Source organism: Allorhodopirellula solitaria (assembly GCF_007859855.1).
In the GTDB taxonomy this organism is placed as follows: Bacteria; Planctomycetota; Planctomycetia; order Pirellulales; family Pirellulaceae; genus Rhodopirellula; species Rhodopirellula solitaria.
Map to the genome: position 1 here is coordinate 1 of NZ_SJPK01000017.1, position 57,671 is coordinate 57,671.

39 protein-coding genes and 2 pseudogenes (1 of these 41 running past the window's edge) are annotated in these 57,671 nt (G+C 57.8%); 24 read left to right on the forward strand and 17 right to left on the reverse strand.

From position 1 onward, the window contains the following. Positions 1–224: 224 nt before the first annotated feature. Positions 225–569 carry a BON domain-containing protein gene (locus CA85_RS21195; protein ID WP_146393368.1) on the forward strand — a complete coding sequence of 115 codons (345 nt, stop codon included), beginning with the start codon at positions 225–227 and terminating at the stop codon, positions 567–569. A gap of 224 nt (positions 570–793) precedes the next feature. Here CA85_RS21195 and CA85_RS21200 read toward each other — a convergent pair whose 3' ends face one another. Continuing rightward, entirely contained in the window at positions 794–2,446 is a 1,653-nt protein-coding gene (locus CA85_RS21200) for a hybrid sensor histidine kinase/response regulator (RefSeq protein ID WP_186775108.1), read from the reverse strand. Positions 2,447–3,110: 664 nt separating this feature from the next. On the opposite strand from CA85_RS21200, the gene CA85_RS21205 reads away from it, so the two are divergent. From CA85_RS21205 to CA85_RS21240, 8 genes are all read left to right on the forward strand, one after another. Then, on the forward strand, positions 3,111–7,037 hold the full coding sequence (locus CA85_RS21205; protein ID WP_186775109.1) for a CheR family methyltransferase: 3,927 nt from the start codon (positions 3,111–3,113) through the stop codon (positions 7,035–7,037). Then, the gene (locus CA85_RS21210; protein ID WP_146393371.1) at positions 7,034–7,702 is read left to right on the forward strand and encodes a response regulator transcription factor; all 669 of its coding nucleotides are present in this window, start codon (positions 7,034–7,036) and stop codon (positions 7,700–7,702) included. Before CA85_RS21205 ends, CA85_RS21210 begins: the two co-directional genes overlap by 4 nt. Before the next feature lie 187 nt (positions 7,703–7,889). Next, a complete protein-coding gene (locus tag CA85_RS21215) occupies positions 7,890–8,105 on the forward strand; it encodes a hypothetical protein (protein WP_146393372.1) in 216 nt (71 codons plus the stop codon). Between the two features lie 391 nt (positions 8,106–8,496). Next, complete coding sequence (locus tag CA85_RS21220) at positions 8,497–10,014, forward strand: sulfatase (protein WP_146393373.1); 1,518 nt, start codon at positions 8,497–8,499, stop codon at positions 10,012–10,014. A gap of 99 nt (positions 10,015–10,113) precedes the next feature. Further along, positions 10,114–10,440, forward strand: a complete 327-nt coding sequence (locus CA85_RS21225; RefSeq protein ID WP_146393374.1) for an ArsR/SmtB family transcription factor — start codon at positions 10,114–10,116, stop codon at positions 10,438–10,440. A 96-nt stretch (positions 10,441–10,536) separates the two neighbouring features. Continuing rightward, complete coding sequence (gene arsD, locus CA85_RS21230; protein ID WP_146393375.1) at positions 10,537–10,911, forward strand: arsenite efflux transporter metallochaperone ArsD; 375 nt, start codon at positions 10,537–10,539, stop codon at positions 10,909–10,911. 583 nt (positions 10,912–11,494) lie between these two features. Continuing rightward, complete coding sequence (arsA, locus tag CA85_RS21235; protein ID WP_146393376.1) at positions 11,495–13,285, forward strand: arsenical pump-driving ATPase; 1,791 nt, start codon at positions 11,495–11,497, stop codon at positions 13,283–13,285. 47 nt (positions 13,286–13,332) lie between these two features. After that, positions 13,333–13,770 (forward strand): arsenate reductase ArsC, encoded by a 438-nt coding sequence (locus CA85_RS21240; RefSeq protein WP_146393377.1) that lies wholly within the window; start codon positions 13,333–13,335, stop codon positions 13,768–13,770. Positions 13,771–14,145: 375 nt separating this feature from the next. Here CA85_RS21240 and CA85_RS21245 read toward each other — a convergent pair whose 3' ends face one another. The 3 genes and pseudogenes from CA85_RS21245 to nrdR all read right to left on the reverse strand — a co-directional run. Further along, positions 14,146–20,034, reverse strand: coding sequence for a DUF11 domain-containing protein (locus CA85_RS21245; protein WP_246113045.1), 5,889 nt, complete (start codon positions 20,032–20,034; stop codon positions 14,146–14,148). Positions 20,035–20,582: 548 nt separating this feature from the next. Next, on the reverse strand, positions 20,583–21,749 hold the full coding sequence (locus tag CA85_RS21250) for an FtsX-like permease family protein (protein ID WP_146393378.1): 1,167 nt from the start codon (positions 21,747–21,749) through the stop codon (positions 20,583–20,585). Between the two features lie 104 nt (positions 21,750–21,853). Beyond that, positions 21,854–22,306: pseudogene (gene nrdR, locus CA85_RS21255) on the reverse strand (transcriptional regulator NrdR); the annotation flags it as partial. A gap of 47 nt (positions 22,307–22,353) precedes the next feature. Here nrdR and CA85_RS21260 point away from each other — a divergent pair. The 5 genes from CA85_RS21260 (at position 22,354) to CA85_RS21280 (ending at position 26,975) form a co-directional block, all read left to right on the forward strand. Continuing rightward, complete coding sequence (locus tag CA85_RS21260) at positions 22,354–23,190, forward strand: PH domain-containing protein (protein ID WP_246113046.1); 837 nt, start codon at positions 22,354–22,356, stop codon at positions 23,188–23,190. A gap of 40 nt (positions 23,191–23,230) precedes the next feature. Next, on the forward strand, positions 23,231–23,632 hold the full coding sequence (locus tag CA85_RS21265) for a DUF4339 domain-containing protein (protein WP_146393380.1): 402 nt from the start codon (positions 23,231–23,233) through the stop codon (positions 23,630–23,632). A 603-nt stretch (positions 23,633–24,235) separates the two neighbouring features. Further along, entirely contained in the window at positions 24,236–25,381 is a 1,146-nt protein-coding gene (locus tag CA85_RS21270) for a DUF1573 domain-containing protein (protein WP_186775110.1), read from the forward strand. Beyond that, a complete protein-coding gene (locus CA85_RS21275; protein ID WP_146393382.1) occupies positions 25,378–26,373 on the forward strand; it encodes a hypothetical protein in 996 nt (331 codons plus the stop codon). Before CA85_RS21270 ends, CA85_RS21275 begins: the two co-directional genes overlap by 4 nt. Positions 26,374–26,711: 338 nt before the next feature. Next, positions 26,712–26,975, forward strand: coding sequence for a hypothetical protein (locus CA85_RS21280; RefSeq protein ID WP_146393383.1), 264 nt, complete (start codon positions 26,712–26,714; stop codon positions 26,973–26,975). On the opposite strand, the gene CA85_RS21285 is transcribed toward CA85_RS21280, so the two are convergent. The 5 genes from CA85_RS21285 to CA85_RS21305 form a co-directional block, all read right to left on the reverse strand. Continuing rightward, complete coding sequence (locus CA85_RS21285) at positions 26,931–27,335, reverse strand: hypothetical protein (protein WP_146393384.1); 405 nt, start codon at positions 27,333–27,335, stop codon at positions 26,931–26,933. The genes CA85_RS21280 and CA85_RS21285 overlap by 45 nt on opposite strands. A 106-nt stretch (positions 27,336–27,441) precedes the next feature. Next, positions 27,442–28,074: an SMI1/KNR4 family protein gene (locus tag CA85_RS26205; protein ID WP_391564926.1), complete on the reverse strand. Its 633-nt coding sequence runs from the start codon at positions 28,072–28,074 to the stop codon at positions 27,442–27,444. A 733-nt stretch (positions 28,075–28,807) separates the two neighbouring features. Beyond that, positions 28,808–29,332: a hypothetical protein gene (locus tag CA85_RS21295; protein ID WP_146393386.1), complete on the reverse strand. Its 525-nt coding sequence runs from the start codon at positions 29,330–29,332 to the stop codon at positions 28,808–28,810. Positions 29,333–29,944: 612 nt separating this feature from the next. Next, positions 29,945–30,430: a hypothetical protein gene (locus CA85_RS21300; protein WP_146393387.1), complete on the reverse strand. Its 486-nt coding sequence runs from the start codon at positions 30,428–30,430 to the stop codon at positions 29,945–29,947. A 100-nt stretch (positions 30,431–30,530) separates the two neighbouring features. Further along, the gene (locus CA85_RS21305) at positions 30,531–30,827 is read right to left on the reverse strand and encodes a hypothetical protein (RefSeq protein WP_146393009.1); all 297 of its coding nucleotides are present in this window, start codon (positions 30,825–30,827) and stop codon (positions 30,531–30,533) included. Positions 30,828–31,306: 479 nt separating this feature from the next. Here CA85_RS21305 and CA85_RS21310 point away from each other — a divergent pair, with 479 nt between their 5' ends. The 7 genes and pseudogenes from CA85_RS21310 to CA85_RS25860 form a co-directional block, all read left to right on the forward strand. After that, entirely contained in the window at positions 31,307–31,609 is a 303-nt protein-coding gene (locus CA85_RS21310) for a hypothetical protein (RefSeq protein ID WP_222435497.1), read from the forward strand. 770 nt (positions 31,610–32,379) lie between these two features. Then, on the forward strand, positions 32,380–34,185 hold the full coding sequence (locus tag CA85_RS21315; RefSeq protein ID WP_186775112.1) for an AMP-binding protein: 1,806 nt from the start codon (positions 32,380–32,382) through the stop codon (positions 34,183–34,185). Then, entirely contained in the window at positions 34,182–35,486 is a 1,305-nt protein-coding gene (locus CA85_RS21320) for a thiolase family protein (protein ID WP_146393390.1), read from the forward strand. Before CA85_RS21315 ends, CA85_RS21320 begins: the two co-directional genes overlap by 4 nt. A 22-nt stretch (positions 35,487–35,508) precedes the next feature. Next, complete coding sequence (locus CA85_RS21325; protein WP_146393391.1) at positions 35,509–37,749, forward strand: 3-hydroxyacyl-CoA dehydrogenase NAD-binding domain-containing protein; 2,241 nt, start codon at positions 35,509–35,511, stop codon at positions 37,747–37,749. After that, the gene (locus tag CA85_RS21330) at positions 37,746–39,776 is read left to right on the forward strand and encodes an acyl-CoA dehydrogenase family protein (RefSeq protein ID WP_146393392.1); all 2,031 of its coding nucleotides are present in this window, start codon (positions 37,746–37,748) and stop codon (positions 39,774–39,776) included. The genes CA85_RS21325 and CA85_RS21330 overlap by 4 nt, the downstream gene beginning before the upstream one ends. After that, positions 39,773–40,750 carry a patatin-like phospholipase family protein gene (locus tag CA85_RS21335; RefSeq protein ID WP_146393393.1) on the forward strand — a complete coding sequence of 326 codons (978 nt, stop codon included), beginning with the start codon at positions 39,773–39,775 and terminating at the stop codon, positions 40,748–40,750. The genes CA85_RS21330 and CA85_RS21335 overlap by 4 nt, the downstream gene beginning before the upstream one ends. 669 nt (positions 40,751–41,419) lie before the next feature. Beyond that, positions 41,420–42,418, forward strand: a pseudogene (locus CA85_RS25860) (sulfatase-like hydrolase/transferase); the annotation flags it as partial. Between the two features lie 308 nt (positions 42,419–42,726). Here CA85_RS25860 and CA85_RS21345 read toward each other — a convergent pair. Further along, positions 42,727–43,500, reverse strand: coding sequence for a hypothetical protein (locus tag CA85_RS21345; protein WP_246113047.1), 774 nt, complete (start codon positions 43,498–43,500; stop codon positions 42,727–42,729). Positions 43,501–43,866: 366 nt separating this feature from the next. On the opposite strand from CA85_RS21345, the gene CA85_RS21350 reads away from it, so the two are divergent. From CA85_RS21350 to CA85_RS21360, 3 genes are all read left to right on the forward strand, one after another. Continuing rightward, a complete protein-coding gene (locus CA85_RS21350; RefSeq protein WP_146393395.1) occupies positions 43,867–44,745 on the forward strand; it encodes a hypothetical protein in 879 nt (292 codons plus the stop codon). Positions 44,746–44,893: 148 nt separating this feature from the next. Further along, positions 44,894–45,988, forward strand: coding sequence for a putative zinc-binding metallopeptidase (locus tag CA85_RS21355; RefSeq protein ID WP_146393396.1), 1,095 nt, complete (start codon positions 44,894–44,896; stop codon positions 45,986–45,988). A 24-nt stretch (positions 45,989–46,012) separates the two neighbouring features. Next, positions 46,013–47,038, forward strand: a complete 1,026-nt coding sequence (locus tag CA85_RS21360) for a D-alanine--D-alanine ligase family protein (RefSeq protein ID WP_146393397.1) — start codon at positions 46,013–46,015, stop codon at positions 47,036–47,038. Between the two features lie 43 nt (positions 47,039–47,081). Here CA85_RS21360 and CA85_RS21365 read toward each other — a convergent pair whose 3' ends face one another. The 7 genes from CA85_RS21365 to CA85_RS21395 all read right to left on the reverse strand — a co-directional run. After that, positions 47,082–48,389 carry an ABC transporter permease gene (locus CA85_RS21365; protein ID WP_246113048.1) on the reverse strand — a complete coding sequence of 436 codons (1,308 nt, stop codon included), beginning with the start codon at positions 48,387–48,389 and terminating at the stop codon, positions 47,082–47,084. 40 nt (positions 48,390–48,429) lie between these two features. Then, on the reverse strand, positions 48,430–49,296 hold the full coding sequence (locus CA85_RS21370; RefSeq protein ID WP_246113049.1) for an ABC transporter ATP-binding protein: 867 nt from the start codon (positions 49,294–49,296) through the stop codon (positions 48,430–48,432). After that, positions 49,293–50,909 (reverse strand): efflux RND transporter periplasmic adaptor subunit, encoded by a 1,617-nt coding sequence (locus CA85_RS21375; protein WP_186775115.1) that lies wholly within the window; start codon positions 50,907–50,909, stop codon positions 49,293–49,295. Before CA85_RS21375 ends, CA85_RS21370 begins: the two co-directional genes overlap by 4 nt. Before the next feature lie 331 nt (positions 50,910–51,240). After that, on the reverse strand, positions 51,241–52,644 hold the full coding sequence (locus tag CA85_RS21380) for a UTP--glucose-1-phosphate uridylyltransferase (RefSeq protein WP_146393400.1): 1,404 nt from the start codon (positions 52,642–52,644) through the stop codon (positions 51,241–51,243). An 82-nt stretch (positions 52,645–52,726) separates the two neighbouring features. Beyond that, entirely contained in the window at positions 52,727–54,034 is a 1,308-nt protein-coding gene (purD, locus tag CA85_RS21385; RefSeq protein WP_146393401.1) for a phosphoribosylamine--glycine ligase, read from the reverse strand. Between the two features lie 403 nt (positions 54,035–54,437). Continuing rightward, positions 54,438–56,975, reverse strand: a complete 2,538-nt coding sequence (locus CA85_RS21390) for a PAS domain-containing protein (protein ID WP_146393402.1) — start codon at positions 56,973–56,975, stop codon at positions 54,438–54,440. Between the two features lie 25 nt (positions 56,976–57,000). Next, on the reverse strand, positions 57,001–57,671 hold the 3' portion of the coding sequence (locus tag CA85_RS21395) for an ATP-binding response regulator (protein WP_146393403.1). Its footprint extends 247 nt past the window's final position; the window shows 671 of its 918 coding nt (coding positions 248–918); the start codon falls outside the window, past its right edge; it ends in the stop codon at positions 57,001–57,003.

Below are 57,671 nucleotides of genomic sequence, written 5' to 3' on the forward strand. Positions count from 1 at the left end.
GCAAAGTGACTGACAATGAGATGCAAAGCATACGCCTAAAACGTAACAGCTTTCACGGTGACTGGAACTATGAGATTCAACCACACAAGAACAGGTCAAACGGGTAAGTTATTTCCGAACGACGCCTAAGTCGATAGCACGGCGCCAAACTCGTCAGGTTTCTCGCCCGGATTCATGCCGATCTCCATAAATCGGTTTCAACTCACCTTAACCACGAGAGATTCATGCTTGGTACCATTTTAGCGGAGCCACACGCGAAACAGCACCGCTCGCCCACTCAGCCTCAAGCGGATCGGCGTGCGGGCAGCTATCTTGCCAAGATTGAGCAAGCGGTGATCCACCGGCTCTGGCACAGCGGACGCTCAACACTCCACGCCGTCAAATGTAGTTGCTCGCGAACGGAAGGTGGTCGCACCTTGGCGACCTTAACGGGGCAGTTGCCCTCGTTCTATTTGAAGCAAGTTGCGCAAGAAATTGTCCGTTACGTTGACGGAGTCGAGCGAATCGACAACAAGATTGAAGTGATCGATGCAAACCAAGTAGAATCAACCGGTCTTCGATCGCGGTGAATTCCAACCATCAATCCAACAGACCAGGGCATCCTCCGCTTCTTCCAATGGATCGGTCGCGTTGGCCTGCTAAAACTGATCGAAATATCTATCCTGCTTCCGACTTCGGCGTCCTGCTCAAGTTCGGGTTCTCCTGGCTCGTTGACGGCTGCGACTCACGCCAATCGCTCTGAAGTACATAGTGAAGGGAATGAATCAGTGTTCGCCCCTTCTCGATGGCGCATTCATTGGCTGTGCAATGAGCCATCATTCATTTCCTGTGTTCGGCAGCTTGCCTTTTCGCTGGCCCGTCGAAACACATCTTCAAGCATCTCCATGGAGGCTGGTTTGAGTCGATACAGATCGATGCCAGCCGACGTCGCTTGCTGCCGCAAGTCAGCATCATCGTACCCCGTCACGGCGACGAGGAACGTTTTTCGGCAGTGCTGTAGCTTGCGTATTTCTCGTGCCAGATCCAGTCCCGACATATCCTGCAGGCCGATGTCCAGCAGGATGAGGTCCGGCTGAAAGTCCTTCAACGCAGTCAGCGCCGAGACTCCGTCGGTGGCGGAGCGGGTCTCTTTGGCCCCCAGCTTTGTCACCAGCGCCTTGAGAACGTACTCGTTATCGCGGCGGTCATCGACGATCAACACACGCTCGCACTTCGATACCGCCGGTGGCGTCTGCGCCGAATCGTCGGGCTCGGGTGCTGCACATGTTGGCAAGCGCACGACGAATGTTGCCCCTTGTTCCTTTCCGTCGCTATGAGCGGTGACACTGCCATCATGCATATCGATCAAGCTCTTGACCAAGCCCAATCCGATGCCAAGTCCGCCGCAGGAGTGATCGAGCGAAGCCGACGATTGAGATTGGGAGAAGAACTCAAATAGCCTGTGCATATCGTCGGGATCGATACCAATGCCCTGGTCGATTATGTGAAACTCAGCACATTCGTTATCCGCGCTGACGTTCAATCGGATCGAAGCTCCGTCTTCGCTGAACTTCGATGCGTTGGAAATCAGATTGATCAGCACTTGAGTAAGTCGAAAACGATCACCGTCAATCCACGTCGATTCCGACGGAAGATTAGTCACAACACGCTGTCGTTTATCGCTGAGAGTGGACTGCATACTCTGCAGCGCCGCCTCGACGATCGATGGTATTTGCGTCGGCTCTTTCTTAAGTCGTGTTTTTCCGTTGAGGCAGCGTGACATATCCAGTAGGTCGTCGACCAGATGTGTCATCCGCTCAGTTTGCAGCTTCAGCATTCCATGCAGCGGTTCGCTGGACGATCCGTCGTTCTCCATCAGGTCGACGGCGGTGCGGAAAACGCTCAGCGGGTTACGAAGTTCATGTGCGAGAACGCCGCAGAGGTGGTGTAAGCGAGCTTCGGTTGGTTGAGCATCCGGTACGGATTGCTGCGGATGCGGTTGGAGGTCGGCCGCCGGCCCAGCGGCCATGCTCGCGGCGATCCGGCTCGCGACCATTCGAGACAGTCGTTGTGCTCTCGCCCGTTCGCCCTCAGAAAACGGTTTCGATGCCGGTAAACGCGCGAGCGATATCGCCCCGACGAAGCCTCCGGCATAGGTCAGAGGCAGCTTCGTAAAACGCTCGCGATCGCGAACGCCTCTCAATTTTTCATTGTCAGCGACAAACACCAACTCGTCACTGGCAAACTTCGCATACCGTTGCGTCAATCCACTGGGCTGGAAACAATCGACACAGACCTCGTCGGCGAACTCTGGAACCAGCAACGCGACCACCGTGCTCAGCTCTTGTTGCAAGCGCGTAGTCGACGCCGGCTGTGTACTCTGCGTTTGTAAATATCGCCATGCCGCGGCTTGCTCTTGTTCGGGTAGTCCGGGTACTTCTGATTCAGTCTCGCGTTTTTGCGTCATGGAGCATCCTCTCGTCGCAGGTCGATACATCTGTTGGCGGAGCATCATTGGGTTCCCACTGAAACGGGTTCTTAAGACGTCATTCCAAATCCAGTTCCATACGGTCCATCGCGCCTCATCAGCAGTGCATCTCTGCGGTGATCGCCATCGCCTTCACGTTGGCTGCAAAGCTTTCCATCGGTGCCTCGCATTTTCGACACGAGAGAATTCCGCGAGCCAGGACGGGAGATTATCTTCGTGGTGCCCGTAACCCCAGCAAAGCGTAGAAATACCATATTGCTGGTGGGAGAATCCCCCATCTCAGGCTAGCCCTTGCCTCTCTCGACATTCGCGGTGGTGTTCACGATGCCCCAACCCACCACTATTTTCTGAAACGCATGCCGGGTCAGAAAACTTGCCGCTGATCCACAGCGTTAAACGGCACACTATGTGCTCCGCCCCGTCCCGTGTACAAACACTCCGTTTCAAAAAGCGTGAGCTCGTAGGACCCCTCGCTCTCGTATCGGACCCTGCCGGGCAGTCCAGGGCATCGCGCCAGCCAGATGTTCAAAGTGACATCGTTTCATGGGCGGGGCTTCGAATTGGGAAACGACCAAATGACTGTTCGAAGCACATCCGTCTCCCGTATCATGAACATTCATTCAGATCCCGCATCGGAGGCACCGTGTCGAAGCCAGCGCAGCCTGACGTTCCAATCGCTTCCCCATCCGCACCGGACCGGTTTCCGATCGTGGGAGTGGGTGCGTCGGCGGGCGGCCTGCAGGCGCTCCGGCGGTTGCTGGAGGCGGTACCCGAGGCCCCGCGTTTTGCCCTCGTCATCGTCCATCACTTAGCTCGAGATCGACCGAGCCTGGCACCTGAGTTGTTGGCAAAGTACACGCGGATGCCGGTCAACCAGGTCGACGACGGGCCACTAGTGAAACCGGGGCATGTCTATGTGATCCCACCGGGCCAATTCTTGAGCATTGACGACGGGAGGCTGAGCTTGACTCGAATGGAGGGTCCGCGCCGCACTCCCGTCGCGATCGACTTCTTTTTTCGAGCGCTTGCGAAAGATCAGCAACAGTGTGCCGTCGGCATCATCCTGTCCGGTACCGGCAGCGATGGAACGCTCGGGGTCAAGGCGATTAAGGAGGCGGGCGGCCTGGTGTTGGCGCAAGAATTGAACTCGACCGAGTTTAGTGGGATGCCCGACAGTGCCATCAATACCGGCATCGTCGATCAAGTGTTAACGCCCGAAGCGATGCCGGAAATCTTGGCTCGGTTCGCCAGTCACGATTACATCTGCGGCGAAGAGGCAACGCAAGCCGCCGGCCCGAAGACATCCGAGGTCAAGAATTTTCGCCACGAAGGATCCGCTCCCGCCCCACGGGCTGGCACCGCCGAGCCAGCGGCGGAAACGCCGGATTCAAATGAGGCTGGACTCGGCGAAATCATCAAACTCTTGGCGAAGCAGGCCAAGCGGGATTTCCAAAACTACAAACTGGCGACCTTGTCGCGTCGCACGCGGCGGCGGATGTGTTTGCATCACATCGATCGGTACGAGGACTACCTCGAGTTCTTGGGCGAGCATCCGGACGAAATTCAAGCCCTCGCGAAGGATTTGCTGATCAGTGTTACCGATTTTTTTCGCGACCCGCGAGTTTGGGAGAAACTGGCGGCCCACGCGATTCCCGAAATCGTCGCGTCGAAATCGCATGATGATGTGGTGCGAGTTTGGAGTGCGGGTTGCGCAACGGGTGAGGAAGCCTATTCCATTGCGATGCTGTGTTTGGAGGAAATCGGGAGGCAGCGAAAATCTTGTCGTTTGCAGGTCTTTGCCTCCGACATCGATGTCGATGCCCTCGATCGAGCCCGGTCGGGAAATTATCCCACAAGTATCGAGGCGGACGTGTCCCGGGAACGCCTAAAGCGTTTCTTTACGCTGCGGGATGGAGACGTCCATTACCAGGTCAACAAATCGCTACGTGAGACAGTTGTGTTCGCCGATCAAAACGTGATTGCGGATCCACCCTTCTCCCAGCTCGACATGGTCTGCTGCCGCAACCTGCTAATCTACCTGAAGCCCGACCTGCAGCAGAAAATCATCTCTCTCTTCCATTTTGCCCTTCGTCAGCAAGGTTACCTCTTGCTGGGTACGGCCGAGACGGTTGGCCGGCATGAAGACCTGTTCAAGACGATCGACAAGAGCAGCCGAATTTTCCAGAGCAGGGGGCGAACGGCGCAGGACAAGTTCAGCTTGCCGGCGAATCGCATCGGGCCGCGCCGCGAATATGAACTGCCGACCCGACCGGCACTGCCCAAACGTCCGGCTCAGCTCGCCCAGCAGAAACTGCTGGCGATGATGTCGGCCCGGGCAGTGTTGATCAACCGCCAGTGGCAAATTCTCTACATCTGCGGCGACGTGAACCCTTACCTGACGCACCAGGAGGGTGTTCCCAACGACAATCTACTCCGCAAGATTGTGCCCATCCTACGGAGCCAACTCCGCGCTGCGGTGCAGCGTGCCTACCACGAGGATACCGACGTGAGCGTCGTGTGTCGCGGTGAACTCATTTCCAGTGCCTCTTCGATTCGGCTCGACGTGCGACTGATTTCCGGCGAAGACCAGCAGGATGATTTTGCCCTGATCGTTTTCGAAGACGTCACTGATAACGGCGACCGTCCTAACACGCGACCTGCACAACCACCAAGTAAGGCTGGCGGGACCGCACCGACGTCCGAGGCGACGTTGTCCTCGATCGATGAGAACACCCAACTCCATCAATTAGAGAAAGAACTGGCCGCGACCCAAGATGACCTGCAATCCACGGTGGAACAGTTCGAGGCGGCCAGCGAAGAGCACAAGGCCAGCAACGAAGAGGTGATGAGCATCAATGAGGAATTGCAGAGCACCAACGAAGAACTTGAGACGGGAAAGGAGGAGCTGCAATCGCTCAATGAGGAGCTCTCTACCGTCAACCAACAACTCGCCAGCAAAGTGGGAGAGCTGGAGGTCAAGCACGCGGACCTCGAAAACCTCATCTCCGCCACCGAGGTGCCCACCGCGTGCCTCGGCAGAGAGCTGACGATTCGTTGGTTCACCCCCGCGATGCGGGAATTGATTCGCATCAAGCCAGCTGACATCGGCCGCCCTTTGGGGGACTTGCACAATGATTTCCTGAACGATCATTTGGTCGATGAGTGTGAACAGGTACTGCAGCGATTGACACCTGTTGAAAAGGAAGTGGATTGCTCCGGCGATCGAACCTTCATACGGCGAATTGTGCCCTACCGAACCGACGACCATCGAATCGGCGGCGTTGTGATCACACTGATGGATATCACCTCCCGGCGAAAACGCGAAGTCGAACTGGAAGAGAGTGAGGAAAAACTTCGCGACGCGAACCGAACGCTGGAACGACGAGTGGCTCGGCGAACCGAACTGCTAACCATCCTGCAACATGTCACTCGAATCGCGAACGAAGCCCAGTCGGTCGAGTCGGCAATGCGTCTCGCAATGGCCGGGCTGGCCGACTTCAATGGTTGGCGGATCGGTCATCTGTGGCGATTGAGCACGCAACATGACAGCGAGATGCCCCGACTGACCAGTACCAAGATCTGGCATGTCAGCGACCAGATCGACCAGCAGAAGGCCGAGCTGACCGAGTTTCAGCGCCGGATTGAGCAGACAACGATTGACACGCCGGGAACCCTCGCTGGCATCGTCGCAGAAACGGGACAACCGCAGCAGGTCCGTGACATCTCGGAGGTACCCGATGCATTGCAAAGACAAGCCGCAGCGGCGGGGCTGCGTGGAGCGATCGCCTTCCCCATCATGATCCGCGAAGAGACCGTCGCGGTCATCGAGTTTTTCTCCGAGGAGCCAACCTCGCCCGAACCGGAATTTTTAGAGATCATGCCCGAGGTAGGCATCCAGCTAGGGCACGTGGTCCAGAGAAAACGACTCGAACGAGTAGTCGCAGATATCGCCAACGAAGAGGAGCGGCGAATCGGCCGCGAACTGCATGACGGAATCGCTCAGCAGTTGACCGGCGGTGCCTTGATCGCCGAATCAATTCGCGCTCGTATGCCGCCGGAACTATCGCCCCAAATCACTAATCTCGATCATCTCATCGAGATTTTGCAGGAAGCCCACGAAGACGTCAGCCGACTCTCGCGTGGATTGATGCCCGACACGGTCGCGGCCGCAGATCTAATGCCCTCGCTCAACCGCCTTGCCGCTGAACTCGAACGGCGGTTTCGGATCGACATCACTCTGCATTGCGAAGAATTCGATGACTCATTCGTACGTATCGATGCAGCTGCAGCAACGATCTACCAAATCGCACGCGAATCGCTTCATAACGCAATCAAGCACTCAGGCAGCGGTCGCATAGACGTTGAACTTTCCACGAGCGACTTCTTTCGGATGGTCGTTGTGGATCGAGGAGATGGATTTGATACCCGCCAAATCAAACCCAAGAGCAATGGCCTGCGAATCATGCGTTATCGAGCCGAGATGATCGGCGGCGAATTGACCGTCGAGACCGCCGACGGCGACGGAACCCGCATCATTCTCACCATCCCACTGAAAAGGTGCCAATCATGAGCGAGACGTTGCGGAAAGTTGCGAGAATCGTTGTCGTCGACGATCATGGAATTGTGCGATTTGGTTACGCTCAACTGATCAATCAGGAACCGGCGATGGACGTCGTCGGGATGGCCGAAGGGGAAAGGGAGGGCCTGGAACTGATCAAGCGTGAACACCCGGACCTGGCCATCGTCGACCTGTCACTCGACGAGGGCGACGGGATCAGCTTGATCCGGTCGATCGACTCACGCAAAGACGGCACCAAAGTGCTTGTGATATCTGCCCACGACGAGGTACTGTTCGCCCATCGCGTCCTAGCCGCTGGGGGGGCGGGCTATATCAACAAAAGAGAAGCCCCTCAAAAGCTGATCCAAGGAATCGAGACGATCTTGCACGGTGGGTTGTACTTTAGCAATGCGTTGACCGATGGGCTGCTGCGCGGACGCATGGGCTCGCCAGGGACCAAGTCGGTCGAAGGCATCGACTCGCTATCGAACCGTGAACTGCAAGTGTTCGAGCAAATTGGCAATGGCCGCAGTACTCGCCAGATCGCTGACGCGATGTATTTGAGCGTCAAAACGATCGAACGACACAAAGAGAACATCAAGCAAAAACTTGGCATCGAGCACGCCGCCCAACTCGCCCAACACGCGACGAGCTGGGTACTCGGTGGCGATTTATGAACACCGCCTGAGCTCATCACGACAGGGTTGCTTCATTGATCTTTGAGGGACTCCACCGCCGTCCTGACATTCCCTCACAGTGACCCTTGATGGACTGGAACAATTGGCACGAAACTCGCTTAACTACCCAGCAGTACTCAGTTCTATCCCGATAGTGCGACAGGCACTTCTTCTAGCGAGGCTTAACATGAAAACGACATTCTTCTTGACACTGGTATCGGCAGCCCTACTCACGTTCGCTGGATGCGGCGACGCAGACGAGGCTCCGCCGAACGCGACGACGCCATCGTCAAATCCACCGACCACCTTGAGCGATACCACGGCCATTGATAGCCCCGAATTCAATCTGGCTGGGCGAGACGGGATGGCGGAGAATGCATTCTACAGCGAAGACGCCTGCTAGTGTCTCGAGCACGGAACTGGCGGCCCGATGGCTCTTTCCGACGCAGCCGAAGCTGCCACAGCCCTGGGGACGCACCGCACCGTTGTTGGCTCTGCCTGCTGGCATGATCAGGAGGCAGGGCCTCTACGGCAGATTGTTTCCAGGCAGCGTCTGAAAGCAAGCATTCCCGTACTTCACGGGAGAAAAAGGCTTCGCATTGTTGCCTGCCGGGGTCAAGAGGTGGGACGTCCCCCGCTCGCGAGGTTTGCGTCGTGGACAAATGGCTTTCGCGATTTTATCGCTGGGAGGGAACAGCACGAGGTTCCCCGAGAGTGTCTATGCTAAGGTTTGAGGTTTGACGGTCTTCGGGAGATCATCCTAGCTCTGAGTGAGCTCAACAGATGGAGCGTTCATGATCTCGTTTTCAGAGTTCGTGTTTTCAGCTACGAGCCTCACCTACATTTTTTTCGGAGTGAAATGGATGCTCAGTTTCCGTTGGTTTGCTTTTGTATTCTTAGCGGTAGCGCCGATTGGCTTGGTTTCTGCCGAACCGAACCGGCCGAACGTCCTGTTTCTAATCGCTGACGACTTGAACACGGCGTTGAGTGGTTTTGGACACCCGCAGTGCCAGACACCGAACCTCGACCGCTTGGCAGCACGCGGCGTTCAATTTGAGAACATGCACTGCCAGTATCCCGTGTGCGGTTCGTCGCGGGCATCGATCATGTCAGGTTTGTATCCGTATTCCAACTTGACACTCGGCAACGCGGGCACGCTGCGTGGTAGCCTGCCCGAGGTCGTGACGCTGTCGCAAGCGTTCCGCAATCGCGGCTACTACGCAGCCCGGGTGAGCAAGATCTATCACATGGGGATCCCATCAGAGATTATCGCGGGAACGGCGGATAGCGATGATCCGCTGTCGTGGGACGAGGCGATCAATGTTCGAGCTCCCGAGCATCACACGCCGGGCGAGTTGACCAACTGGTCACCGAAGGACAAAGGCTCACAGAGTTTTACGGCCGTCATCACCTCGGCCACAGACAGCGATCACGCCGATGCATTGGCGGCCGATCGTGCCGTCGAGGTATTGGAAAGAGTCAAGGACAGACCGTTTTTTCTTGCCGTGGGTTTCGTCCGACCTCACGTGCCGTTGGTCGCACCCAAAGAGTTCTTTGACCGCTACCAACGAGACGCGATGCAAGCACCGCTCGTCCCCGAGGATGATCTCGACGATGTGCCAAAGGTGATTCGCAACTACAAGAGAAACAAGTCGAGATATGGGGTCACGCCTGAACTCCACAAGGGTTTGCTGCAGGCCTACTACGCCAGCGTTTCGTATATGGACGCTCAGGTCGGGCGCGTGCTCGATGCACTGCAAGAAAAAGGTTTGGCCGACAACACGATCGTCGTCTTCAGCAGCGATCACGGATACCTGCTGGGTCATCACCACAAGTTTCAGAAACAGCACCTCTTCGAGGAAGCGACGCGAGTGCCGTTCATCGTCAGTGTCCCGTGGCTCACCGAAATGCATGGCCACGGCACCAGTGAGATCACGGAACTGATTGACCTGTATCCCACCCTCACCGACTTAGCTGGCGTTGACGCGCCGGAAGTCCTCCAGGGAGAGAGTCTCCGGCCGCTGCTGACCGATACCGATTCACCGGAGTGGAAGAAGCAACAGGCATTCACGATCAGCCGTAGCGGCGGTGAGTCCCTGCGGACAGACCGTTGGCGATTCACCCAGTGGGGCTGGGGCGAGAAGGGAATGGAACTCTACGACCTGAAGAATGATCCCGGCGAGTTCACCAACCAAGCGAGCAACCCCGAGTACGTGTCCGTCGTGGAGGAGATGCGGGCGAAGCTGATTGCAAAACGACGAGAGGCCGGCTTCGACACCAATCGCGAGGCGATGTTTGGTAAACGGCGATAGGCTGGCAGACGTCGCGCCGTCGAATTTGGAATTTTGACTGATTTCCCCTCGCCAAGAACGCCGATATCGCCTATCGTGAATGGACGATAAAGGAACCCCATGGCAAAGCGATTGACTCAGAAACCCTGCGACTCGACCCCGGTGCAGCTTCATGCGGACCCGACGGCAGAGTCGTTTGCGAAGCTGGCATGGGCGATCGCCCACCCGGCCCGGGTTCAGATCGTGCGGTTGCTGATTGGCCGTGAGGCTTGCATTTGCGGTGAGATTGTCGATTGCCTGCCCTTGGCCCAATCGACAGTTTCTCAGCACCTGAAGATCCTCAAAGAGTCGGGGTTGATCCAGGGAGAAGTGGATGGCCCCAAGGTCTGTTACTGCATCAACCACGAGAAACTCGACCAATTAAAAGCCCTGGTTGCGGATTTATGACGTTTTCTGGCTGGACCTATCGTCCATCGCCGATGGACGTTCCGTCTTTGCCGTCTACTTCCCACCATTGAAACTTTCATCCCAGGAGACGAAGCGATGACCCAAGTTCAAATCTACGACAAAGCAATGTGTTGCTCGACCGGCGTTTGCGGGCCGCAAGTTGACCCGGTGTTACCAAAATTTTCTGCTGACCTGGATTGGCTCAAGGCGGAGGGGCACGACGTGGTCCGATTCAATCTGGCCCAAGATCCGGCTGAGTTCGCCAGCAACGCCACAGTGCAACAACTGCTCACCGACGAAGGCGTTGATTGCCTGCCGCTGGTTATTGTCGATGGCCGCGTTGTCAGCCGTAGCGAATACCCATCGCGAGAGAACCTCGCCCTGTGGACCGGAACTGCGATGAAGCCCAAGGCGACGCTGCCGGTGTCCGGTGACTCGGGCTGCTGTGGCGGCAGTTCGGACTGTTGCTAAGCAGGTCGGGGGAATTGTTTCGGTTTATTAGCCGGCGGGCGTTAGCTCCGGTTGCTTCAACGCTTCGCGTTTGGCGGCAGAAAACCGGGGCTAGCGCCGAATGGCACTTACTTTGGCCCCGTTTGGGGCATGGCTAGGTTGGTAACCCGATGCGTGAGCGAGGAAAATGCAGTGCTTTGCGTGCAATAGATCATCCTCGCTCACGCATCGGGTTACCAAGACCGCTTCGCATCTGAAGTAAGCGGTATTCGGCTAGCGCCCACCGGCTAATTAAGTTATGCGGAGAACCTTCCCCAGACGTGCTTAAGCATCGGGAGGACAACAAGTGGCTTCAGCTTCCAGCTGCGGCCGGCTCAAATCGCAAGCTGAAAGCTTACGCCGCTTTCAAACGGGGATACCTGTCAGACAAGCTGACAGGGGATCCGGTTTTGTGGGTAGTCAACAGCTCGCTGCTTTGTCCACGTCGGCGTTCATTGTTTCCGCGTCGGTTACCCGATGTCTTACGGCATTCGGCACATTTTTGTACTAGGAATTACCCGATGCCTTACGGCATTCGGCTCACTTTTGAGCCAGGAGAATGAAAATGCAGTTTCTCGATCAGCCCACTCGCAATCTTTTTTTCACCGGCAAGGGCGGCGTGGGGAAAACGTCGATGGCGTGTGCGAGTGCGGTTCAGCTGGCCGATCGCGGCCTACGCGTGCTGCTTGTTTCGACTGATCCGGCGTCCAATCTCGATGAAGTTTTGGGCACGCCCTTGGCGAGTGAACCGACGCCGGTCGAGTCCGTCCCCAACCTGTACGCGGTCAACCTGGATCCTGAGGTGGCAGCTCAGGACTACCGAGAGCGGATGGTTGGTCCCTACCGTGGCGTCTTGCCTGATGCAGCTGTAGCGAGCATGGAGGAACAGTTTTCGGGTTCCTGCACGCTGGAGATCGCGGCATTCGACGAGTTCGCCAAACTGCTCGGTGATCAAGAAGCGACTTCGCAGTTTGATCACGTCGTTTTCGACACGGCTCCGACCGGGCACACCCTGCGTCTGCTGACGCTGCCTTCGGCTTGGTCGGGATACATCGACAACAACACAACGGGCACGTCCTGCTTGGGCCCGCTCGCTGGATTACAGGCCCAGACATTGATTTACAAGCAAACGGTTGATGCGTTGGCCGACGGCGGCTGCACGACCTTGGTTTTGGTCACCCGTCCAGAAACCTCCGCGTTTCGCGAGGCAGGGCGGACCAGCGGCGAGTTACAGGAGCTCGGCGTGCACAATCAGCATCTGATCGTCAACGGTATCTTCACCAGCCAAACACCCGAAGACACGATTGCGGCGGCGATGCAGCGGCGTGGTGAAGAGGCGATCGCAGCCATGCCCGACGTGATCGCGGGGCTGGACCGCTCAACCGTTCCGCTGGCCAGCGGCGGACTGATGGGGATCGATTCGCTGCGGAGTGTCGGTACGACTGGCGGCACGGCAGGCCTTGAATCGATCAATGACAGCAATGATCTGCTGGAGGCAGAGCCCACCTCGGCCGCTGGACTCGGCTCACTGATCGATGATCTCGCCGCCGTTGGCCATGGCGTGATTCTGGCGATGGGCAAGGGAGGAGTCGGCAAGACGACGGTAGCAGCTGCCGTGGCGGTCGCGTTAGCCGAGCGTGGTTTCGACGTGCACCTGTCGACGACAGATCCCGCTGCTCATGTCTCGGCCCTGATCGCGGCGGACGAGCTCGCAGGATTGACCGTTGGGCGCATCGACCCGGTTCAGGAAACCGCCGACTACACCGACGAAGTGATGCAAACGGCAGGCAAAGACTTGGACGAGGAGGGCAAAGCGTTGCTCGAAGAGGACTTGCGTTCGCCTTGCACAGAAGAAATCGCTGTGTTCCGTGCGTTCGCCCGAGCGGTTTCCGAAGGTGCGGACCGTTTCGTTGTCTTGGATACAGCACCGACGGGGCACACCATTCTTTTGCTCGATTCCGCACTGGCGTACCACCGGGAAGTGACACGGCAATCAAGCCAGATGCCCGAGGCGGTTGAGAAGTTGTTGCCGCGACTGCGTGACCCCGATTTCACGCGAGTGCTCGTGGTGACATTGCCTGAAGCGACTCCGGTTCACGAAGCGGCACGGTTGCAGGAGGACCTACGCCGTGCTGAGATCGAACCTTTCGCCTGGGTCATTAATCAAAGCCTCGTGCCACTGAGCGTCACGGATCCGGCGCTCCGCCAACGCCGCCAACGTGAGTTACCGTTCATCAACGAGGTGCGATCGACACTGGCGACTCGCGTGGGGATTGTTCCTTGGCAGAGCGAAGCTCCCACTGGATTGTCGGGGCTACGCCGCATCGTCGCTGTGGATTCCGCACCGGCGAGCTAACAAACGAATTGACTGATACCTTATTTATCAAAGAAAGGTGGGCTCTCATGGCTCCAAAGCAGGTTCTATTTCTATGCACGGGCAACTCCTGTCGCAGCCAGATGGCAGAGGGTTGGGCGAGGCATTTTCACGGCGATGAAATCGAAGTGCACTCCGCTGGCATCGAGGCGCACGGGATGAACCCCAATGCGATGCAAGTGATGCAAGAGGCTGGCGTGGATATTTCGGCGCAGACCTCGAAACTCGCCAGTACGCTGGCAGAAACACCGCTCGATTTGGTGGTCACGGTGTGCGGTCATGCGGACGAGAATTGTCCGGCATTTCTAACGGATGCGAAACTGGTACACGTCGGTTTCGACGACCCACCGAAACTCGCCAAGGAAGCGGCAAGCGAGGAAGAGGCTCTCGATGAGTATCGCCGGGTTCGCGACGAGATTCGCGATTTTGTCCGAGACCAACTCTTGGATATGCTTCCGGGACGTTAGGAACGCGAGAGTAAAAAGTGTCGTATTGGACGAAGCATCGAGCTGTTGGATACCCAGAAGTATCCCGTCGTGAATGATCTTCAACCCCATTCGGGGTTGGCTCTTGCGTTTGGTGACCTATCCGGTGGTGTTCGCTTACGCTCAAACCACCGGCTATTTTCTTCAACGCCTTCGGCGTAGGGAAACTTGTGGGGGATCTACAGATCGTTGCCTCGTCCACCACAGAAAAGCCTTCGCAAAATCCGCCACTTATTGGCTTGCCGTTGGCGGACCGGCAACGGGCTACCGCCCTAATGCCGGTGGTGAAACGGCCTGTCGATTAAATCGACAGGCCGTTTCACCACCGGACCCATGAGTTTCCCCACACCTCGCCGATCAACGCGCCATGAACAGGCGTTTGGAGAGTGTGGCGGGGGGATGGATCGAGACGCTGGTTTGGTCGTCTTCCTCGGGATCGTGGTTGCCCGCGGTGCTGTCGATATCGATCTCATTGGTTTCGAGGACTTCGATCTCAAACGTCTTCAGAGTGAGCGTATCGACACGGAAGGTTAGGATGAGCTGCTTGCTCGAGTTGGCGGCGACTTCGCCGGCCGTCCACTGTTCCGAGGGCGCGTCGTAGACACCCGCTGGACTGGCGTCGATCAACGTCAATCCTTCGGGAATCGTCACACCGACAACGACGCCGGTGGCATCGGAGATTTCCCGGTCATCGGCAGCCGCAAGCGGTGCGGTGGAGGACGATCCGTTGTGAACGGTCACGGTGACCTCTACGGTATCGCCGAGTTCAATCTCCTCTGGGATCGCCGATGCCTCGACGCTGACGTCGATGACTCGCGGGATCACCTGGACACTCGCCATATCATCTTCGCTGGGGTCGCTATTGCCTGGCGTGCTGTTCGGATCGAGTTGATCGGCGGCGATGATCTCGGCGACGTTCGTTACGATGTTGGCGCTCGTCACCCGGGCTCGGATCTGCAATTGAGCGGAGCCTCCCGACTCGAGCTCTGCGATCGTCCAGTGGTTCGTCGACGCGTCGAAGTCGCCCGTCAGTGCAGTGACCTGTACATCGGAAAGACCGACTGGGAGTGCGTCGTTGACAACGATATTGGTCGCGGTATCGGGCCCGGAATTATTGACGGTAACCAGGAACGTAATAATGTCGTTCTGGTCCGGGGTGGCATTGTCGACGGTCTTCGTCAGCGACAAGTCGGACTGGGCAATTTCTAGCGTGATGGCTTGGTAGTCATCTTCGCCAGGACCGTTGTCGGGCGTGCTATCGCGATCGGGCTGATCGGCGGCAATCACCTCGGCGATGTTGGTAATCCCGCTGGCGAGGATCTCGTCGACGATACTGGGGTCGGGCGAGACGGTGGCGTTCAGAATCAGCTCCCGGGTCTCGCCGGCAGGGATTTGAGGGATCGACCAATCGCCTGTTTGTGGATTGTAGTTTTCTCCGCTCGAGGGTGTTGCCGAAACAAATGTCAACCCAGCGGGCAGCGGGTCGGAGACGACCACGCCGGTTGCATCGGTCGGTCCATCGTTGCTCACCGTGACGCGGTATTCGATCGTGTCGCCGACGTTGGCGCGATCGGAATCGCTCGTTTTCGTCAACGCGAGATCGATCAACTGTGGGACGAACGAAACCGAGGCGCTGTCGTCTTCGTCGTTGTCACCGTTGCCGGGCGTGCTATCAGGGTCGAACTGGGAACTGGCGATGATTTCAGCGAAGTTGGTTCGCGTGATCGGCTCGTCGCTGTCGTTGGCACTGCGGTCGACCGTTGCGGTGAGCGTGAGCACGGCCGTACTGCCGGACTCGAGTTCGTCGATTCGCCAAATCCGGTCGTCTGGATCGTAGCTGCCGGTTTGCTCGTCGGCACGAATGTCAGTCAATCCCGGTGGCAAGGTATCGAGCACCTCAATGCCCGCGGCGGTATCTGGCCCGTCGTTGCGGACGGTCAGGGTGAACACAACATCGTCGCCAACGTTGGGTGTGTCATCGTCCACTGTCTTGGTCAGCGACAGGTCAGCACTGGCGGGCGTGACCGTGACGCGGGCGGTATCGTCTTCGCCATTGTCGAAACCGTTATCGGGCGTGCTGTCGCTATCGAATTGGTCCGCCGCCACCACTTCGGCGAGGTTCTCAAAGGGTTCGGTCGAGATCACATTGCCTCGAATCTCCAGCGATTGCGATTCGCCACTGGCCAGAGCGCCGACATTCCAGAGGCCGGTTAGGGGCGAAAAGGCGATGGGGTGGTTCGATGAGAGGAACTCAAATCCATCGGGCAGCTCATCGGAGACAACAACACCGGTGGCGTCATCGGGCCCATCGTTGAGCACCTCGAGTGTGAAAGTGACCTCGCTACCGACCGATGGTCGCAGCGGCATGTTGGTCTTCTGCAGCGAGAGATCGATGACGGGCGTGGACAGCGTGGCGCTGGACTGATCGTCTTCGTCAGGCAGTTGATTGTTGGGGGTCGAATCGGGGTCGTCCTGATCCACCGAAATCAGTTCGGCCGTATTGGTGAACATCCCCGCCAACTCGACGTCAGCAACAAGCTGCATCGATACACTTTGCCCCACACCGAGTGTGGCGATGGTCCACAGCCCCGTGTCGGACGCGTACTCGTTGTCGTTATCACTCTGACTATCCGAGAGGTAGGTCAGACCCGGTGGCAGCGTATCGGCGATGACAATATTCGTGGCCACATCGGGTCCAGCGTTCTGGACGACGATCTCGAACCGGGCATTCTCACCAATGTTGGGATTGGGCGTCAGTGTGGTCTTTTCGACAGAAAGGTCCGCGATCGGCACGCGTACGCTGACGGAGTCCTGGTCATCCTCACTCTCGACATCGTTGCCGGGTGTGCTATCGGAATCGGTCTGATCGACGGACATGACTTCGGCGGTATTGAGCACGCCCGTAAAGATTGGGTCATCTGAGGGCAACCCCGCGATGGAATCGATCCGCCCATCAAGCTTCAGAGTCGTCGACTCGCCGGCCGCGAGCGAGGGAATCGTCCAAAGTCCGGTGCTCGAGACAAAGGACCCCGACGCGGGCTCATTGCCGACGAGCGTCACCTCGTCGGGCAAGCGATCGGCGACGACGATGTTGGTCGCGGTATCGGGGCCACCGTTGGCGATTGTAATCGTGTAGCTGAATGTTTCACCGGCGCGGGGGGTGGGGTTATCGGTGTCCTTGGTCAGCGACAGATCGATCTGTTCGGCTTGAGCCACCGCGGCTGCTTGGTCGTCTTCCTCTTCGACACCGTTGCCCGGCGTGCTGTCGGGGTCGGGTAGACTCGCCGAGACAATTTCCGCAACGTTGTTGATCGTACCGCTCGCACTGGCTCGGAGCACGAGTGTCAAGGTTGCGGTTTCGTTCAGTTCGAGGCCCGCGACGGACCAGCGCTGTGTTCCCGGATCATAGGAACCGTTTTCTGTGGTTGCATCCACAAAGACAGCGCCTTCGGGAAGCGGGTCGGCGACGACAAAGGAGCCCGAGGGGTCGGGGCCGGAGTTCGTTGCCGTGATCGTGAACGTGACATCCTCGCCCACGTTGGCGAGTGGATTTTCGACCGTCTTGGTCAGAGACAGATCCGCATTGGCCGGTGTGACCGCGATCGTCATCTGATCGTCTTCATTGGGCTCGTGGTTGTCGGGCGTGCTATCGATATCAAACTCGTTGGCCGCAGTGATCTCGGCCGTGTTGCTGATCGGGCTCAGGAGATCGGACCGTGACGGATCGAGCGACACGTTGATGGCGATCGTCCGTGACTCACCGGCAGGCACGCTGCCTACGTTCCAGACACCGGTGTCGGGTGCGTAATCTTCATCCACGGTGGAGGACTGAAAGATCAATCCGACGGGAATCTGATCGGTGACCCTCACACCGGTCGCGTTGTCAGCGCTGGTGTTGGTGACGGTCAGGTTGTAGGTGAACGTTTCCCCTGGGGCGGGACGCTCCGAGGTCGTGGTCTTGCTCAGTTCGAGGTCGATGGCGACGGGTGTGAGCATGACCGAGTCGATGTCATCCTCTTCGCCCGCCGTTCCTGAGGAACCGTTGCCCGGCGTGCTATCGGGATCGGATTGATCCGACGCCATGATCTCGGCGGTATTCGTTTTCGTCCCGGTCGTGGTGACTTCGGCGACCAAATTGAGCGTTACCGGCGTGCCGACAGGCACTTCGGCAATCGTCCAATCTCCACTGGCCGAATCGTAATCGCCGACGCTCGTGGTGTCCGACACGTAGGTCAAACCCGCCGGCAGCACATCTCGGACGCGGACATTCGTCGCTGGATTGGGTCCCTCATTGTTGACCGTGATCGAGAACGTCACGTTGTCGCCAATGCTCGAGACCTGCCCGACGACGGTCTTGGCCAGCGAGAGATCGGCAGTCTGCGTTTGAAACGTAACCTGATCCTGGTCGTCTTCATTGGGATCGTTGTTGTTGGGAGTGCTGTTGGTGTCGAACTGATCCGCGGCGATCACCTCAGCAACATTGGTGTAGCTACCCGCCGCCGTGACGGTTGAATTCAGCAACAGCGTGGTCGACTGACCCGCGGCGAGCGAGGGAATCGTCCATTGTGCGTTGCTCGGGTTGAACGTCCCTGACGCCGGTTCGTTCGATGAGATCGTCAGCCCTGGCGGCAGCGTGTCCTGCACGACGATGTTGGTCGCGTCATCGATTCCGGAGTTCGAAAGAGTCAAGGTAAACGAGACCGGATCACCGACGTTGGGACTGGGTTCAGAAACGGTTTTGTCGAGCGCAAGATTGATCTGTGCTGCTGTCACGACCGCCGAGTCTTGGTCATCTTCGCTCGGATCGGAATTATCCGGCGTGCTGTCGACATCGAACTGGTCAGCGGCCGTGACCTGCGCCGTGTTCGTTTGAGGTGCGTTGCTGGTCAAGAGCCCGGTCAATTCGAGCGTGACGGTTGCACCAGGTGCCAGGCTCGGGATCGTCCAAAGCCCTGTATCGGATGCATAGGTCGACCCTGCCGAAGGTTGATCCGAACTGTACGTAATGCCCGCGGGCAGGTTGTCGGTAACCACCACGTTCGTGGCGGTACTCTCACCTTCGTTGAGCAGCGTCAAACGAAACGAGACGGGCAAGTTCACGTTCGGATCTGCCGTGATCAGTTCTTTCGAAAGATTCAAATCGATCGGTTCATAGTTATCGAAATCGGCAACGGGAATCAAATTCGGTCCGATCGTACCGATCAAATCCGCGAGCGCATCGTAATTGGGGTCCGCGACGACCTCGAACTCAATCGCACCGATACTCGTCAGGTCCGCCGGACCGCTCGCTCCCGAAGCGGTGGTGAAGTCCGAAAAGGGTACGAATTCCACCGACGTGGGCTGGGTCGTCGTTTGCGGGATATCGAGTGTTGCCGTGCTGCTCAGGGTCAGCGTGCTGCCATTGCCGTCGTCGGTGTAGAGCCGCACGATGGCCGCCCCTGCAGGCAAATCCGCACCGATGACCAGGCGCATGCCCGCAGCCTCGCCATTGCTAGTCAAATCGATTCCACCGAGACCATCATCGTTGACGACGGTCGGGTCATCGTCGGCCCCGTCCCAAATCACAACACGCTGCCCGCCACCGAAACCGTCCGAGCGAACTTGCAAGAGATCCGGTGAGACAGGGTCGTTGACGACCAGGCTGATCGTGCCGATATCACTTGTCTTGTTGACCAGTAGATCTCGCGAGCCACCAATCGCTTCGGGTGCGTCCGCAGTCGACGTCACAGGGACGCCGTCGAGCACTTCATCCGAAACGGTCTGCATGGCGCCATCGAATCCATCGATCGTGCGGATCAATTGCCCCGCGACCTGCTCCGCGGTGATCGTGACCGGCGGCGAAACAGCCTGCTGCAAGGAGACCCCGCTGACGTCCTGGGCCGGTTGCAATACGAAGTACTGACCCGCAGTCAATCGCTCGAACGTGTACCGACCGTCGGCGTCCGTCGGCGTTGTCGCAACTTGACTGTCGCCACTATCCGGTTCGAACTGCCCATCGCCATCATCGCGGTAAAGCGTCACCGAGGCATTGACAACCTGCTCGCCCGGCGTGAATCCGTCACCATTGAAATCGTTGTAGACGAGGCCCGAGAGATTCGCGAGGTCGGTGCCTGCGGCCAGCAACCGGCGATTCTCCAGCGGTTCCAGATGCAGCCGACGACGGTAGTCGCGGCTGATTCGACGGCGGCGTCGCTTGGTGTTTGCTGTAGCGTGGGGGAACTTTGTCCGTCGGCGTTGGTCCGTCATGGGCTGATTATCCTGATTCTCGCGGACTGAGTGATTAGTCAGACTAGGCAAGATAAGAGGATAGCACCGCGCAGAAAAGATGGCGAGTCGGCAGCGTGTCGTCAGCTCACGACTGCAACTGGCTGATCCAGAGCCGCAAGAAGCGATCGGTGATCACGTAGGATGATTCCTCACGCTCGACCACGTCGCTGACGACGAGGGACTGAGCAGCCCGCTGGGCATTGGAGGCGGTGCGAAGTCCGTGTATTTGCGGGTGAAATCGGACGAGAACGGCTGCGGCGGTGTTTCGCTGTCAGCCAAACCTCGCAGAAAGCGTTGTTCGTTCTTGGTCAAGGTTGCCAGTGCTGGGTGTCGATCGGCCCGATCGGATAATGCATCGCCGATCGAAACAGAGGTCTCGATTGGACTCAGAACATGGACTGCAACAGATGCTTGCGACTCCCCAAAAAGAGAATACGCCACGTGCTTGTGATGTCCGGCCCATTCGCCTGGCCTGCATCCATCGGCCTGGATGCTTGACCGTTGGCCCTGCGCGTCGTGAGAGACGGTTAGAACAAGCTTGCCGGATCGGCGCGAACGAGGTTGCGCAGGGCCAGCAGGCCGCTGATCAAGCACATCGAGGTGGTCAGTGCGAGCACGGTGATGGCACGCGTGAATGTCAGCCGCATCGGCAGCCCGGAATAACTCTCGAGCATCCAGAACAACGCCAGTGCCACGAGCACCGCCGGGACGAAGCCAAACCAGGACAGGAATACCGATTGGCGAACGACCACGCCTACAAAGTATCTGTTGGGATAGCCCATCGCCTTGAGCGTGGCGAACTCGGGCATCGCGTCCTGCAGGCTGGTGTAGAGGATCTGGTAACAGATAATCACACCGACGACGAAACCCATCACGGTGCCGATAAAGAAGATTGCGCCGACGGGCGTCTGCTCACTCCAAAACTTCCTTTCCTTCTGTTTCAACTCGTCCTTACGAACGACGTTCCAGATACAAGGAGCCAGGTTGGTCAAACGCTCGGCGACTTGATCGGGGTCGGCGCCTCGCTTGATCCGAAACATCCCCACATCAACGACACCGAGGGGACTGCCGCTTCCGCGAAGTGGGAAATACCTGGCAAACTCGCTCTCTCGGATCAGCAGCGAACCTTCGTTGGCAAAGTCCGTTCCGATCGTGACGCTGCCGACGATCCGGATGCGTTTTTCGGCGAGTTCCACCGTTTGCGGTAGAGGCGAGCCCCGGTGATCGAATTGGAATCCATACCGAGCGCGTGTTTTTCGGTCGATCAACGCCGTCCCCGGTGGCTGGAGAGACAACCGCTGCTCCTTCAATCCTGGAATCGTCAACCAGCCGGGCGGGTCGGGAACGGAGACCACCCGGATCGGGCGCGCCCGCTCACCGGCAACACGCACGCGGGCCATCAATCGTTCGATCAGCAGCGCCTCGGCGGCGGAAACGTCGGGATCGGACTCGGCCCGGCGGAGCAGCGAGCGGGCGAATCGCTGGTTCACCGGCAGCATGTATCGGGCGGTGCTGGTCGCAACGAGATCACACTCCATCCACTCGATCAGTTGCACGGGGCTATCGAGCAGCGCGTGTCGAAATCCATTCTGCGTGAACATCAACACCGCGGCGAACCCGACGCCCGCCGACGCCAGCAGCAGTCGGCGGGGCTCGTGGACGAGATTCTTCCAGGCCAGTGGCGTGCGGCTCATGAGCCGTTTCGCTGGGCGCGGGAATGTCGTTTGAATTTTTCCTTCACCGGTGGCTCGTCTTCTGGGTCATCAGCGACCGGGGGGACCTCAACCTGATCGTCGCCCGCGACTTGCTGCAGCCCAGTGATCATTCGCAGGAAATCCGTGGCCCCGGAGAACTCGCGGTACACGCTAGCGAATCGGATGTAGGCGACCTCGTCGACATCGGCGAGAAAACGCAGCACCACCTCGCCGATTTTTTGAGCCGGGATTTCGAAATCAAACTCGGCATAGATCGCGGCTTCGATCTGCTGCACGGTCGCTTCGATTGTTTCGCTCGCCACGGAGCGTTTGGAGCAAGCTCGCTCGATGCCACGGCGGATTTTTTCGCGATCAAAGGGCTCTCGGGTTTCGTCGCCTTTGACAACCCGCACATTGAGCGCCTCGATATGCTCCATCGTCACGAATCGCCGCCCACACTCCTGGCAGACCCGTTTCCTGCGCACCCGATAGCCGGCCTGGGCGGAGCGGGAATCGAGCACTTTGTCGTTATCGGAGTGGCAAAACGGGCAACGCATGGCGGCGACGGGAGAGAGTAGGGTGGGGCAGAGCAGGGGAGCGTTGGGTGCTCCTAGCCCAACGGACGAGTGATTTCGCGATCGGAAAATTCGCGGTCGATGTCGAGAGCGGAACACCGGTTGCGGAAGAAAATCGGGACACTCACGATTTCCTCCGCCCTGTGTTATATTCGATCCTGCCGTATTTCCCCATGGCAACACCGACCGATCTGGAAAAGCGACCTACCATGAGTGAATCAGAGCCTCTCGACCCAACCGCCGACGACCAACGACGGGGCGGCCCGCCCCCAGGCCCTGCGTCGAATCCGCCGCCCGCGGACCGGGCACACCCGCTGGAACACGAATCCCCACGCGATCGATTTGAGAAACACGTCGCCAACCACCGCGATTCGCACGACGATCATGATCCCGAGGAGACCTTGTGGAGCGGCGGATATAGCCCGAAAGCCATGACCGGGTGGTGGATCGTCCTGGTTGTGATCACGATCGCGCTGCTGGTGGCCTGTTTCATGTTCAGCCAATTGCCCCTTACTGTCGCACTGGGCATCATTGTGCTGCTCTGGGTTTTGGTCGCTGCGAACTACGCCCGCATGCGATTGGGGTATCATTACGAACTGACGAGCCAGCGATTCATTCACAAGACGGGGCTGCTTACCCGCCGGAGCGATCGTGTGGAAGTAATCGATATCGACGACGTCAGCTACGAGCAGGGCCCTGTGCAACGACTCTTGGGTGTGGGCTCGATCCTGATCACGAGTTCGGATCGCAGCGACCCGGAACTCAAATTGCTCGGTATTGATCGAGTCAGTCAAGTCGCGGGTTTGATCGACGATGTCCGGCGCAAGGAGCGCCGTCGTCGCAGCCTGCATATTGAATCCATTTGAGCGAAGCTCCCGTTTTCTTTCGCCTGATACGAGCGCAAACATGACCGCATGGTTTGTCAAACGCGAAAACGAAGAGGTTGGGCCTCTCCGGCCCGCCGATTTGTTGGATCTCGTCCGTGACGGGAGCGTGCGTCCTGAAACGATGATCCGCAAGAACGATTCCTCGTGGTTCTCCGCCGATAGCGTGGGGGGACTGTTCGAAGCGGCCCGCCGGCCGACGATCGAGCACTATTGCCCGCACTGCGAGAACGTCCGCGTCGCCGCGCCGCCGTCGACCTGTCCCAAGTGCGACCAGAATTTAACGAACACCCGCCAGCGAATCATTGAGAATTCGCTGAGCAAATCCAGTCGCACGACCAAGGAGCCAGGTGCCTCCCAAGGCCCCGCACTCTCCGCCCGCCGCTGGCTGCAAAAGCGGGTTGGCAAAGACTCGTCGAACTGAGCAATGCGGGAACAGTCCACGTGGTGGTGGACGAGGCAACAAGCTCCGTACGAACAAATCGACTTCTCGAAAAAGTCAAGCAATCGACCGCGAGGAACACCCGGGCCGCAAAACCCTGGCGACCCATTCCATCGTACGCATTCGATCGGAACAGCCAAGGAGAAAATGCCTGTCCGCTGCTGTCGCTACAGCATTTGTCAAATTCGCTCTCACACGGCCCCACCGGATCAGATTGTTCGTTAATCGACACGGGCGAGAGAAATTCATCGCCACCAACTGACACTACTCAGCCGTTTGCGGATTTCCTCGCGTTTGATAGGCCCCCCCAGCAATGCCATGTTTCTAGGCAGTTGCGATTCCGCCGCTAGCAACTGCTGCATCTTTGGTGCGCACGCGGTGCCAACCGGATATCAGTCAACGGAGATTCTCAGTCGCAAACTTCACTAGCCAATCGAAAGTGCATGGGGGGCGTCCGGCGCCGTTGACTATCGGATAAGGGGGGGGGCAGCGCACCGTGTTGAAATAGGGTTTCCGTTGGACCAAATGTCCCGCTGCCATGTGGCATCGTTGTTGCTCGGACGTGCTAATGCCCACGAGCGATCCATGCACCAGCACGAAAAGGCATTCCCTCTTTTGCGATACCTCAAGCTTCAAAACACCGGTCCGAAGATCAATCAAACTGTGAGATCCTCCCGTTGGAATTCCGATGTAGCGAAACTCTCGCGCTGTGTTATGTTTCTGCTGTTACTGCTGTTACTGCTGTCCGGAAATGGCCGTGCTAGCGCGCAGGAACTCGCGCCACACGTCTTTGATGTCACGACATCGAAACTCCTCAACGGCGGTGCTGTCCAGATTGATCTGGGAAATCTAGCTTCAGGCACAACGACGAAACTTGACTTAGAAATAACGAACGATCAACCTACAACAGTATCGGTTTCGTTCCGAGCAGCATCGTGCGGTTGTACCAGCGCAGAGCCGAGTGAACTCGTCATAGCGTCCGGCGAAACACGTGATCTTAAGGTCAGCGTCAAAAGTAATCGGTCTGACGGCGTTACGTCAATCGTTACCCTCAGTCTCCATGTCAGTCGTGAAGGCGAACTGGCGTTTGCGAGACGTGTCGCGATTCGCTTCGCCTCGCGGACTGACTACAGCCTGACACTCAAGAATCCGGTATCTCGGTTCATCGCTGGGGTTGATGATTCGGTCTCAACGGAAATCGTTGTTGATAGCTTCTACGGAAAATCCCTGGAAGGTCTGGAAGTTCGATGTAGTCTCGCTGACTGCGAATTGACAAAGGTCTCTAACACCTCGAACGGGAAACTGTTGTATCTTGCTAAGTTGAAAGGTCTCACTGACTCTAGCATGAGCCGGGTCGGCGAAGTCCGCCTTGTTCGCGCCGATGAGACGAAAGAGAAGACGTTAGCTCGAGCCAAAGTATACATACGTGCCGTAGAACCCATCAGCGCTTATCCCCGCGTGCTTACATTGCCTCACGACCGTTTGACAATTGTCTTCGCGGAGGGTCTGTCCTTGGGTCGAACGATAGTGCTTCGCTGTGAGAAGGGTGGACCAGTCATAGCTGAGCCTACTCAGATAGGAAAGAGAATTGTAAGTTTTGATAGAATCAGCATCCCGAATGACTGCCAAGCGATAAGTGTCGTTAACGAGGCCACGGATACTACGTTGGCACAAATTCCAGTTAAAAGGACGCCAAGATTTTCTCCGTCAATCGAGGGCCCCACGAAATGATGCACGCCAACCAACCAAATCCCCCACTGTTCCTGATCGTCATCTGCTTGACCTTACTCGCTGGGGAGCCTGCGTGCCCGATTGCTTGGGCGGACGAACCCCAGCAGCCATTGGATTCCAAGTGGAGCCCGTTGGTTGACATCAGCAAAGCCGAGTTCAGCCAATTGCCAAAGGTGGATTCGCAGTACATCACGGATAGAGTGGCACGGAATCGGGATGTGCTCATCAAAGGTGCGTTCGACTATACGTTAACGATGAAGCGCGCCGGGCAAATCAAGAATGAATTTGAACAGTCCGGGGTGTTTTCATTTGATGAGGAAACACAGAGAGTTCTGCACGTGCATCAGGATCGCACCAATCTGCCCGCAGGACGGGAACGCACCTCCACTGGCCCGGTCGATCGTCCTGCGATCAATACGGTCGTCCGGAAAGCGATCTTGAGGGTTGGCGACCAAGTGGAAACGGCTGTTTTTGAAGCTGGTCAGTTTTCTTCCCGATCAACGTTTTATCAACCGCAAACACACGACGTGGACCTCTATCCGTTTCACATCCAAACTCTGGGACTCGCCTTCTATGGCGATATCCGCACAAAACGTTCCAGCCATGAAGTCCTTGCCTCCTATAGCAACTGGCCACCGTTTCGCGTTCTGGTGGGCAGGCGAGACGAGTCGACCTACATTTCGCTTGGGACCAGAATCACTTTTGATAAGCAACACGAATTTTGGCCAACGAGTCATTTGTCGGTGTACCCAACTGGGCGAAAGGATGGCGAATTCATTTATGAAACAATCTCCCAATGCACGACGACTCTCGTTTCCGTCAGTGGATTGTCGCTTCCGTCCCTGGTCGTTTACAAAGCTGCTAAGAAACCGACAATGACGATTCAACTCAAGTGGCGCTCGGTGAACGATGATGCAAAACTGAGCTTGCTCGACCAAGATGTCTTCATCCCAAACACAATTTCTCTCCTCGAAGAACTGGATCAAAACTGATTTGCAAGCTCGTGATTTTCGTGATTTCCATTCCTGTGCTTTTCAACTTGGCGTTGGGTAACGACCGCTTGTATGAGCATTCACGCAGAAGGACTGATTGTCTCGAGATGCATTGACATTGATTGCGAATTTGAGCCCTACCTCGATGGTTCTTCTCGGAACTTAGTGGCAGGCATCCAGGATGTTGGATTTTTGAGGCATAGGCTCCTGCGTCCAGTGAGCGAAAAACGGATGCCCGGCAAGGGCTCATCCGACGGAAGCGTGCGCCCGAGGTTTTCAAGGATCGCGGTAGGGACGGCTGTTGCCAGCCGCCCCCCGCACAGATCCGTACGTGAGCCTTGACTCATACGGCTCCTCCGTCGGGTCAAACGATCGCGACACATCGTGTCGCTACCTGTCGTGATTTCCTGGTGGAGTCCGCATGCAAACAGATCGTCAGCGAACGGATGAAGCTGTCGGGGATGCGTTGGAAGAAGGAAGGCGGTCAACAAACGATGACACTTCGTTGTCTGCTGCTCAGTGGAGTGTGGGATGCCGTCTATGAGAACTGGCTCCAGTCAAAACCGACCGTCGGCGACCTTATCAATTTGGAAACAGCGTGATGCAGGACTCGTCGAGCGCACCAAGCGGATCGCACCCGTTACAATCGTTCCTCTGGCGGTGGTACGTGCAGGACGTGAAAGAATGCGTTCGCCGACTGAAAAAAGTAGCGGCATCGCAATGAAGAATGCTGGGACCAAGATAAACGGAAGAATGCATCCAAGCGAATCGGACCACCAGGCAGACGACGAGCGGCTCTGAACGGCTGCGCGCGATTCAGCGATCTGCTCCGCGGTCTTGATGTCACGATCAAGTGTCAGCTTCCGGTGGATTGCAGCAAGCACCTCGTGGGAGTCTGCCGTGTCGGGCAAGTCGTCGAGCGCCTCGCGGGCGCGGTCGATGTAGGTCGAGTCAGCGGTCACGGTTTGTTCATCGTCCTAGTCGGATAACGTTGCGGATCACGCGGTCGCCGCGAGTGATCCTCCACTTCAAAAATCACGACTCGGCGACTCGTCGTGCATCCGATGGTTATCCGTTCTTATGCCGCGAACCCCACCAACTCTCAAACCCGCGGCTAATGTCGAGAGACACACCGAGATCCACGTTCCCCTGGAACGCGTTGAACAGGAAACTGCAAAGCCCTTGCCGAAAGACGCGGAAGCTGAGGTTGCGCGACAAAACGACAGCCTCCTGTTCTTCAGATGTGCGCCAAAAAAGATAGCACCCATTCGGGTTCAGACCCAAGTAGTTGTTGCCGATGTAACCCAGTGGCAACAGTCCAGGATTAGATGGATAGAACTCGTATGGTGAGGCCTCGTGAATGTTGCATGCAGCTCGTTGACAATCGTGGAACGCCTTCAAGTATTGAGAGTCCTCGGACAATGGAGCAGCACGCGGGTTGAAAAGATGTGAGTTGCTCGCTATTTCGACAGTGTTTCGGTAGACATTGCAGAACCTTGGAGTAATCAGCACCAAACTGCCCCCCCACAAGCCGTCTCCGTAACGTTCAACCACCCGCTTGTGATCTTCGGGGAAGGAAATGCCAAGAGTTTCTTCCGCATCCTCCCATGAGCGACCGAACCCGTTTGAAGCTCCACGTATTGGAGGAACGACAAACGGCCGTCGCGGCGGAGGAACTAGTTGCGTTAGGTTTTCCACCATACTGATTCACGGATAACGGCAGACATCACCGGGCACGAGCGGAAAGGCAACCATCGCCAAAACGCGTTTTCGAGTGCTCCGTGTGAATGTCATGGTTCTGCATCTTTTTCAGCCTGTCAAGTGAAAGTCGCCCTGCGAATCGAATCGTCGCTCAAGATGTCGCGTCGCGTGAAATGGGTCAGAAGCCACGCTGACGAGTGCGTTCGTCCAGGATCATCGAAAACGTCCTCGTCGCGGTCCGTCGGTCAGCGAAACGACGAGTTACCGGCAGTTGGTAAACGTGCCCGAAGACCCAAGCGTAATACGACCGGTCCGTAGTTACGGTGTTGCCAAATGGTTCACCAACGACCGTCACGCGTTCCAACACGAACGGCAAGTAGTATTCGGGAGGGCCGAATTCTTTGAGTTTTGTGGAGACAAAAGCTGCCTCGGGAAACGCCACGTCAGAGTCGAGCAAGGACAGATAATTTGTCACATCGTCAACCCCTGATGTTTTCGTCGCAACGCCGCATGCCAAATACACGGCAAGCAACAACGGAATCGTAAGGACGAATCGGAGCGAGAATCGTGGACACCATCGGGCGGACGTTTTGTTCATAGGAAATCATTCCTTTGATTGGCAGAACGTCCGCGATGACCGAGTCGCGGCATTGTGGTTTCCATTCTTAAACGCCTTATCCGCGACTTCGGTCCATCGCATGGTTCGTCGGTGCATTACCCATCCATTGTCGCTTTAGGGGCCAAACGGGTTTCCGCTCTGCGAAGCACTTTGGCCTCGCAAATCATAGGCAAACTCCGGAAAGAACGGATCTCCGTGACTGAAGCGGCGGTGCAATAGCTTGTCAGGATCAGCGATCGTGGTGTCGTGTATTCCAAGGCCATTGAGTCCCTTGGTTAACGCGCGAGTCGCGTCAAACGGAAAATCGCTCCCGGGAGCAACCGTTAAATCGTCACCGTCGATTCTCATAATCATGAATGAGGCGGTAGAGAATTCCAATACGATGTTATGGCGTGTGATCAAACGCCCGATATCGATGCCTCGATCGGAGAGCGTATTTGCGATGGCGTCGATGACCTTAAAGTCGATACCGCTAGGAACCTGCAAGTCAAAACTCGATGTTTTACGGTCGTTAGACTGCGACTTACAGATAGTGATCCAAGTCGGACTTGATGCTTGTCGTGGCGTTTCCGCGGAGATATTGCCTCCGAGCACCATGGTGCACAGACAAGCAACGGAAGCAAAGATTCTAGATCGCATAGCGTATTCCTCAAGTTTGAAGGAGAAGGAGAGAATTTGTGGGAAAGAGTCACCGCTCAAAAGTTAGTGCAACTCAAAACCGTAGCGGCGCGCGAAATCCAAAAAGAACGTTCGACATTTGTCCGCTGAGTCGATGTTAAGGCAGTCGACGAACGTTGGCCATCAGCGAGCCGCGACGAGCGATTCAACCACTGCCAAAACGTATGGCACGCGGCTTCGTTGCATGGCATTGTTACGAGTCTTTCAGTGTAGCGTAGTACCCGTCGGCTTGCCCGCGTCTTCGGTCCGAAACGAGCACTGCCCCACAGTCACCGATCTGTCAGGCGTCGGACAGTGCCCCGCAGGGCTGTCGCCGGAGAGTGCCTCGCAGAGCAGGCATTGGTTGATGCCCCGCAGGGCATGCGCTGGTTTTGTGTCCCGCAGGGCGGGCGTTGGTTGTCGTGACTCCGGCGTGGGACGATGCCCCGCAGGGCACACTTGGCGTTTCATCCACACTCGTCGTCAGCACGGCTTTGTCTCGTAACGTTACCAATCACCCGGCGGCGTCGAGAGATTGTCCATTTAAAAACGCCCGACTTCGCCGCTCGGGTGCATTGGATGGTTCCCCGCTCATCAATACGTGTAAATCGTCGCGTCGTCAAAGCCATCCTCAATTGTTGCAGAAGCCTCAACGTGATAATCGGAAAGTCGGGTGTCGGAGCCGCCCCAGTCATGCCCGCCACCATTGAAATCGATCCGAACGGTATCAGAATCGTCAAGCGGACGAATCGTAATCATGTAAGGGCAAATCAGCGAATCACGTATCTGCTTTGCAGTTATCGTTTGCGGCGGATCCTCCTGGCTCAGCAGCGTCCTAAATTGCGAAAGACGATCTGCGGCGACGAAATCGCGAAATTTCTTGAACCATGAGTTGTGCGTCATCCAAATGCGATTGGCAGTCGGCGTGAGACTTGCCAGCAATTCGTCGGATCGTATCTGGTTCGTGTCGAACGTGAAGCCAACCGTTTGGCCGTTGAAATTGCGGTCCGCGACAAAAGTCTGGAAATGTTCGTCCCAGTGAATGCCGTCAAACTTCGTGTTGACTTTTGAACCGCCCATGCTTTCTTCAGTCGGGGAACGTTACGCGTCAGCGGGGACGGGCGAAAGACTTGCAAGCATACCAAATCGCATGCCACCCGTCCTCCGTTGCACGCGATGGTTATTCGCCGTTTTTGGGGTCGGGAAAATTGACGGAGGAAGCGGGGCGTCGCTTGGTAACCGCAAGTACGAACAGTGCAGCAAGGCACGCCAACAGTGTGATCGCTGGTCCGGTAAACTCGGAAGCATAGGCGTCCATGCAGTTCCGCGCAATCTCGTACGGGTTGCCTTCGCCAGATTCGACCGCGTCGTACACAGGACGGACAAACACATATCGCAATTCGGTCGCGATCCAGATGCAAAACGCAGCGTAAGAGCCGATCAGCAAAGCGAGTATGGCGAGAGTAATTCTGATCAAGCGTCAACTATGTTCACGAGGTGTTAAAAATGGCTCGAGGTGTAATCAACGACCCAGGTGAGAGATCAGTACTATTTCAGTCGAATAACGAGGTAATTATCGCCGGTTGTGGAGGTGATAAGTTGATCCTCGGGGGTGTTATCGCCGGTTGGACCTTCGGTTCCCTCGGTGACACGGGAAGTGTTATCGCCGGTTCGAGGGAGTCTTATCGCCGGTTGGCGTGGCTTGAGTATGAGGGCTCTGGATTCTTGGGTCAAGCAAAATCTTGGATCAATTTTGAGGCGTAAGGCTTGACCTGTTTTGAGGACATGCGAAGAATCGGCTCGGTAAAGCTGCGGCGATGCGGTACGGCGGGGAGCACGAATTAACTCCTGGGAACGTCAATAGCTCGCATTGGAAATGGCCGTGGGAGAGGGCGGTGCTCTTCGCTGGAGGGCTGCGTGAGACTGGGACGGAATCTGCTGCGTATGATCGACTTGGTGAGTTTCTCTTCGCCGAGTCGGATGATTGCAAAGGACGATGTCATGGCAGGCGTTAGTCAGTCTGAGACCACGTGGCACGATCAGCGTGACAAGTGGGCGAAGATTTGGTTTGAGAAGCTCAGTCGCTTTCATGGTCGCAAGCCCCAAGCGACCTGGGAATTCACAGCTGACGATGTGATTGCCTTCCTTCGCGACCACCTGCGGCGCAAGACACCGGGGTGGAAGCGTCTGAAGATCGTTCATGCCGGGATCTGCGACCCACTTCGGGGTCGACGTTTCACGACCAACAAGACTCCGTAGGTGGCGCTGCGCTGACCTACGGCAATTCTCTTCAACGCCTCCGGCGTAGGAAGACTTGCGGGGCCGACATCGATTAGATCGACAGTCCGCTACGTGGGAGGGAAAGGGGTGAGATACAGTTTTCGCACTGATTTGATGCGCGGACTGCCCTCCCCGGAAGACTCGCTGAAGGCTCGTCTTGCGACCCTCCCGGCTTCGCCGGGCGGGTGAAGTCAATCGCTGAGTCACGATCACTTAAAAACTGCGACCCTCCCAGCTTCGCCGGGCGGGTGAAGTCGATCGTTTCTGCGCAGTAACTTAAATATTGTACGACCTGCGCAGGGGAGACGGGCGTGGGCCAATGGCTCGGCTCTCGCGGGGGTTGCTCGGCCTCCGGAGGAGTTGCGGACAATCGTTGAAACATCATTGCATCGCCGGCTGCTGCGGATCACTCTCGGCGGCGCGTTGTGCTTTTGGGTGTGGTGTTCGGTCTCGGTTGACGCGCGCGATCACGCGTATCGTCGCTTCCAGTCACATACTTGGGGATTGCTTTTAGGGGTGCGAATCAGCCCTAATGCGAAAATGGCGGTAATCAACTTCACTTTGGGGTGCCGGCTGCGTATAGTGGAATGTTCGGCCAGTCGGACCTTTGGGGTTCGATCTTCTTTTGCGTTCGCCTTGCTGAGCCACCGCCGATGGAGCGGAACGGGGCAGCCTTCATGGGACGTCCCGTTCGCCGCGACCTGTCAAGGACGACCCACAAGCCTGACTCTCTGAACAGGAATCGAGTGATGGGTGACGTTCTTCCCGTATCCAATGCAGACGCGATCTCACAACCAGCCGGCACCCAGGGCGCCGCCGCAGCCATCGGCGGTTTTCCGAGGACGGGGGAGCTTCCAGCGATCGGCGGCGTCGGATTGCCAGCGGATTCTGCCAGCGGTGCGGCTGGCGTTGTTAGGGCCATCGAAGACTACCGAGAGCTGCCCGCCTTTGGTTTGGTCCGTCACGCTGCCGAGGTCATCCCACACCGTGTTGCGGTAATCTATGGGGAACGCAGCTGGACCTATGAGGAGCTCAACTATGACATCGTCCGCTGCGCGGCGTTGTTCCAAGCCTATGGGATCCAGCCAGGCGACCGCGTTGGCCTATTGTTGCCGAATGTGCCCGAGTTCATTGTCGCGGCGAACGCGATTTGGAGAGCCGGTGCGATCGCGGTGGCCCTGAGTCCCTTGATGGCGGCGGAGGAGATTGACAAGCTGGTCGATTGCACGGGGTGCCAGGTGATCGTCACGCTCGACATGCTGGCCCACCTGCTGGCTCCCTGCCAAGGAAAACTAAAACACACGTTTTATGTTTCCATTCGCGAGCATTTGCCAGCCTTGAAACAGATCGGTTATCTCTGGATGCGGGGCCAGCGATTGGGCACGTGGTCTCTGCCGTCGGACGATGCGCACCATTGGTTGCGCGAAGGGATCGCGGCAACGCAGCGTGAGTGGCAACCTGTGCCGATCGAACCGCGCAGTGATGTCGCGTACATCTTGCCCACCGGCGGCACGACCGGCGCCCCCAAGGCGGTCGCGCTCAGCCATCAGAACATGGTCGCCAACGCATGGCAGCAGTTGGAGTGGACGCGTCGTCGGTTCGCTCAAGACACGATGCTCGCGGTGCTGCCGTTTTTCCATAGTTATGGCATGTCGGCGATGGTCATGGGGGGAGCCGCCATGGGGGCGACCCTGGTCGTCCATCACCGATTCAATGTCCGGCAAGTGATCTCGTTGATGGTGGAGCACCATCCGACGGTACTGCATGCGGTACCCGCGATGTTGTCGGCCCTGAACGAACGGCTTGACGATTACCCAGCAGACCTGAACTCGCTGGACTGGGTCATTTCTGGTGGAGCCTCTTTGGACGCCGAAATCGCAGAGACGTTTGCTGCCCACTGCGGGACGTTGGTGGTCGAGGGGTTTGGATTGTCCGAAGCCTCGCCGGTCACGCATGTTGGAGACCTTTTTAGCGAACCTCGCTACGGCACGATCGGTTTGCCGCTGCCGGAAACTCAGTGCCGGATTGTCGATCCCCGAGGGGGACTCGGTGATCTGGGCTGCGGCGTGGTCGGGGAACTGATAGTACGCGGACCGCAGGTGATGCTGGGGTATTGGCAGGATCCCGAGCGAACTGCTGCGACGATCGAAAAGGGTTGGTTGCGTACGGGCGACTTGGCTACCCGCGACCCGAGCGGTTGTTACACGATCGTCGGTCGCAAGAAGGATTTGATCATCACGTCGGGATTCAATGTTTATCCGGTCGAGGTGGAAGCGGTCCTGCAAGCGGCCCCGGGGGTCGCGGAGGTGGCCGTGATCGGGCAGCCCGATGACCAGCGTGGCGAAATCGTCACCGCCATCATCGTGATGAAAGCAGGTGCTCAGTGGGATGAGGAGTCGCTGCGCGAGCACTGCCAAGAACACTTGTCCAAACACAAACAGCCGCGGCAGTACGAGCAATCCACCAGGGAACTGCCCAAGAACTTTCTCGGCAAGGTTATCCGCCGCAAACTGCGAACGGTGGCAGCGTCGGGGCAACTGGGAGAAGCGTCATGAGCGAGTCAACGAGCCGGCGATCCTTCACGCCCGTTGCGATTGTCGACGGCGTGCGAACTCCGTTTGCGAAAGCCTTTGGTGGGCTTGCTCAGGTGACTGCCGTCGAGCTCGGTAGGATCGCGTTGGAGCAATCCCTGGATCGCTGCGGATTGTCTGCCGAGGCGGTCGACCAAGTGATTTTCGGAAACGTGGCATCGCCGCCCGATGCTGCCAATATTGCGCGTGTGATCTCGTTGAAAGCAGGCGTGCCGCAATCGCGGATCGCCCATACGGTCAATCGCAACTGTGCATCGGGAATGCAATCGCTGATCGCAGCGTGTACCGCCATCGAACATCAAGGCGCCAACGCAGTTGTTGCGGGCGGCACCGAATCGATGTCTCAGATCCCACTATTGGTGAGCCCGGAGGCGGCTGGATTGTGGACGCGACTATCGCGGGCCAAGACGATGATGTCGCGGTTGGCGGTGCTGAAGGATTTTCGCCCCCATCATTTCAAACCGGTTGCTGGGATTGAGCTGGGGCTGACCGATCCGGTCAGCGGCATGAACATGGGTGAAACGGCCGAGCTGCTCGCTCGCGAATTTGCTGTCTCTCGGAGCGAGCAAGATGAATTTGCCGCCGCCAGCCACGTCAAAGCGGCCCGGACGCAGGAACAGTGTTTCTTCGCCGGCGAGATCGCTGCTGTGCCGCTGCCTCGCGGTGAGACGATGGACAAGGACGATGGAATTCGCAGCGGGCAAACGGTCGAGAAACTTGCCAAGCTGCGTCCCATTTTTGACAAAGACGGCACCGTGACGGCGGGCAACAGTTGCCAGATCACCGACGGCGCGGCGGCGTTGGTGGTGTCATCGGCCTCGGGGCTTGAGCGATTCTCGCGGCCGCCGCTGGGGTACCTGACCGCCTATGCGATCGCGGGATGTGACCCCCGGCGTATGGGTCTGGGGCCTGTTTACGCGGTCGCCAAGCTGTTTCGGCAAACCGGCTTCTCGCTGGGAGATTTCGATTTGATCGAGATCAACGAGGCCTTCGCGGCCCAGGTCATCGCTTGTCAGCGAGCGATGGCTTCTCAGTCCTTTGCCAAGAAGGAGCTCGGACTCGACAAACCGCTGGGCGAGTTGCCGATGGACCGGGTCAATATTCACGGGGGGGCGATTGCTTTGGGGCATCCCGTGGGCACAACAGGAACGCGGATGGTGTTGACCCTGCTCCGTTCGCTCCGTGACCAGCAGAAACACCGGGGGCTCGCCACACTCTGCGTAGGCGGCGGCCAAGGGGTCGCGATTGTCGTCGAAACGCAGTGATCATTCATTTTAGGAGATCGTCATGAAGATCGAAGAGAAGGACTACGAAGCATTTCACGTTTCCGTTAACCCGGTGGGTGTGATGACTGTGGCGATCGACGTTCCCCAGCGACCCATGAATGTGTTCACGCACGTTGTCATGGACGAGCTCGACTCGATTGTGAGCGAAGTTGAATCACGTTCAGATCTGCGTCTGGTTGTCTTCCGCAGCGAGAAGGAGAGCGGCTTCTTGGCGGGAGCTGACGTTCGGGATGTCGCCGATATCCGCAGCCCATCGCAGGCGGGCCGTTTGATTGATGCGGGGCAACAACTGTTTCACCGGATCGATCATCTCAAGACACCGACCTTGGTGGTGATTCACGGACCTTGTATGGGAGGTGGTCTGGAATGGGCACTGGCCTGCGACTACCGGATCGCCCGTGACAACAGCAGCACGAAGATCGGCCTGCCTGAGATCAAGCTCGGAGTGATCCCGGCGTGGGGTGGCACTCAGCGTTTGCCACGACAGGTGGGATTGGTCCAGAGTCTCGGGATGATCTTGCAGGGCAAAGCGGTGTCGGCACATCAAGCTGGCAAGATCGGATTGATCGACCGCGCCCTGTCGCCGGACGACTGGGAGCATGGAGTCGATCGCTTCATTGACGACGTGTTGCAGGGTAGGGTCCGCACCAAATTGCCACTGCGAAAGCGGGTGGCGAGACTGCTCGAATTCAGTAAGCCGGGGCGGATGTGGATTCTCCGTTCCGCCCGCGCCAAGATCCGTGACAAGGCCGAACAGTACCCGGCCCTGCCCGCTGCGATTCATGCCATCGAGACTGGATTGCAGAAACAGGGTGCGGGGTATGTGACCGAGCGCAGCGAGTTTGTCAAACTGCTGGCCACACCGACCTGCCGTAATCTGCTGAACCTGTTCTTTGCCCGGGAATCGGCGCGGAATATCAAGACGTGGGCGACGCAGACCGATCGCGCCGACATCCACTTTCATGAGATACGCCGAGTGGGTGTCGTTGGCGCGGGCGCCATGGGAGCAGGTATCGGCCAGTTCGCTGCCACGCGGGGGTACGACGTGGCTTTTCGTGAGGTCGACGAGTCGGCAGCCCAGCAGGGCCGCACCCGAGTCGAAAAACTAATGAGCAGCTTTGCCGATCGAAACCGCTTGGACTCCGACCAGCGACGGGAGCTGAACAATCGCATTGTGATGTCGACCGATGACGATGCCATCGTACTGTGCGATCTCGTGGTGGAAGCCGCCGTTGAACGCGTGGATGTTAAGCAGCAGATCTTTGCTCGGCTCGATCGGTTGGTCGCCACGGACTGCATTCTGGCAACGAATACTTCTTCGCTTTCAGTGGATGCCATCGCGACGGCGACGGACAGTCCTGAGCGGGTCGCGGGACTGCACTTTTTCAATCCGGTGCATCGGATGGAGTTGGTCGAGGTGGTGCGGGGAGAACGCACCAACGACGATACGATCACGCGATTGGTTGCATTTGTCCGCTCACTCGGCAAGACACCGATCGTGACCAAGGACGCTCCTGGGTTCCTTGTCAACCGAATCCTATTTCCATATCTCGGAGAGGCGATTCTGATGTCTCGCGAGGGCTACCCAGCGACGGAGATCGATCGGGAGTTGCGTCAGTTTGGGATGCCGATGGGGCCGCTGGAACTCGTCGATCAGGTGGGCGTGGATGTTGCCAAACACGTTGCGATGTCGCTAGGTGGCGTGATCACAGGGCTCGATGCTTCTGTCGACGAGCTAACGGAAATGGTCCAACGGGGTGACCTGGGAAAGAAATCAGGCAGTGGATTCTATCAGTATCGCGATGGGAAGGCCGAGCCAGCGGATGCCCGGTCTCACTCACAGGCGGTTGCCTCGCAACCGGGTGATGGTTTTTCCGACGATGGTCTCACTGCGATCCAGCGACGGTTGGTTTACCCCATGCTGCGTGAGGCGGTGCTCTGCAAAGAACAGGAGATCGTTCGAGAGGACTGGATGGTCGATCTCGGCATGGTGCTCGCAACCGGTTTTGCACCGCACCGAGGCGGTCCTTTACGCGTGATCGATGGAGTTGGCGCCCGCGTGGTACACGAGAATTTGAAACGCTTGCAGGTCGCCTTCGGGAAGCGATTCGCACCACCCCATACGATCGCCGCAATGGCCGAGACGGACCAGCGTTTTTATGTTCGAGAGTGTACCGAGGCGGATGCCTCGAAACAGGCGGTTCGCCCTGACGAGTCCTCTTCCCCTAGGAGCCCACGATGAGTATCGATTTTCGCAGCAAGCCATCGGCGGAGTCGACTGCCTCCGCTCCCGCTGGAACCGAGACCCCGTGTTCGGAGAAGCCAGGTTCAGGCAAGCCAGGTTCAGGCAAGCCAGGTTCAGAGAAGCCAGTGAAGAAAGACTCGTTTGCCGAGGTCGCTCTGAGATTGGGTGGCGCTTCGGCCGATGAAGCCAAACGCACGGGCGTTCTCGATACGGCTGATGATGAAGTCGAGTCGCTCTTTGCGCCTCGTTACCAAACCGTCAATAGCCCGGTGCATCGGGCGGTGTGGGAGAAACAAAATGATACCGCTCTGTTTGCATCCGATCCGCTGCACCCATCCCCCACTGTATCGCTCGTTGTCGACCAGTCTTTGACCATCGTTCGCAAACATCGCAATGAAGGCACCCTGTTCGGTGTCGACGGAAAAATTACCAGCAGGGTTCTGGCTGAGTTGGGCTCGGTTGGCTACTGGGGTCTGTTGGTGGATCGCCAGTACGGCGGCAGTGGCGCGACGATGCGAGAATTTGCCGACATGATCACACGCATGGCCACGATCGATCCCACCGTCGCGGGGCTGGCGTCGGTTCATGGCTGTATCGGCGCGGTCGACCCAGTTCGCTCGTTCGGCAACGAGGAACAGAAAACGCGATTTCTACCCAAGCTTGCTGACGGGCGAACTCTCTCTGCGTTCGCGCTCACCGAACCCGGTGCCGGTAGCGACCTGACGGCGTTGCGGACGACGGCCGTTCTCGACGGTGACGAATACGTCGTCAACGGCGAAAAACTTTTCATCACCAACGCTATCCCAGGGCGGACGATCGGATTGGTCTGCAAAATTGAGGGTGAGCCGAGTGCCTTGATTGTCGATTTGCCTCGCGAAACGGACGAGTCGTTTTCGATACGTGAGTACCAAATTTACGCGCTGCAACGAGCTCACAACAACGGTTTGGTTTTTCGTGATTTCCGTGTTCCCAAGGAGAATCGCCTCGAACCCAATCACGGGGATGGACTAACGATTGCCTACCATGGTCTGAACTTGGGACGCGTGTCGCTCTGCGCGAATGCTGCTGGGGCGATGCGGTGGATGCTTGCTGAGATGTTGCCATGGGCGGCGTACCGGGAAACCTATGGACTGCCGATTGAGCGGCGAGAGTTGGTCCGCCGTCGCGTTGGCCGGCTGGCGGGAATGATTGTCGCCTGTGATGCGCTTTCGGCCTGGTGTTCGGGACTGCTCGACCAAGGGTACCGGGGAGAAATGGAGTGCATCATCGCTAAGATTTTCGGCAGTGAGATGCAGAAGGAAGCAGCGATTGAATTGTTCATGAAAACGCATGGCGGACGATCGTTCCTGCAAGGTCACCTGTTCGGTGATAACGTCCACGATTTCCTCGCACCCTGTATCTACGAGGGCGAGGGCGAGATGCTAGGCATGGCGTTCTTCAAATCGATGGTCAAACATCACGGCAAAGAGTTCTTTGAACCGATCGGTCAGACGCTCCATGAGTTGGGCGTGAAGTCACCCAATCCACTTAACCCGACCCACGTCTGGGCATTACGCCATCCGATGGCGAAATACGCCCACTGGTCACTGGGACAATGGCTGCGACCGGCGCACTGGACCCATGATCGCCTGGCCGACTCTGATCTGCAGGGACACGTTGAGTTTGCACGGCGGTATCTATCCGCGAGCGGTAAGGAGGTCAGTGCGACGATGCGCAAGTATCAGTTGAAACTCGCCGATCGTCAGTGCCGGATGTCTGCCCTGTCGCTCGACATTCAATCCGCCGTGGTGATGTTGGTCACGAGTCTGTATGCCGGTCGCAGTGAAGATGCCACTACCCGAGCGGCGGGCGACACGATCTGCCGCGAGCTGCGACGGAAAATGGAAGGCGGCCGAGCGACGGATGACGAATTTCGACGGGCCACGCAGCTCGGTGCCACGATCAGCAAGCAGGGGTGGTCAGCGCTCGAAGGTGTGCAAGCAGGAAAGATCCTGATGCCCTATAAGGAAGACTCGGCCGCATGAAGTTTCGAGACCTGATTGCGTTTCTACCACCTTCGAAGCCGCTACCACGTCGCGAGCGTTCTGCGGTCGTTGCCTTGGGTGGGGGTGGCGCGAGGGGACTGGCGCACCTCGGTGCGGTCGAGGCGATCATGCAAACAGAGGTCTCTCCCCATCGCTTCGTCGGGGTCAGTATCGGTGCGTTGATCGGAGCGATGTGTGCGATCGACACCAATATCCGCCGTATCCAATCCCGCGTGACGGGATTCTTGACGTCGCCTGAATTCCGACGTCATCAAAGCCAGTTGTTCGGCTCGACTGGGGTGAATGACGAGTATCCTTCCACGGGCATTGTCGCTTGGTATGAGCGCGCCAGGTACCTCTATTCGGCTCACCGCCGCTTGACGCGTGCTGTCACGCAGCAGTCGCTCATGCCAGCTGCGATCCTGACCACGTCCATCGCCGAGTTGGTTCCCGATATTGAATTCTCCGACTTGACGACTCCTCTGAGTATCGTCGCTGCGGATCTACGCAGTGGGCACTGCGTGGTGATGGAATCGGGGTCACTGCGCAGCGCCATTGAGGCATCGATGGCGCTGCCCGGGATCTTTCCTCCCGTGGAACGCGATGGGATGTTGTTATGCGATGTCGGTGTGGTGGATTCGATCCCCAGCACGGTGGCGAGTGCGTATGCGACGGACCTGACCATTGCCGTGGACATTGGACAGCACAACGCACGGATCGAGAGTTTTGACACAGCCCTGGACGTGATGATGCGGGTTCAAGACATCGGCGAACAGATTCTCCGCCGCGAGAAGTCTCAGTGGGCCGACATCCATATTCGTCCCGATCTTGCGGAGGTTGCTTGGTTCGATTTTCGCAACCCTGAACGGCTGATCGATCGGGGGCGTGCGGCGGCCTGGGAACAACTCGCCCGCCACCGATTCCGCCGCGTCGAGGACATGCCAGCCGAGCGATCCAATGCCCTATGTGGGTGACGTGTCCGTTCGGGCACATGCCTGCTGGAGCGATATCGCACACGGCTAGCGTGATTGACTACAACCGTGTGCTTGTCACACGCTGAAGCGACGCAGGGATATGAGTAACCCGCGGCATCGCTACGCGTTCCTCTGTCAGCTTGTCTGACAGAAAGCCAAGCCGATACACTTTGCTCTCAAGCGGGGCATGCCCACTTGGGAGCGGGTTGAACGTTCCGTTGTTTTAATCACAAAACGGGGATTCCTGTTAGGCAAGCCGAAAGGAGATTTGGTTTTGTCGGGAATCAACAGCTCGTCGCCTCCTGTCCTTTGACCACCAGTTTTCCTTTTCCGGAGGCGTTTTAGAGGATATCTGGTGGTTTGAGCGGAGCAAACACCACCGGAACAGCTGCCAAACGCAAGGATCAATCCCGAATGCGGGTGAAGATCACTCACGACGAGGTCTGCGACCCACTCCGGGGTCGACGCTCCATCTTCAACAAAATATCGTAGGTGGCGCTGCGCTGACCTACGGCTATTTTCTATCATCCCTTCGGGATACTTATGGGTGACGACCAGCTCGTCGCCTCGTTCACCACTTATTGATCGCGTGGTGCTACGATCACCGATTTTCAACCCATTTCCGAGCTCTACCCTGCAATGAATTCCCGATTCTGTTTCTGCGTTCTCATGATCGCAATCACCGTCTCTGTATTTCGCTCTGCCGAGGCGGAGTCTCAGCCGCCCAATCTCCTGATCTTGCTCGCCGACGACATGGGGTATGGTGATCTTGGTTGCACCCATAGCGATCATTTGCGGACTCCGAACATCGATGCGTTGGCGGAATCCGGGGTGATCTGTAGCGCCGCCTATGTCACCAGTTCGGTGTGTTCGCCGTCCCGGGCGGGATTGATGACCGGTCGCGACCCGCGACGGTTCGGCTATGAATCGAATTTGAACCAATCCGCGTCCGGCTATGGCACGCGGCCCGAACTCCTCGGGCTGGCCCCGACCGAGCACACGATCGGCGATCAACTGCATAGTGCTGGGTACGAGACCGCTTTGGTCGGAAAATGGCACCTTGGCGGGGGGCCTGGTTTTCATCCCAACCGGCGCGGCTTTGACTACTTCTGCGGGATGATTGTTGGGCATCACGATTACTTTCCTGATCCACAAAAGAACAAGCTCGAGCGGAATGGAGCGCCGCTCGAAGAGTTCAGCAGTCCTTACTTGACGGATTTTTTCACAGATGAAGGCATTGACTGGATCCAACAGCGAGAAGGCGAGGAGGGAACCCAGCGGAAACCGTGGATGTTGATGATGTCCTACAACGCTCCGCATACACCGATGCAGGCTCGGGAGGATGATCTCGCGCGATTCGAACATATCGAGAACCCTCGCCGGCGTACCTACGCAGCCATGGTATGGGCGCTTGATCGTGGCATCGGCCGGATTGTCGAGCATTTGAAGTCGACCGGCCAATACGAAAACACGCTCGTCGTATTCTTTTCTGACAACGGTGGTGCCACCAACAACGCCAGTTGGAACGGGCCCTACTCGGGAGCCAAGGGGTCGCTTCGTGAAGGCGGTGTCCGGATTCCCATGATTTGGTCTTGGCCGGGCCATTTGCCATCAGAGAGTACGCATCGGGGCGTCGTTTCGAGTCTCGATGTGTTGCCAACGTTCATGGCGGCGGCGGGGCAGGAATTGCTCCCTTTGAATGATCCGCCCTCGCATGAGGACGCGAGAAATCGACGTCGAGGTATCCGGCAATACGGTGCCTATGACGGGATCAATCTGTTGCCACAACTTGCTGGCGAGCAACCTGCTGCTCATCGCACGCTGTTTTGGCGTCTGCAAGGTCAGACGGCCGTTCGCGACGGCGAGGACAAACTGATTTCACTGTCACACCGCCCGGCTGAGATGTTTCAGGTGGATGTGGACGCCGCCGAGGCCGACGATCTCTCCCGCGAGTCACCTGAGCGATTTGAAGAACTCTACCGGAAACTCGGAGAGTGGGAGGTTTCGCTACCCACGGTACCGCTCTGGGGATCGTCTCCATTTTGGTCCGGCGAAAGCGCCGGAATATACGACTCCTGGCAACCCCGACCCGAGCCGGAATGAGCACAGGGCATCACCCGTGCTAGCAGCAGATGGGTGGGAGCGTAGATGAAGGCTGGCAATCCCACCATCAAAGCCGTTAGCCATGCCCAACCTGGCATCCAGGTTTGCGGCGCGTCGGCGCTCATGCCGTAGACATAGTTGACGTTGCGTGGTTGGTTGGCGAAATCCAACGCATCGCCCGGTGCAGGGAGGAGGAAGTATCCGATCAGCATCGCAGCCCACGCGGTCAGCGTCCACGCCCAAAACGCGCGCCGGTCGTAGCCGAGACGGTATACGATTACGAGCAGCAGGATCGGCAGCCAGAAGTGAAAAAACGACAGACCGCGGCCCATCAGTGAGATGTTGGGGTCGAACATGTAGTCCGTCATTCCTGTTAGCGGCAGGCCGACGAAATTTCCGAGAAAGTCGACCTGCCAGAGCAGTTGCGGCACGGCGATCCCCACCAATGCCATCGAGGCGAAGATCGACTTTTCGGTCCACACCGCCGCCAAGGTTAGGAACAGAGCGATGTCGCAGAAGTAGACGAAGTTGGTGGGACCGTACTCGATCCAGTAATACGGAACCAGGACCGCCATGAAAGCGGTGAATCCGATTTTCGCCACCAAGGCAGTGCGTTGCTTCGATCGAGTTTCGGTGGTCGATGTCATGAGAGGCACGTCCGTCATGGAGGAGTGGAAGCGAAAACCGCAAGAACGTTTCGCTGTTCTCACTGGTGACCGCTGACGGGGAAACACTGCGCCAGATCGCCTCAGTATTGCAAAAAAATCAACATGGATGTTGACCAAAGGAAACGTGGAGCATTCCTCGCGACTGTTGTGGTCGGCCACGTAGGGTGTCGTAAGTCTCGTGCCGGTAGTGGTTTAGAGGCTGTTGAGTGTGTCTAGGGGGAGCCGGTGAGGAGAGCGGGCACGGCGAATGCACTTAGGGCGTGCGAGGCGGCTGTTGGTCACCGTGTGAGCCGACTCGGTTTTCGCTCCGCCGTCTGTTGTTTATCCCCGGTCTTTCGCCATCCTATGCACGTCGTCAAGCTAGCCGAACTCGCCGCCGTGATGACTCACCACGGACCCGCTCTGTTGTACCGTCACGCGAGCGTGTCGCCGGAGGCTGTCAATTGCTATTGGACGGCATCGCGCCAACGATTGGAACTTTGGCACCAAGCATTGATTCGATTTCAACGAGCCAAGGACGACGCCGATTCCAGTCGAGTTCAAGAGTGGTGGCAGGACCATATCGGCGTGGTCGAAGAAATCTTGGCGAGTGAGCTACTGACTCGCGTGATGGCTGCGATTGCCGACGGCAGTGACCGAGCCAGCGGTCGTGACGAGTTTTCTCCGATCGCCCAGGCCATCTATCTATCGCACTTGGAGGTTCGCAATCGAGTGCAGATGCTGCTTTTGGACCGCCGCGGGTGCAGTGTATCCGATGCGATGCGATTGAACCGACTCCGGCGTTTGGTCGAGCGATGGATTGATGTTCTGATCGGTGAGCTGGCTTGCTACGACGAAGAGCTGCTGCGATATGGTGTCGATGAAGAGCGGACGCGGTGTCATGCCGACGACTCCGACGGGTTGGCGTCTTCGCCTCAGCGGCAAATGGTCGGGTGTTTGATTCGCGCATCGATGACGGATTCAATCCAGCGTCGGGTCGCGGAGCGGGCTTCACTGCCTCTCGCAAACCAAGCCGTTGCTGAGAGTGTTTTATTGATGTTGCGTCCCGAGATGTTCGACAGCGTCGGTGTATTGAAGTCGCTCTGTTTGCACAGGATCGAAAATCAAGCCACTCGTACCGATCAGATGATCGATGACTACCTGCGTCCCAATCTCGACGACTCGCCTACTGCCTCGGCGATTGACACCGTCAATGACACCGCATGGGCGCAGTGGTATCGGTAAACCGTTAGGCAGGGGCGAACCCACGTGGGATTTTTTTTAGCTCGAGCGGTATTGGGGGACAAACATGCCGCAGCATTGGAATACACTGCTGGCTGTATGTTGACGCTTCACACCTCCTGTGCACCCGCTCATTGATTCTTAGTGCGAGATGACCGGCCGAAAATCACGACGAACGCGAGTGGCCCTGCCCGAGCAATTGCCTTTGGCTCGCCGCAAAAACGTCCAGCAAGCCGACGATCAGCTTTTGCCGCTATCGGATGCCGAGTTGCTCGATCTGCGAATGAGCGATCTCAGGCTGACCATTCGTGGCACGATTTTGGAAAAGCGCATTGCTCAGCTCAATGAGGAATTGGCTGCCCGAGGTTTGAAGTTCAAACCACACTTTTGGTTGAGTGAAGATTGGTTTTCGCCTGATGATGTGCCCGGCATCGCGATCCCATTCTATTTGGCTCACCGCCGCTTGGTGCGTTTGGAACGCAAGCAGTTACTCGACGTCGAGGGTGGTACGCATGAATGGTGTATGAAAATTCTGCGTCACGAAACCGGACATGCCATCGATACGGCATTTCGGTTGCGGCGCCGGGCGATTTACCGCAATGTCTTTGGGAGGTCGTCGGAACCTTATCCCGAGTCGTACCAACCAACACCCTCGAGCCGGGACTATGTTCATCATCTCGAGATGTGGTATGCGCAGTCGCATCCGCTAGAGGATTTTGCCGAGACGTTTGCAGTTTGGTTGCGACCGGGTTCGCGGTGGCGCGCTCGCTATCGCGAGTGGCCGGCGATCAAGAAACTCGAGACGGTCGATGAACTGATGAGCTCGATTCAAGGCAAAAAGCCCGTCGTCCGGTCTCGCGCGACCGTTGACCCGTTGTCGCGACTGCGTAAGACTCTGCGGACCCATTACCAACGCAAACGTGCGCACTATGGAGTCGATTTGCCGAGCGTGTATGACGGCGATCTGCGGCGTCTTTTTTCGGCAGATCCTGCGCATCGACGCAACATGACCGCAGCCGCATTCCTGACCCGCATTCGCACCGAGTTGCACCGAACGGTTTCCAAATGGACGGGCCAGTATGCCTATACGATCGACCAGGTCGTTCAGGAGATGATCGAGAGATGCCGTGAGCTGAATTTGCGTTTAGGTGGACCGATCGAGGAAGTCAAACGGGACGCGATGATCTTGGTCGCAGTTCGCACCACTAATTTTTTGCATGAGGGAGGCCATCGTGTCGCCATTTGAACACCGCCCCCACTTGAGGCCGATATGAGCAAACTGCGCGTATTGGTATTGGTTCGGGACGGCCACGTGCCTCCTGAGTCCCTCCACGGAATTGATGAGAAGGAGTGGGGAGCATGGAAGGCAGAGTTTGATATCTGTGAAACCCTGCGTGGGCTCGGTCACGAAGTGCTGCCGCTCGGCCTCTACGATGATTTGGGACCGATCCGGAAAGCTCTCAGAGAGTTTGAGCCGGACATCACCTACATGCTGCTCGAAGAATTCCACGGAGTGGTGACCTACGACTTCGCGGTGATCAGTTATCTCGAATTGATGCAGCAGCCCTACACAGGCTGCAATCCACGGGGGTTGCTATTGAGCAAGGACAAGGCGCTGTCGAAGAAAATACTTGCCTATCACCGAATCCCAACGCCTCGGTTTGCTGTTTTCAAGCAGGGCCGTGCGGTCCGGCGTCCCAAGCGGCTGACCTTTCCGCTGTTCGTCAAATCGGTGACTGAGGACGCGTCGTTCGCGATCTCGCAAGCTTCACTGGTCCACAACGACGAGGCCTTGGCCGAGCGTGTTGCGTTCGTCCATGAGAAAGCAGACGACGATGCGCTCGTTGAACAATACATCGACGGACGCGAAATTTACTGTGGAGTACTCGGCAATGATCGTTTGGTTTGTTTCCCCGCGTGGGAAATGGATTTTGGTAGCATGCCCGACGACGCCGCCCCGATCGCGACGAGCCGTGTGAAGTGGGATCTCAACTACCAGGAGCGACATCAGATCACCACGCACGCGGCCAAGGACCTCGATCCAGCGATGGAGCAGAAGATCGCCAAGCTGTGCAAGCGAACCTATCGCGCCCTCAGCATGAGCGGTTATGGCCGCATGGACCTTCGTTTGACGCCGGGTGGAGAGATTTTCGTGATCGAAGCCAACGCCAACCCGAATATCGAGTACGGCGAAGATTTCGCGGAGTCCGCTGAGGCCGCAGGAATCTCCTACGAAGCTTTGATTCAACGAATCCTCAACCTCGGGCTCAACCACAAAGCAGCCTGGATGGCCTGAGGCCAGCCAGGGCTTGGCTGGGGGCTCACTCGTGGTTGGGGGCTCACTCGTGGCGGAGGGCGTCGATTGGGTTCATGCGGGCGGCGCGGATAGCGGGATAGAGACCGCTACCGAGCCCCACGGCAACGGCGATGAATACGGCCAGTGGGATGGTTTCCATCACGATCGTGGGTTGAGAATCACGGATGGCACTGGGCAATACCGCGAACTGTTCCGGGAAGCCCTGTTCGATCATCAGCATCGCCCCGCGGTAAAGTGGTGGTCCAGCGAACCCGAGTAAGATTCCGAGTGCGGCTCCGGCGAATGAGAGCAAGATCGTCTCCACAAGAAACTGCCGCACGATATCACGCCGCCGAGCTCCAAGAGCACGCCGGATCCCAATTTCCCGGGTCCGCTCGGTGACACTGGCGAGCATAATATTCATGATCCCGATGCCGCCCACGAGCAGCGAAATGCAGGCGATTAAAACGCCGATCCCTAAAAACATCAGTCGCAGGTTTCGCGCTTGCTCGAGCAGTTCGAGCGGCACGACGACAGCGATGTCGCCTGCCTCTTGATGCTTCGGGGCCAAAATGTCCTCGATCACCTTGGCGGTCGGACGCACTTGGCTGACGCGCTGGACCTGCATCGTGATCTGGTTGAGTTCCATGATCTCGATCTGAAACTGGCCGCTTCGCCGAGTCACGATCGTATCCCCGATGCGCTTCTGCATGGTTTCGATCGGAATGTAGACGTCTCGATTAAAGTCTTGGGAATCGAGCGAACCACCGATAGCTGCCGAGGCGCTGCGTGATTCGAGCACTCCGACGATGCGGTAGTAGTCGGTATGCTCGGGAACGTAAATACGTTTCCCTACCGCATCTTCGAAGGGGAACAGTTTTTCAGCGATACCCGCAGCGATGACGCAGACGTTCTCTGCACGAGCGCCGTCAGCATCGGTGAGGAATCGCCCGCCTCGCTTTCTGAGTTCTAGCTGGTTGACGGTTTTGTATCCGGGCGTGCACCCGACGAGCCGTCCGGACGCGAGTTCATCGCCGTGCGTGAACTGTCGTTTGATTTCGCGAATCGGGATCGCCCGATCAATCATCGGGAGGGTCGCGACGATTTGGTCGAATTCGCTGCGTGACAATCCGTATTTGGATGCGTCGGAACCGGCGAGTTTTTCTTCGGGTGGCTTGACCGAGCGGACGATGATCGTGGTCGCACCGAGCGATTCGATCTGCTTTTGCACTTGGTCACTAGCGCCCTGGCTGATGGCCGTCAAAACGATCACCGACCAGACCCCGATCAAGATGCCGAGCATCGTCAGGCCGGTGCGAAGAGGGTGCAGCGTCAAGCTCTTGACGCCCATGCGGATTGTTCGCAACCACATTAACATTGGTCAACGGCCTTCATGAGAGTCCTTGTTTGTTTTTAACCGCGAGCGCTGCGGCGGCTTGAAGCTCACGGGCGGATTGGCGTTGCTCGTCGCTAACGGGTTCATCGCTGTGCAGCATCCCATCTTTGAGTCGGATGATCCGGCGAGCTCGTTCGGCAACGTCGTCCTCGTGAGTCACCAGGATGATGGTACGACCTTCCCCATTGAGTTGATCGAAGAGGGCCAGGATCTCGTCCGTCGTGACACTGTCGAGGTTACCGGTCGGTTCGTCGGCCAGGATAAAGTAGGGGTCGTTGACGAGACTGCGGGCGATCGCGACCCGCTGCTGTTGTCCACCGGAGAGTTGATTGGGTCGGTGATCGAGCCGGTCGGCCAACCCCACGCGTTCGGCCAAGTCGACAGCGCGAGCATACTCCTTGGGACCGAGCAGGCCTTGGTAGTAGAGTGGGACTTGAATGTTCTCAACGACGGTGAGCTGCTGGATCAGGTTGTAGGACTGGAAGACGAACCCGATCCGACGGCTGCGAATATCCGCCAATTGGTCGTCTGTCATCAGACTGATATTGTCTTTCCCGAGCATGAGACTGCCCGATGTCGGTTGGTCGAGGCAACCGAGCATGTTCAGCAGCGTACTCTTGCCGCTGCCCGACGGACCCATGATGGCGACATAGTCGCCCTGAGGAACGTCAAAGGAGACGCCACGCAGAGCCCGGACGGTCTCGCTCTTGAGAACGTATTCTTTGGTCAGGGCATCAATGCGCGTAGCGAGCTTGGCGGTCGAAGTCGGCTTTTCAGCAGCGGGCGAGGCGGTAGGAATGGGCACGTCGGGAGATATAGGCACAGGTGCTGGCGGATTGGAATGCAGCAGGAAATTTTTCATGCGGCCGGTTGATCGGATTTTTCGGCTTTCAGATCCGCCGTTTCCTTGGCATCGCCCCGGTTCGCTGCGGGCGTCGATTGGACACCGGGCTGAGCGTCACCTCGCGGGGCATTCTCGGACATGTTGTCCTTGGCGGCGGCAACCGATCCCGGCCGACGAATCATGTCGCTGTTGTCCTCGGCTTCGACCTCCGGCAAATTCATCAGCGACAGATGTTGACGAAGATTCAGCACGGCTTTCTCGCCTGGGTTAAGCCCCTCGGTGATGCTCGCCATGGTGTCGTTGGTAGCCGAGATCTCCACTTCGCGAGTTTCGAAGCTTTGGGCTCCTGTTTGGACCAACGCGAACATGTTTTTATCGTGTTCGTAGACAGCCTGGATAGGGACCTGTATCGCCTCGGGAATCTGTTCGACGAACACCTCGACGGCGGCAGTCATGCCGGTGCGAATGTGATCAGGTGGATCGGTGATTTCAACGATCACCCCGTACTCTTTAATCGATGAGCTGAACCAGCTGCCTGGTTCGGCATAGCGGTTGACTTTCGCGACGTGCCCCTTGAGCATCAGAGACGACAGGGCATCGATGCGAATCTTTGCAGGCATGCCTTTTTCAAGCAGCGTGATGCGAGATTCATTCACGTTGCAGCGAACTTGCATTTTGGTTGGGTCGGGCAAGCGGATGAGTGTTTGGCGTTCACGGACGACCGCGCCAGCTTCGACAACGAACTCCGAATCGCCGCGGCGGCTTTGTTTATTGGCATGCACGACCACGCCATCGGTCGGCGCCACCATCACGCAACTCGCAATCTGCTGCTCAATCTGCTTGTACTCGAGCTTTTCCTCGGAGAGTTTTTCGCGGGCCGCGGTCAAACCAGCCTTCGCTGCTTCGATATCACTATCGAACTGCACAAGCATCTTCCGCTTGGTCAGATCTTGGAGTACCCGGAGCCGACCTTTCGCCGCATCGAGTTGGTTTCGTGTATTGGCGAGAGCAAACTTGTCCGCCTCGAGTTGAAGTGAATTGACGAGTCCCTTGGCGACGAGTCGCTCGCTACTCTCGAGTGCGAGTTGAGCCTTCCGCATCTCCTGTTCGGCGATCGCCATCTCACTGAGGATCGCTTTCTCTTCAGTTTGAAACAAACCTTCGAGGTATTCTTCCCGAGAAATCGTGGCCTGTTCCAACAACGCATCTGCCGTCGCCACAGCGGCTTCTGCGGTGATCACTTCGAGCCGATTCTCTTTTAACTCAATTTCGAGATTGGACGAATCCAACTCGACGAGCTTGTCGCCTGTGCGAACGTGGGTCCCTTCATCGATGACCCACAAAATTGCGGTGCCCGTATTGCCGCGAGACTCAATCTCGCAAACCACTTCCGTATTGCTGCTACTCTCGATTTCACCCTGCTCGACGATAGTGTGGTCAAACGAACCCTGCGTGACCTCACTGATGAGCAGGTCGTCAGGCGAAATCAGCGTTTGCTGTGTCTGATAGGTATCGTAAGCGTACCAACCGGCGCCACCGAGAATCGCCAACACCACGAGCAGGATCGTTTTCGCTCCGCCGCGACGGGCGTGGGTGGGTGGGCGGAAGCGGGGCGAGATGACGGGATGCATGGTGAAGTGGTGGGGAGAGAGGGGAGGGGCGAGCATGCGAGGAATCCTGGTCGCTCGATATCGATGGACCCGATCGAGTTCTTTCTTGGGTCGAGTGACGGGCCGACACCTGCGGTGGGATGCGACGACGGCAGCAGCAAACCACTCATTTCGGCCACAGTGTTCCTCGCCGGGACCGCAGCCTGGTTGAAACCCCGGACCGCGTTGAACCGATCGGTGGTTTCTACGAAACTCGATTGAAAAATATCACTCAAATATCGCGGGAAGCCAGTAAGGTTGCTCGAACTTCCCTTAAGCGATGTTTCTGGAGTGGTGGGTTCCGAATATTCGCTTAGGCATCCCAGTAGCGGTCGGCGTCAACGCTTACCTCTGCAGGTAGTTTAGCTTGCAATTGCGCGGGATCGAGCGCGAATTGGGCATTGATCTCGACTTTTACGCCCGTGGCGACGCTGCCGCCCGCATCTTCGATCCAGGCCCGGTGCAAATCCACCATTGCCTGTCGGGCTAGGGTCGGCGTGTCCGCCTCGGCGCCGTCCGCATTTTTGACAGGAGCAAATGCCTTGGCCGGTTCTACTTCACAGATAATGGTCTGTTCCGCCGCTGGCAGGAGGTCGAAGATGAACTTCTCGAACTTGGTCGCATTGGGCGACGAAGGCTCGACGAGGTTCGCGTTGGCGTCCAGGTAAGGCACCTTCTTGCTGGCCCGGTGAAAGGGAAGTGACGTGCTGCTGTTTCGTTCACGAGCGAGAAACGCGATGTCGAACAGGTGCACGGCAATGCTGCCGGCCCACAGTTTCAGGCCGCCGCTCTCGTCGGTCATCTCGGCGGCCTCATCTGGCAGGTCGCTGTACTCGATCACATGGGTGCGACCATCGACTTCAACAACATTGCCAACTTTCTCAGTCGGGTAGCGTTTACGAATGACCTGCGACGTCATCTCGCTGCTTGAGAGCAGATGGTGCCCAATGAATTCGGGATCACAGAGGGTGACGAGTGGATTGTCGACTTGGAAATAGAACAGGTGCCGATGCCCTGCTGCGTGCATGCGATCCAAGCAACCATGACGGGCGAGAGCCGTCAGGGTGCCGCCGTGGCCGTCGGGGCTCAGCGCGAGTGAGTCCTGTTCGGCGAGCAGCAATTTTCCCGACGCTGCATCGACTGCCGGCATGGTACCCTGCTTGAAGATCACGACCTGATCACGATCGATCCCGAAATAATCGTTCGCTTCGAAATAGTCGCGTGTGGGAGCATCCGTCGCGTCGCTGGTCATGATGTACCATGGGATCGTCACGCCGTAGCGTCGACCAGTCGCGATCAAGCGATCCGCGAAGATTTGGAACAGGGTGCGTTCGCTGATCGGCCCGATGGGGAACATGCCCTTGGGCGAGTCAAAACCGAGCCGAGTGCCCTGCCCACCCGCGACGAGAACGACAGCGATTTCACCGGCGCGGAGAGCTTCCTCACCGCGCTGGCGAGCATCGGCAACCGACCAGGGAACGCCGCTACCATCGGCCGAAACGGCGAGCGGTAGCGTGGCACCGCGCGCCATCGCGGCGTAGTCGGTAGGCTCTTCGGCGCCGCTGACCAAATCGGCGAGCTCGGCTAAGTCGATGGCTTGAACTTGTGCGGCGAGCTGGTCACGCGAAGCGGAGTCCAGTTCGTCCCAATACCGCAGAATGTGCGTCTGATCATACGGTGCGAGGAGGGCGGTGAGTTCGTCGCGAGTGGCAGTCATGATCGAATCGGAGGTATGAAAGGGAGCGGACGGATGCGTTCGCGGGGAGTGCGATTGCGGGGAGTGCGATTCCGGGTGTGATCTACTGAGCGGCAGTGAGTGCTTTGTCGCTGATGTCTTTGCGGCACCAGGCACCCTGCCAGCGGATCTGGGCGACGGCTTTGTACGCCTGCAGTTTCGCGGCGCTGATCGTGTCGCCCATCGCCGTGACGCCGAGCACTCGCCCGCCGGTATTAACAACCTTGCCATCAGCAACTCCCGTGCCCGCATGGAACACCTTCACATCGGTCATCGCGTCAGCTGCATCGATTCCGGTAATCGTGTGTCCCTTGTCGTAGGAAGCAGGATAACCCTCACTCGCCATCACCACACAGATCCCCGGACGCGGATCGAAAGTCAACTCATCGAGTTCGCCGAGACGCCCGTCGACGGTTGCTTCCATGACGTCAACGATGTCGGTCTGCAACCGCATCAACAGCGGTTGGCACTCCGGATCGCCGAACCGCACGTTGAACTCGAGCACTTTGGGGCCGGCGGGGGTTAGCATCAATCCGGCATAAAGGACACCTTTGAAGGGGCGACGCGCCCGTTTCATAGCGTGGACGACGGGCACGAGAATCCCCGATTCGACCTCTGCGAGTGTCTGTTCATCGAGCACCGCCGCGGGGCTGTAGGCACCCATGCCGCCGGTGTTCGGGCCACGGTCTCCGTCGTGGGCCGGTTTGTGGTCCTGGGCCGTCGGCAGGGTGAGAATGGTTTCGCCATCGGTGATCGCCAGCACGCTGACCTCGGGACCGGTCAGCCGTTCTTCAATGATCAGTTCTTTGCCTGCGGCGCCAAATTCTTTGCGGGCGGCGATGCGGTCGATCGCTTCGAGGGCTTCACTTCGCGTGGTGCAAACGACGACGCCTTTACCGGCCGCCAAGCCGTCGGCTTTGACAACCACGTTGACTGGATCGTTCGGTTCGCTGTAGCGATCCTTGATATACCGCATCGCGTCGTCAGCGGACCGGAAGGTACGGTAATCGGCGGTGGGGATATCGGCCGATCGCAGCAGGTTTTTGCAGAAGACCTTGCTACCCTCGAGTTCAGCGGCGGCCCGCGACGGACCAAATACCTTCAACCCAGCGGCTTGCATGTCATCGACCAAACCGGCGACCAAGGGGGCCTCCGGCCCGACGACGACGAGGCCGACATCGTTGGATTTGGCGAAGGCAATCAATGCCTCATGATCATCTTGGGCGATATCCACGTTGACAGCATCCGCTCCCGTGCCCGCATTGCCGGGCGCCACGAATACCTGGTCGACACGTGGGCTTTGGCGGATTTTCCACGCCAGAGCGTGCTCGCGACCGCCACTGCCGACGATGAGAACGTTGTAGGAGGTCATATATCAAGAGGTGGCCAAAGGAGCGAAACGGGTAAGCTGCGCTGATGGTAGAAAACCAGCGAGAAAATGAAAGACGTCGGAGGTCAAATTGCCCGTTTCCGTGCGAATTCTTTCATTCGCTAGTGGGGGCGGGCAGTGATTGCTCACACCCCGCAGCATTCCGGGCCATCGGTTTTGTGAGCCGAGCCGCGTAGGCGCCCGGGTGGGCGGCGCTACCCGGGGCCTTGCGGCCCTCGGCTCAATTTTGCGGTGCCAGTTTCGAATAAATCAACAGCTCGCTTCGTTGGCGGTCCATTTTACCCCGGTTGGGTCTGGAGCGGGAGACGCTCGAGTGGGCGCCTTCACACTGCCTGCGGCAGCACGGTCAGCGGGCCGGAATCGATCCAGGATGTTGGCTGTCCGGCTAGCTCACGAGCAGGTCATCGACCGCGTCGAGGACCCGGCTGGATTCGTCGAGCAGGGATTGTAGGAGCTGCCGCGACTGAGCGGGATCGGAAAGCTGACGCTCGTTGGCCTCGATTTCAATTTCGCAGACGACCGCTTGCAGTTGGTCGGCGCCGAGCAGGCTGCAGGCACCTTTGAGTGTGTGTGCATTTCGCCTGGCAGCGTCATGGTCGCCAGCCAGGATATCTTTCTGAAGTTCCGCTACCAGGCTTTGGCACTCCTCTTTGAAAACGGCTGCCAGCCGCAGCACGCCCGATACCCCGCCGGGGATTCGGGAGCGAGCCGAATCCAAGTCCAAGCATTCGGCGTGTTCATCGGCGATCGACAGGCGGCTCGACGGATTTTTCACGAACGGGGCCGCCGGGCTCTGTTGCGCGGCGGGTTCGGCTGGTCGGATATCCACAGCGCTGCTCCGCCTCGCGGCAGATTCTGCTTCACGGCGTTCATCCACATCTTCGTCGTCCGCTGCGACAGCGGGATGGGCGGGGTGGATGCAAGCGAGTATTTCCTGCAGTTTCCGGCGGCGGATCGGTTTGGTGAGGAAGTCATCCATGCCCGATTCTCGACAAAGCCGGGCGTCCTCCGCCATGGCCGCAGCCGTCACAGCAATAATCGGAATGTGGCGGTCACCGCCAAGTTCCTGTTGGCGAATCGCTCGCGTGGCCGCGGGCCCATCCATCACCGGCATGTGCATGTCCATCAACACCAGATCGAAGGGTTCACTTCGCCACTTCACAAATGCCTCGCGTCCGTCGCTCGCGATGAAACACTCATGGCCGAGGGAACGCAGCAATCCCGCGATCACGTGCTGGTTGGTGACGCCGTCTTCAGCGACGAGTACCCGCAGGGGCTGGGTCGGCACGGATTCGTCGATGACGAGGTCCTGTTCCTGGTCGGCATCGTATTGGTTGGCCGCGTCGGTGTCGGCGGTTGGCAATTCCAGGTCAAAGTAAAACGAGCTGCCCACGCCTACTTCGCTGTTCAATTGCAGGGTGCCGCCCATCAATTCGACGAGTTGCCGGGTGATGCTGAGCCCCAAGCCGGTGCCGCCGAAACGCCGAGTGGTGGATGCATCGGCTTGCGTGAACGGCGCCAAAACAGCAGCTTGCTGGGCGGGGGAGATGCCGATCCCGGTATCGATGATGCTGATCCGAAACGCAGAGGTGGAGCCAGCCAGGCTCGGGCCTGATTCATCGCCGGGTGCCTTCGGTTCCTGGCCAGGCACCTGCTGCACCTCCACGGTGACGCTGCCGCGATCGGTGAATTTGACCGCGTTGCCGATCAAATTCACGAGAATCTGCCGCAATCGCCCCGGGTCACCGATCAAGTGATTGGGTAACAAGGAATCGCTGGTGTAGTGGAGTTGCAGCCCCTTTTCGGTCGCTTGAAACCTCAGCGTTGAGATGGCGGCTTGGATTTCATAGCCGAGGGAAAAAACGATGGATTCCAGTTCGAGTTTGCGGGCCTCGATCTTCGAAAAATCGAGGATGTCATTGAGCAGTCGCAGTAGCGAATCGGAGGAGCGACGAATCGTGTCAACGTACTCGCGTTGATCTTCATCGAGTGGTGTTTGGGCCAGTAGATCTGCCATGCCCACCATCGCGTTCATGGGAGTGCGAATTTCATGGCTCATGTTGGCGAGGAATTCGCTCTTGGCTCGGTTAGCGGTATCGGCCATCCGCACGGCTTCTTGCAGAGCCGCTTCACTTCGTTTGAGGGCCGTGATGTCGCGTGAAATCCCACACGTGCCCATGATTTCGCCCGTGTCGCTTCGCAGCGGCATCTTGGTTGTCAGGCACCACGTATCGTCTTGATCGGGCCAAGTTTCTCGTTCCGCTCGGTCGACCAGGGCGTCTCCCGATTCAATGACTCGACGTTCATCCTCGAGTGCTTGCTGAGCGTGCTCGGGGGTGAAGACGTCGGCATCGGTCAGGCCTAGAATCGCTTCGACGTCGGTATGGCCAAATTTCTTTGCCATGGCGCTGCTGACGCGAATGTAACGACTCTCGAGATCCTTGAAGTAAATCGAGTCGGGGATCGTTTTGAGGAGCGTCTTCAAGAGTGATTGCTCGAAGCGGCTCTTCTCTTCGGCCTCGACGCGGGCGGTCACATCCCAAAACAAAACTTGCAGTCCGATCAACCGGCCGTGGGCATCGTAGATGGGACTTTTGACCCGCTCGATCCAGCCGAGGCTGCCATCGGCCAGGCGGGTGCGTTCGACCGCGAGGTTGGATCCCTTTCCCGCGAGTACGGCTTCGTCGTCGACCGAGTACTGCTGAGCAATTTCAGGCGGGAACAATTCCGCATCGACTTTGCCGATGACATCTTCCCAAGTCACGCCCCGCCATCTCAGGTAGGCATCGTTGGCGAAAACCCGCCGGCCATCGGGCGCCTTGATCAAGACACTCAGGGGCAAACTGTTTGCCAGGGCGCGATAGGTGGCTGAGCTTTGGAATTCACGATCCATGTGATCACTCGCTGCGTCGGATTCAGGCATTGCTCATCACACCATGGGGAACCGTTCAAACATGGCAACGCTTTACTAAGGTGACCTGGTTGCCCTTTTCATTGTAAACCAGCTCATCGACGAAGCTGGTCATCAGAATGAACCCTTGGCCGCGAGGGGCGTCTCCATCCTCGGAGAGGGACTTGGGATCAAAGAGGCCTTTCTTGGGAACTCTCGTCGTGTCGAAACCGTTGCCTTGGTCGGTCACGATGACTCGGACTTGGTCGGTTTGGGCGATCGCTTCGACCCGCACCGTGCGATCTCGGTAGGGAGCTTCGGTGAGCCGTTTTTCCATGGCAGGGCTGATCTCGCCAAATCTCGCCAAGTCATGGTGGCTGGGGCATTGCTCGGCGGGGAGTTGCAGGTTGCCGTGCACCATCGCGTTGGCGACGGCGTGTTCGACCGCCACGCCGAGCCGCACCATGTCCACGCTCGGCAGCAACTCCATGCCCGAGCTAACCTGCATCAGTAACCCCACCAAGGGTGAGATTAAAATCGGATCGTTGGGCAGTTCGAATACGAACAAATTCTTCCGCAGCGTCGAAATCAATCTCGCGTAGCTTGCATCGGTGCGGATCACACCGAGCACATCGACGATCGTATTGTTGAGCATTTCGTCAATGCGGTTCTTGGGCACATAGCCCGCGGCACCGAGCTGCAGTGCTTCGGCGGCGAGTTCCTCGCTGC

What these genes read in the sequence shown, in the direction of transcription:
- CA85_RS21375 (WP_186775115.1), bottom strand. Translation starts at nt 50,909, where the DNA reads ATGCATCCCGTCATCTCGCCCCGCTTCCGCCCACCCACCCACGCCCGT.
- CA85_RS21320 (WP_146393390.1), top strand. Translation starts at nt 34,182, where the DNA reads ATGAGCGAGTCAACGAGCCGGCGATCCTTCACGCCCGTTGCGATTGTC.
- CA85_RS21350 (WP_146393395.1), top strand. Translation starts at nt 43,867, where the DNA reads ATGCACGTCGTCAAGCTAGCCGAACTCGCCGCCGTGATGACTCACCAC.
- CA85_RS21250 (WP_146393378.1), bottom strand. Translation starts at nt 21,749, where the DNA reads ATGAGCCGCACGCCACTGGCCTGGAAGAATCTCGTCCACGAGCCCCGC.
- CA85_RS21215 (WP_146393372.1), top strand. Translation starts at nt 7,890, where the DNA reads ATGAAAACGACATTCTTCTTGACACTGGTATCGGCAGCCCTACTCACG.
- CA85_RS21390 (WP_146393402.1), bottom strand. Translation starts at nt 56,975, where the DNA reads ATGCCTGAATCCGACGCAGCGAGTGATCACATGGATCGTGAATTCCAA.
- CA85_RS21265 (WP_146393380.1), top strand. Translation starts at nt 23,231, where the DNA reads ATGACCGCATGGTTTGTCAAACGCGAAAACGAAGAGGTTGGGCCTCTC.
- arsA (WP_146393376.1), top strand. Translation starts at nt 11,495, where the DNA reads ATGCAGTTTCTCGATCAGCCCACTCGCAATCTTTTTTTCACCGGCAAG.
- CA85_RS26205 (WP_391564926.1), bottom strand. Translation starts at nt 28,074, where the DNA reads ATGGTGGAAAACCTAACGCAACTAGTTCCTCCGCCGCGACGGCCGTTT.
- arsD (WP_146393375.1), top strand. Translation starts at nt 10,537, where the DNA reads ATGACCCAAGTTCAAATCTACGACAAAGCAATGTGTTGCTCGACCGGC.
- CA85_RS21325 (WP_146393391.1), top strand. Translation starts at nt 35,509, where the DNA reads ATGAAGATCGAAGAGAAGGACTACGAAGCATTTCACGTTTCCGTTAAC.
- CA85_RS21225 (WP_146393374.1), top strand. Translation starts at nt 10,114, where the DNA reads ATGGCAAAGCGATTGACTCAGAAACCCTGCGACTCGACCCCGGTGCAG.
- CA85_RS21275 (WP_146393382.1), top strand. Translation starts at nt 25,378, where the DNA reads ATGATGCACGCCAACCAACCAAATCCCCCACTGTTCCTGATCGTCATC.
- CA85_RS21360 (WP_146393397.1), top strand. Translation starts at nt 46,013, where the DNA reads ATGAGCAAACTGCGCGTATTGGTATTGGTTCGGGACGGCCACGTGCCT.
- CA85_RS21270 (WP_186775110.1), top strand. Translation starts at nt 24,236, where the DNA reads ATGCACCAGCACGAAAAGGCATTCCCTCTTTTGCGATACCTCAAGCTT.
- CA85_RS21210 (WP_146393371.1), top strand. Translation starts at nt 7,034, where the DNA reads ATGAGCGAGACGTTGCGGAAAGTTGCGAGAATCGTTGTCGTCGACGAT.
- CA85_RS21240 (WP_146393377.1), top strand. Translation starts at nt 13,333, where the DNA reads ATGGCTCCAAAGCAGGTTCTATTTCTATGCACGGGCAACTCCTGTCGC.
- CA85_RS21295 (WP_146393386.1), bottom strand. Translation starts at nt 29,332, where the DNA reads ATGCGATCTAGAATCTTTGCTTCCGTTGCTTGTCTGTGCACCATGGTG.
- CA85_RS21200 (WP_186775108.1), bottom strand. Translation starts at nt 2,446, where the DNA reads ATGACGCAAAAACGCGAGACTGAATCAGAAGTACCCGGACTACCCGAA.
- CA85_RS21195 (WP_146393368.1), top strand. Translation starts at nt 225, where the DNA reads ATGCTTGGTACCATTTTAGCGGAGCCACACGCGAAACAGCACCGCTCG.
- CA85_RS21370 (WP_246113049.1), bottom strand. Translation starts at nt 49,296, where the DNA reads ATGAAAAATTTCCTGCTGCATTCCAATCCGCCAGCACCTGTGCCTATA.
- CA85_RS21315 (WP_186775112.1), top strand. Translation starts at nt 32,380, where the DNA reads ATGGGTGACGTTCTTCCCGTATCCAATGCAGACGCGATCTCACAACCA.
- CA85_RS21245 (WP_246113045.1), bottom strand. Translation starts at nt 20,034, where the DNA reads ATGACGGACCAACGCCGACGGACAAAGTTCCCCCACGCTACAGCAAAC.
- CA85_RS21220 (WP_146393373.1), top strand. Translation starts at nt 8,497, where the DNA reads ATGATCTCGTTTTCAGAGTTCGTGTTTTCAGCTACGAGCCTCACCTAC.
- CA85_RS21335 (WP_146393393.1), top strand. Translation starts at nt 39,773, where the DNA reads ATGAAGTTTCGAGACCTGATTGCGTTTCTACCACCTTCGAAGCCGCTA.
- CA85_RS21355 (WP_146393396.1), top strand. Translation starts at nt 44,894, where the DNA reads ATGACCGGCCGAAAATCACGACGAACGCGAGTGGCCCTGCCCGAGCAA.
- CA85_RS21330 (WP_146393392.1), top strand. Translation starts at nt 37,746, where the DNA reads ATGAGTATCGATTTTCGCAGCAAGCCATCGGCGGAGTCGACTGCCTCC.
- CA85_RS21300 (WP_146393387.1), bottom strand. Translation starts at nt 30,430, where the DNA reads ATGGGCGGTTCAAAAGTCAACACGAAGTTTGACGGCATTCACTGGGAC.
- CA85_RS21365 (WP_246113048.1), bottom strand. Translation starts at nt 48,389, where the DNA reads ATGGGCGTCAAGAGCTTGACGCTGCACCCTCTTCGCACCGGCCTGACG.
- CA85_RS21380 (WP_146393400.1), bottom strand. Translation starts at nt 52,644, where the DNA reads ATGACTGCCACTCGCGACGAACTCACCGCCCTCCTCGCACCGTATGAT.
- CA85_RS21345 (WP_246113047.1), bottom strand. Translation starts at nt 43,500, where the DNA reads ATGACATCGACCACCGAAACTCGATCGAAGCAACGCACTGCCTTGGTG.
- purD (WP_146393401.1), bottom strand. Translation starts at nt 54,034, where the DNA reads ATGACCTCCTACAACGTTCTCATCGTCGGCAGTGGCGGTCGCGAGCAC.